General features: G+C 47.9%; 55 protein-coding genes and 1 riboswitch (1 of these 56 running past the window's edge). Of the genes, 3 read left to right on the forward strand and 52 right to left on the reverse strand.

The window, feature by feature from the left end:
- Positions 1–561: 561 nt before the first annotated feature.
- Positions 562–1,119, reverse strand: a complete 558-nt coding sequence (locus tag BMY78_RS30840) for a hypothetical protein (protein ID WP_339847933.1) — start codon at positions 1,117–1,119, stop codon at positions 562–564.
- A gap of 77 nt (positions 1,120–1,196) precedes the next feature.
- Here BMY78_RS30840 and BMY78_RS30845 point away from each other — a divergent pair, with 77 nt between their 5' ends.
- On the forward strand, positions 1,197–1,796 hold the full coding sequence (locus tag BMY78_RS30845; RefSeq protein WP_090905165.1) for a TetR/AcrR family transcriptional regulator: 600 nt from the start codon (positions 1,197–1,199) through the stop codon (positions 1,794–1,796).
- Positions 1,797–1,942: 146 nt separating this feature from the next.
- On the opposite strand, the gene BMY78_RS30850 is transcribed toward BMY78_RS30845, so the two are convergent.
- The 37 genes from BMY78_RS30850 to pth form a co-directional block, all read right to left on the reverse strand.
- Entirely contained in the window at positions 1,943–3,280 is a 1,338-nt protein-coding gene (locus BMY78_RS30850) for a TrkH family potassium uptake protein (protein WP_090905167.1), read from the reverse strand.
- Positions 3,281–3,469: 189 nt separating this feature from the next.
- Positions 3,470–4,987 carry a lysine--tRNA ligase gene (gene lysS / locus BMY78_RS30855; RefSeq protein ID WP_090905169.1) on the reverse strand — a complete coding sequence of 506 codons (1,518 nt, stop codon included), beginning with the start codon at positions 4,985–4,987 and terminating at the stop codon, positions 3,470–3,472.
- 121 nt (positions 4,988–5,108) lie between these two features.
- Positions 5,109–5,585 carry a transcription elongation factor GreA gene (greA, locus tag BMY78_RS30860; protein ID WP_076292137.1) on the reverse strand — a complete coding sequence of 159 codons (477 nt, stop codon included), beginning with the start codon at positions 5,583–5,585 and terminating at the stop codon, positions 5,109–5,111.
- Positions 5,586–5,829: 244 nt separating this feature from the next.
- Complete coding sequence (dusB, locus tag BMY78_RS30865) at positions 5,830–6,849, reverse strand: tRNA dihydrouridine synthase DusB (RefSeq protein ID WP_090905171.1); 1,020 nt, start codon at positions 6,847–6,849, stop codon at positions 5,830–5,832.
- A 136-nt stretch (positions 6,850–6,985) separates the two neighbouring features.
- Positions 6,986–7,189, reverse strand: coding sequence for a helix-turn-helix domain-containing protein (locus BMY78_RS30870; protein ID WP_090905175.1), 204 nt, complete (start codon positions 7,187–7,189; stop codon positions 6,986–6,988).
- Entirely contained in the window at positions 7,141–7,689 is a 549-nt protein-coding gene (gene folK / locus BMY78_RS30875; protein ID WP_090905177.1) for a 2-amino-4-hydroxy-6-hydroxymethyldihydropteridine diphosphokinase, read from the reverse strand. The genes BMY78_RS30870 and folK overlap by 49 nt, the downstream gene beginning before the upstream one ends.
- A gap of 9 nt (positions 7,690–7,698) precedes the next feature.
- Positions 7,699–8,061: a dihydroneopterin aldolase gene (gene folB, locus BMY78_RS30880; RefSeq protein WP_090905179.1), complete on the reverse strand. Its 363-nt coding sequence runs from the start codon at positions 8,059–8,061 to the stop codon at positions 7,699–7,701.
- Positions 8,062–8,163: 102 nt separating this feature from the next.
- Positions 8,164–9,027 carry a dihydropteroate synthase gene (gene folP / locus BMY78_RS30885; RefSeq protein ID WP_090905181.1) on the reverse strand — a complete coding sequence of 288 codons (864 nt, stop codon included), beginning with the start codon at positions 9,025–9,027 and terminating at the stop codon, positions 8,164–8,166.
- A complete protein-coding gene (locus BMY78_RS30890; protein WP_090905183.1) occupies positions 9,024–9,908 on the reverse strand; it encodes an aminotransferase class IV in 885 nt (294 codons plus the stop codon). Before BMY78_RS30890 ends, folP begins: the two co-directional genes overlap by 4 nt.
- A gap of 2 nt (positions 9,909–9,910) precedes the next feature.
- A complete protein-coding gene (gene pabA, locus BMY78_RS30895) occupies positions 9,911–10,486 on the reverse strand; it encodes an aminodeoxychorismate/anthranilate synthase component II (RefSeq protein WP_090905185.1) in 576 nt (191 codons plus the stop codon).
- 46 nt (positions 10,487–10,532) lie between these two features.
- Positions 10,533–12,104: an anthranilate synthase component I family protein gene (locus tag BMY78_RS30900; protein ID WP_090905249.1), complete on the reverse strand. Its 1,572-nt coding sequence runs from the start codon at positions 12,102–12,104 to the stop codon at positions 10,533–10,535.
- Positions 12,105–12,245: 141 nt separating this feature from the next.
- Entirely contained in the window at positions 12,246–13,184 is a 939-nt protein-coding gene (cysK, locus tag BMY78_RS30905; protein ID WP_090905187.1) for a cysteine synthase A, read from the reverse strand.
- Between the two features lie 339 nt (positions 13,185–13,523).
- Positions 13,524–14,474 (reverse strand): peptidyl-prolyl cis-trans isomerase, encoded by a 951-nt coding sequence (locus BMY78_RS30910; protein WP_177185936.1) that lies wholly within the window; start codon positions 14,472–14,474, stop codon positions 13,524–13,526.
- Positions 14,475–14,498: 24 nt separating this feature from the next.
- Positions 14,499–15,389, reverse strand: coding sequence for an Hsp33 family molecular chaperone HslO (gene hslO, locus BMY78_RS30915; protein WP_076292131.1), 891 nt, complete (start codon positions 15,387–15,389; stop codon positions 14,499–14,501).
- 95 nt (positions 15,390–15,484) lie between these two features.
- Positions 15,485–16,255, reverse strand: coding sequence for a type III pantothenate kinase (locus BMY78_RS30920; RefSeq protein WP_090905191.1), 771 nt, complete (start codon positions 16,253–16,255; stop codon positions 15,485–15,487).
- A 6-nt stretch (positions 16,256–16,261) separates the two neighbouring features.
- Positions 16,262–17,128, reverse strand: coding sequence for a carboxylating nicotinate-nucleotide diphosphorylase (gene nadC / locus BMY78_RS30925; RefSeq protein WP_090905193.1), 867 nt, complete (start codon positions 17,126–17,128; stop codon positions 16,262–16,264).
- Positions 17,125–18,744 carry an L-aspartate oxidase gene (gene nadB / locus BMY78_RS30930; RefSeq protein WP_090905195.1) on the reverse strand — a complete coding sequence of 540 codons (1,620 nt, stop codon included), beginning with the start codon at positions 18,742–18,744 and terminating at the stop codon, positions 17,125–17,127. The genes nadC and nadB overlap by 4 nt, the downstream gene beginning before the upstream one ends.
- 36 nt (positions 18,745–18,780) lie before the next feature.
- Entirely contained in the window at positions 18,781–19,719 is a 939-nt protein-coding gene (nadA, locus tag BMY78_RS30935; protein WP_024633731.1) for a quinolinate synthase NadA, read from the reverse strand.
- 296 nt (positions 19,720–20,015) lie between these two features.
- Positions 20,016–22,061, reverse strand: coding sequence for an ATP-dependent zinc metalloprotease FtsH (ftsH, locus tag BMY78_RS30940; RefSeq protein ID WP_090905197.1), 2,046 nt, complete (start codon positions 22,059–22,061; stop codon positions 20,016–20,018).
- Between the two features lie 101 nt (positions 22,062–22,162).
- Positions 22,163–22,702, reverse strand: a complete 540-nt coding sequence (gene hpt, locus BMY78_RS30945) for a hypoxanthine phosphoribosyltransferase (protein ID WP_024633729.1) — start codon at positions 22,700–22,702, stop codon at positions 22,163–22,165.
- A gap of 53 nt (positions 22,703–22,755) precedes the next feature.
- Positions 22,756–24,195, reverse strand: coding sequence for a tRNA lysidine(34) synthetase TilS (tilS, locus tag BMY78_RS30950; protein ID WP_090905199.1), 1,440 nt, complete (start codon positions 24,193–24,195; stop codon positions 22,756–22,758).
- Positions 24,196–24,239: 44 nt separating this feature from the next.
- Positions 24,240–25,187, reverse strand: a complete 948-nt coding sequence (locus tag BMY78_RS30955; RefSeq protein WP_024633727.1) for a serine/threonine protein kinase — start codon at positions 25,185–25,187, stop codon at positions 24,240–24,242.
- Positions 25,171–25,923 (reverse strand): vWA domain-containing protein, encoded by a 753-nt coding sequence (locus BMY78_RS30960; RefSeq protein ID WP_090905202.1) that lies wholly within the window; start codon positions 25,921–25,923, stop codon positions 25,171–25,173. Before BMY78_RS30960 ends, BMY78_RS30955 begins: the two co-directional genes overlap by 17 nt.
- Positions 25,924–26,008: 85 nt before the next feature.
- A complete protein-coding gene (gene spoIIE, locus BMY78_RS30965; protein WP_177185937.1) occupies positions 26,009–28,516 on the reverse strand; it encodes a stage II sporulation protein E in 2,508 nt (835 codons plus the stop codon).
- Positions 28,517–29,019: 503 nt separating this feature from the next.
- Positions 29,020–29,547 (reverse strand): S1 domain-containing RNA-binding protein, encoded by a 528-nt coding sequence (locus tag BMY78_RS30970; protein WP_024633724.1) that lies wholly within the window; start codon positions 29,545–29,547, stop codon positions 29,020–29,022.
- A gap of 197 nt (positions 29,548–29,744) precedes the next feature.
- On the reverse strand, positions 29,745–30,080 hold the full coding sequence (locus BMY78_RS30975) for an FtsB family cell division protein (protein ID WP_090905204.1): 336 nt from the start codon (positions 30,078–30,080) through the stop codon (positions 29,745–29,747).
- Positions 30,081–30,092: 12 nt separating this feature from the next.
- On the reverse strand, positions 30,093–30,662 hold the full coding sequence (gene yabQ, locus BMY78_RS30980; RefSeq protein WP_090905205.1) for a spore cortex biosynthesis protein YabQ: 570 nt from the start codon (positions 30,660–30,662) through the stop codon (positions 30,093–30,095).
- Positions 30,659–30,943, reverse strand: coding sequence for a sporulation protein YabP (gene yabP / locus BMY78_RS30985; protein ID WP_053778920.1), 285 nt, complete (start codon positions 30,941–30,943; stop codon positions 30,659–30,661). Before yabP ends, yabQ begins: the two co-directional genes overlap by 4 nt.
- A 178-nt stretch (positions 30,944–31,121) precedes the next feature.
- A complete protein-coding gene (locus BMY78_RS30990) occupies positions 31,122–31,400 on the reverse strand; it encodes an RNA-binding S4 domain-containing protein (RefSeq protein ID WP_024633720.1) in 279 nt (92 codons plus the stop codon).
- Positions 31,400–31,672 carry an HU family DNA-binding protein gene (locus BMY78_RS30995; RefSeq protein WP_017691362.1) on the reverse strand — a complete coding sequence of 91 codons (273 nt, stop codon included), beginning with the start codon at positions 31,670–31,672 and terminating at the stop codon, positions 31,400–31,402. The genes BMY78_RS30990 and BMY78_RS30995 overlap by 1 nt, the downstream gene beginning before the upstream one ends.
- 303 nt (positions 31,673–31,975) lie before the next feature.
- Positions 31,976–33,469 (reverse strand): bifunctional methyltransferase/pyrophosphohydrolase YabN, encoded by a 1,494-nt coding sequence (gene mazG, locus BMY78_RS31000; protein WP_090905207.1) that lies wholly within the window; start codon positions 33,467–33,469, stop codon positions 31,976–31,978.
- Positions 33,470–33,722: 253 nt separating this feature from the next.
- Positions 33,723–35,516, reverse strand: coding sequence for a putative polysaccharide biosynthesis protein (locus BMY78_RS31005; protein ID WP_090905209.1), 1,794 nt, complete (start codon positions 35,514–35,516; stop codon positions 33,723–33,725).
- Between the two features lie 192 nt (positions 35,517–35,708).
- Entirely contained in the window at positions 35,709–36,251 is a 543-nt protein-coding gene (gene spoVT / locus BMY78_RS31010; RefSeq protein ID WP_090905211.1) for a stage V sporulation protein T, read from the reverse strand.
- 319 nt (positions 36,252–36,570) lie between these two features.
- The gene (locus BMY78_RS31015; RefSeq protein WP_090905213.1) at positions 36,571–37,719 is read right to left on the reverse strand and encodes a peptidylprolyl isomerase; all 1,149 of its coding nucleotides are present in this window, start codon (positions 37,717–37,719) and stop codon (positions 36,571–36,573) included.
- A complete protein-coding gene (gene mfd, locus BMY78_RS31020; protein ID WP_090905215.1) occupies positions 37,703–41,230 on the reverse strand; it encodes a transcription-repair coupling factor in 3,528 nt (1,175 codons plus the stop codon). Before mfd ends, BMY78_RS31015 begins: the two co-directional genes overlap by 17 nt.
- A gap of 278 nt (positions 41,231–41,508) precedes the next feature.
- The gene (locus tag BMY78_RS31025; protein WP_024633714.1) at positions 41,509–41,739 is read right to left on the reverse strand and encodes an anti-sigma-F factor Fin; all 231 of its coding nucleotides are present in this window, start codon (positions 41,737–41,739) and stop codon (positions 41,509–41,511) included.
- Positions 41,740–41,836: 97 nt separating this feature from the next.
- On the reverse strand, positions 41,837–42,397 hold the full coding sequence (gene pth / locus BMY78_RS31030; RefSeq protein WP_090905217.1) for an aminoacyl-tRNA hydrolase: 561 nt from the start codon (positions 42,395–42,397) through the stop codon (positions 41,837–41,839).
- 364 nt (positions 42,398–42,761) lie between these two features.
- On the opposite strand from pth, the gene BMY78_RS31035 reads away from it, so the two are divergent.
- Positions 42,762–42,962 (forward strand): hypothetical protein, encoded by a 201-nt coding sequence (locus tag BMY78_RS31035; protein WP_024633712.1) that lies wholly within the window; start codon positions 42,762–42,764, stop codon positions 42,960–42,962.
- A 109-nt stretch (positions 42,963–43,071) separates the two neighbouring features.
- On the opposite strand, the gene BMY78_RS31040 is transcribed toward BMY78_RS31035, so the two are convergent.
- The 13 genes from BMY78_RS31040 to BMY78_RS31100 form a co-directional block, all read right to left on the reverse strand.
- Positions 43,072–44,025 carry a ribose-phosphate diphosphokinase gene (locus tag BMY78_RS31040; protein ID WP_017691370.1) on the reverse strand — a complete coding sequence of 318 codons (954 nt, stop codon included), beginning with the start codon at positions 44,023–44,025 and terminating at the stop codon, positions 43,072–43,074.
- A 101-nt stretch (positions 44,026–44,126) separates the two neighbouring features.
- Entirely contained in the window at positions 44,127–45,518 is a 1,392-nt protein-coding gene (glmU, locus tag BMY78_RS31045) for a bifunctional UDP-N-acetylglucosamine diphosphorylase/glucosamine-1-phosphate N-acetyltransferase GlmU (protein ID WP_371129210.1), read from the reverse strand.
- A gap of 393 nt (positions 45,519–45,911) precedes the next feature.
- The gene (spoVG, locus tag BMY78_RS31050; protein ID WP_017691372.1) at positions 45,912–46,196 is read right to left on the reverse strand and encodes a septation regulator SpoVG; all 285 of its coding nucleotides are present in this window, start codon (positions 46,194–46,196) and stop codon (positions 45,912–45,914) included.
- A gap of 188 nt (positions 46,197–46,384) precedes the next feature.
- Positions 46,385–47,212, reverse strand: a complete 828-nt coding sequence (purR, locus tag BMY78_RS31055) for a pur operon repressor (protein WP_090905221.1) — start codon at positions 47,210–47,212, stop codon at positions 46,385–46,387.
- Positions 47,213–47,310: 98 nt separating this feature from the next.
- On the reverse strand, positions 47,311–48,165 hold the full coding sequence (gene ispE / locus BMY78_RS31060) for a 4-(cytidine 5'-diphospho)-2-C-methyl-D-erythritol kinase (RefSeq protein WP_090905253.1): 855 nt from the start codon (positions 48,163–48,165) through the stop codon (positions 47,311–47,313).
- A 149-nt stretch (positions 48,166–48,314) separates the two neighbouring features.
- On the reverse strand, positions 48,315–48,491 hold the full coding sequence (locus BMY78_RS31065) for a small, acid-soluble spore protein, alpha/beta type (protein ID WP_053778930.1): 177 nt from the start codon (positions 48,489–48,491) through the stop codon (positions 48,315–48,317).
- 245 nt (positions 48,492–48,736) lie between these two features.
- Positions 48,737–49,012: a biofilm formation stimulator Veg gene (veg, locus tag BMY78_RS31070; protein WP_053778931.1), complete on the reverse strand. Its 276-nt coding sequence runs from the start codon at positions 49,010–49,012 to the stop codon at positions 48,737–48,739.
- 153 nt (positions 49,013–49,165) lie between these two features.
- Positions 49,166–50,062, reverse strand: coding sequence for a sporulation peptidase YabG (gene yabG, locus BMY78_RS31075; protein WP_079697633.1), 897 nt, complete (start codon positions 50,060–50,062; stop codon positions 49,166–49,168).
- A gap of 59 nt (positions 50,063–50,121) precedes the next feature.
- Positions 50,122–51,024: a 16S rRNA (adenine(1518)-N(6)/adenine(1519)-N(6))-dimethyltransferase RsmA gene (gene rsmA, locus BMY78_RS31080; RefSeq protein WP_090905222.1), complete on the reverse strand. Its 903-nt coding sequence runs from the start codon at positions 51,022–51,024 to the stop codon at positions 50,122–50,124.
- Positions 51,025–51,028: 4 nt separating this feature from the next.
- Positions 51,029–51,574 carry a ribonuclease M5 gene (gene rnmV / locus BMY78_RS31085; RefSeq protein ID WP_090905224.1) on the reverse strand — a complete coding sequence of 182 codons (546 nt, stop codon included), beginning with the start codon at positions 51,572–51,574 and terminating at the stop codon, positions 51,029–51,031.
- Between the two features lie 155 nt (positions 51,575–51,729).
- Entirely contained in the window at positions 51,730–52,914 is a 1,185-nt protein-coding gene (locus tag BMY78_RS31090; protein ID WP_090905226.1) for a 3D domain-containing protein, read from the reverse strand.
- A gap of 273 nt (positions 52,915–53,187) precedes the next feature.
- Positions 53,188–53,441, reverse strand: a riboswitch (cyclic di-AMP (ydaO/yuaA leader).
- Between the two features lie 241 nt (positions 53,442–53,682).
- Positions 53,683–54,453: a TatD family hydrolase gene (locus BMY78_RS31095; RefSeq protein WP_177185938.1), complete on the reverse strand. Its 771-nt coding sequence runs from the start codon at positions 54,451–54,453 to the stop codon at positions 53,683–53,685.
- A gap of 338 nt (positions 54,454–54,791) precedes the next feature.
- On the reverse strand, positions 54,792–56,072 hold the full coding sequence (locus BMY78_RS31100; RefSeq protein ID WP_090905228.1) for an HD domain-containing protein: 1,281 nt from the start codon (positions 56,070–56,072) through the stop codon (positions 54,792–54,794).
- A gap of 317 nt (positions 56,073–56,389) precedes the next feature.
- On the opposite strand from BMY78_RS31100, the gene BMY78_RS31105 reads away from it, so the two are divergent.
- Entirely contained in the window at positions 56,390–56,644 is a 255-nt protein-coding gene (locus tag BMY78_RS31105) for an AbrB/MazE/SpoVT family DNA-binding domain-containing protein (protein WP_024633700.1), read from the forward strand.
- A 291-nt stretch (positions 56,645–56,935) separates the two neighbouring features.
- On the opposite strand, the gene rsmI is transcribed toward BMY78_RS31105, so the two are convergent.
- On the reverse strand, positions 56,936–57,671 hold the 3' portion of the coding sequence (gene rsmI, locus BMY78_RS31110; protein WP_090905230.1) for a 16S rRNA (cytidine(1402)-2'-O)-methyltransferase. The gene runs 146 nt beyond the window's last position; only the last 736 of its 882 coding nucleotides appear in the window; the start codon falls outside the window, past its right edge; the stop codon is at positions 56,936–56,938.

The following is a 57,671-nucleotide window of genomic DNA, read 5'->3' on the forward strand; positions in this document are numbered from 1 at the left end:
TGTATTAGGCATGCCGCCAGCGTTCGTCCTGAGCCAGGATCAAACTCTCCAATAAAGTATTGAAAAGAGCGATAAGCTCATTTTGAAACTGACGAGATTAAAAATCTCATTTTATGCTCCAGTCGATCCAAGCCAAGGCTTGTCTCAAACTTTCGCGTTCACTCTGCAAGCAGAATGTTTACTCACTCGTTGTTCAGTTTTCAAAGATCAAACTTGTTTCATTGCCGTGTGTTGTTCACCTCAGCAACTTTTATATCTTATCACATCCGAACCAACTTTGCAAGCTCTTTTTTTAAAGTTTCTTTCGAAGCTTAGTTGTTTTGCTTGCCGCACCGTGTTTCTCGTGTTTTCTTGGCCGGAATTAGAATATACCATGTACAGATTTCGAATGCAAGCTTTATTTTCAATAAATTATATCTATTCTCTCAATGAACTACACTTCTGAAGCCAGGCTTGTTTTAGCTCCCATTAATCATCATTAGACACGCTCTTGCCAGAACATGCGGATCACCTTTCTCTCACAGATATTCCGCACGTTCTCCCCTCCTATCCAAGGATATGTTACTTCACTTTCTTCACAGGCATCTTTCGCGGCCATAAACTATAACTGAAGCTGATTATAAAATCGATTCCCAATATGATTCCCCATACTCTTATGAGATTAGAAAATGCCGCAGTACGCTCCGTATCACCAATCCACCAGATCATCGCGAGCAGAAACATGCTACCTATGCACCAAGCCAATAGATGTCTAAGCCATCCCACTCTTTCACGACTAGCATGCTCACTGCCGTACACCTTACTGCTCCGAGGATTATCTCCACCTTTGAACCAATATAGGAAATAACGATCAGCCCAAGCGATCATCTGATGACCATAGGCAATACTCACACCTATATATATAGCTGCAATGCCATGAACCATACTTGCTGTAGCACCCCGTTGAAGATCCATCACCGTCGCTACCATAAGAAGAACATCCACAACCGGCGTTGCCATTAACAGCGCAATCCCTGTCCGTTTCATCCCAAGCAGATAACGCACACTCAGACCTGTAGCGACAAATACCCAGAAGGCAATCTCACATCCAATAATAAAATAGGCAATCAAATGATCCACTCCTTTTATAATACAAATGTATTAAATACAATTTAACACGTTTGTATTATAATAATCAACAATGATATAATCCTTATATGCCTAAAATAGTTGATCATGATAAACAACGTCTGCTCGTAGCCGAAGCGGCTTGGCGTGTCATCCGAAGAGATGGCATGGAACAGGCCTCCGTACGAAATATTGCGGTAGAAGCAGGAATATCGGCCGGGTCTATGCGCCACTACTTTTCAACCCAATCGGAACTACTCCTATACGCAATGAATCTGGTATCCGAACGGGTATCGAATCGAATCACACAGATGTCCTTTAATTCATCTCCTTTGGAGAATATGAAGCTTCTGTTATTAGAACTCTTGCCAAGCACGGATGAAAAAATGGCCGAAATGGAGGTGTGGTACGCTTTTACAGCCAAGTCCAAAAGCGACCCTGTTCTCAAAGAGCATGCCGACAAAGTCTATAACGAGCTCCGACACGCGATGGCTACGGTTATCACCTACCTCATGGAGCTCAATCTCTCCCGTACAGACCTTGATAAGGAGCTGGAAATTGAACGGCTGTACGCACTGGTCGACGGTTTGGGAATTCATGCGATTCTTCGTCCTGACCAGATGAACACCAAGATCATGGAGGATATCCTTACTATGCATCTTGCAACGTTATGCCGGGATGCAGAATAACATACCGTCAAATCAATCAAAACAGCTCTACTCTTCGTACCAACAGGAACCGAGTATTTGCTTCTATGTAAAAAAAACCGTCAGGCATTCGTTGTAACTAACCTATTCCATAAAGGGTTAGTCCTAGATGCGTGACGGTTTTCTTTTTATCCAATAATAATCCGGCCCTCCGGATGGCGATACAGCTTCTTCTCTTTGCGCGGACGAAGTGCGTATGCGATAGTGAGTGGCCCGATACGTCCGATAAACATCGTGAAGGCGATAATTACTTTTCCCCATGCCGTTAATTCATGCGTTACCCCCACCGACAAACCTACTGTCCCAATTGCCGAGGCCGCCTCAAACATGAGTGAAAGGAACGGTGCGTCCTCTGTCGTAAGTAGTAACATTACCACAACCATGAATATGATCAAGGAAACCATAATAATCGTCAATGCTCTCATCAGCAAATCTTTCGGAACACGCTGACGGAAAAATACAATATCTTTATTGCCACGAATCATGGCATACACCGCTCCAATCATGATCAGAAACGTTGTCGTCTTGATCCCACCCCCGGTTGATCCCGGAGAAGCCCCAATAAACATTAACAGAATGAAGAAGAACTGGGTTGCCTGCCTCATCTGGGTAATATCAATGGTGCTCGTACCCGACGAACGTGTAGAGACCGATTGGAAGAACGAGGCGTAGATCTTTTCGCTCCAACTGAGAGGCGCCAGAGTGTGCCCATTGGTGAATTCAAATACAAAAAGTACAATGGCACCAATACCAATCAGCGTACCTGAGACGGACAATACCAGTTTGGACTGCAACGATAAGCGGCGACGCTTGCGGAACTCAAACAAATCATTCAGCACCACAAAGCCAAGTCCACCCGATATAACCAGTACGGAAGCTGTCAGGTTAAACAACCAGTCGCCTGTATAATACTGAAAACTGTTGCCAAACAGATCAAAACCACCATTATTAAATAATGATACCGAGTGAAAAGCACCATAGTATACCGCCTGCCAAAAAGGCATCTCCGTTGCCCAGCGCAATGCCAGTATAACGGCAGCCACACCTTCAATGGTAAACGAAAAAATCAGCACTTTGCGGATAATGCGAACAATGCCTTCCATACTGTCAGCGTTGATCGCCTCTTTCAGCAGCAGTCTGTCCTTCAGCGAAATTCGCTTACCTAATACTAATGCAAACAACGTTGCGATGGTCATGAAGCCAAGTCCACCTAGCTGCATAAGCACCATAATCACAATTTGACCAAACAGGTTGAAGGTTGTCCCTACATCCACTACAACCAACCCGGTTACACATGCGGCAGAGGTAGACGTAAACAGCGCATCAATAAACGCCAAATGCTCACCGCTTTGATTGGAGATAGGTAGCATGAGCAGAATCGTACCGATCATGATAATAAGCATAAAACCACCAACCAGAATCAATGGGGGTGATAGGAATTTAGCAATGTGAAGCCTAAACTTCATGGAGGGCACCTCTTTTAACATAATACAAGCAGGTAGGCGAACAAATTCTGACACCACACTTTGATAACACATGCTCTTCAGACGAATCTGTCACTTCGATGCCTATGTAAACCTAAAGAGGAACTTGCCACAGCATCATACTGAACGGCAGGTTCCTCTTCTATTATGAACGAGTCAAACGTTCCTTATTTAATCCTGTGTACGAGGACGCATGTGCGGGAAGAGCAGTACGTCACGAATGGACGGCGAGTTGGTCAACAACATGATCAGACGGTCAATACCGATCCCCAGTCCACCTGTTGGTGGCATACCATATTCGAGCGCACGGATGAAATCATCATCCATTTCGTGTGCTTCGTCGTTCCCGTGTTCTTTCTCCAGCAATTGTGCCTCAAAGCGCTGACGCTGATCAATTGGATCATTCAGCTCCGTAAAGGCATTTGCATGCTCACGTCCAACGATAAACAGCTCGAAGCGGTCCGTGAAGCGTGGGTCTACATCGCTCTTCTTCGCCAGCGGCGAAATCTCAACCGGATGCCCCATAATAAAGGTTGGTTGAATCAACGTCTCTTCTACAAAATGTTCGAAGAATGCATTCAGAATATGACCAAATGTCATATGCTTTTCAACTGGAACCTTATGTTCTTTCGCCAAACGATGAGCTTCCTCGTCCGTCATGTGCACGGAGAAGTCCACGCCTACAACTTCCTTAACCGCGTCTACCATCGTTACACGACGCCATTGTGGTGTAAGATCCACTTGATAGTCTGCATATTGAATAACTTGTGTACCAAGCACTTCCTGTGCAATGTGAGCAACAAGATTCTCAGTCAAACGCATGATATCCTGATAATCGGCATATGCCTCATAAAGTTCAATCATCGTGAACTCAGGGTTATGACGTGTCGACATTCCTTCGTTACGGTATACACGGCCGATCTCATATACCTTCTCCAGACCGCCTACAATCAGACGTTTCAGGTGAAGCTCAATCGCAATCCGCATGTACAATTCCATATCAAGTGCATTATGATGCGTGATGAATGGACGCGCAGCGGCTCCACCAGCGATGGTGTGCAGCGTCGGCGTTTCCACTTCCAGATAACCCAGAGAATCCAGGTAACGGCGCATCGACTGAATGATTTTGGAACGAGTAATGAAGGTCTGCTGCACTTCGCGATTCATAATCAGGTCAACATAGCGCTGACGGTAACGCAGCTCTACATCCGCGAGTCCATGATATTTATCCGGTAGTGGGTATAGTGATTTGGACAATACTTCAAGGTTTTGAACCTTAACCGAAGTCTCACCTGTCTTGGTTTTGAAGATTACCCCAGAGACACCTACAATATCCCCTAGATCGAGCAGGCTGAACGCGGCGTATTTGTCTTCCGGCACAGTATCCTGACGAACATAGATCTGGATTCTGCCGCTCAGGTCCTGAATATGTGCAAAGCTCGCTTTACCCATTCCCCGCTTCGCCATAATCCGTCCGGCAATACTGACTTCGATGTGCTTCTCTTCCAGCTCTTCTTTGGTCAGTCCTTCATACTTCTTCAGAATGGAGCCGGCTTCTTCCGTACGTACGTATTTTTGGCCAAAAGGGTCGATTCCCAATTTGCGGAGCTCGTCCAATTTGTCGCGGCGAATTTGTAAAAGCTCACTTAGTTCGGTTTCGGTTTCCTGATTCAAGACTTCATCCGTCATGATCTATATTCATCTCCTTATTTACATTGCAGGCATCTTCAGAGGTATTCTGCCTCAAATGTTGAAAAAAGCTTCCCTAAGGAAGCTTTTGTCTCCGTACCCGACTGCTTCATTGCTTATATTACTTTTTGATGTCTACAATTTTATATTGAATTACGCCAGCAGGCACACTTACATCAACAACCGTACCTTTTTTCTTGCCCAGAATGGCTTTGCCAACAGGGCTTTCGTTCGATATTTTGTTTTGCAGCGGATTGGACTCCGCAGTACCTACAATCGTATATTCCGTGATATCACCGAATTCCAGATCTTCTACAGTGACTGTTGCACCCACGCTTACAGCTTCGGTATCGATCTCGTCGCTGTTGATAATCCGTGCGTTCCGGAGCAATTTCTCCAACGTAATAACGCGGCCTTCAATGAAAGCCTGTTCGTTCTTCGCGTCTTCGTATTCGGAGTTTTCACTAATATCTCCATACCCGATGGCTACCTTAATCCGTTCAGCCACTTCGCGGCGCTTCACTGATTTCAGCATTTCCAGTTCTTCTTCAAGCTTCTTAAGTCCCTCTGGTGTAAGGATAACTTCCTTATCGCTCATCTCAACCGATTCTCCTGTCATGGGAATAATTTGATTGCACGGCAACGGAACCGGTGCTGTTTACAGAGCTCCGCCCGCATACATCTTCAAAACTATATGAAGTTCTCCGGAGAAACAGAACGTTCCTCCTGATGCACTAGCCTTATGACGCACATGGCGAATTTATACTGTGAAATTATAGGGGAACGGTCTCGAAAAGTCAATGTTACGCCCCCTATAGCTGTAAACGTTTTACAGCAGGAGATCAGGAAGCATTTTCGGCTAGTGCCGGTTCTGACTCCAGATTGCCTTCGATATGCAGCTGGGATACAAAATTCTCCAGAATATGCACCATCTCATCACGTTTGGTTTCTTCCATAATAACGTCCTTGATGCGGGCAGATCCTTTCAGCCCTTTCAGATACCAAGCCAGGTGTTTACGCATCTCGCGAACAGCAACAGCCTCACCCTTCAGTGCAATCAGACGGTCCATATGCAAAATGGCAACCCGAATTTTCTCTTCCCCATTCGGGTCAGGAAGCAGTTCGCCGGAACTCAGGTATTGAATGGTACGATACAGCATCCATGGGTTACCCAGGGCGGCACGACCGATCATCACTCCGTCACAACCCGTTTCATCCAACATGCGACGGGCATCTTCCGGTGAAGATACATCTCCGTTCCCGATCACCGGGATGGAGACAGCCTCTTTTACATTTTTGATGTGTGACCAGTCCGCTGTGCCTGTATAGAGCTGTTCACGTGTACGGCCGTGCACACTTACCGCTTGGCCGCCAGCACGTTCAACCGCAAGTGCATTCTCAACCACGTAGATATGCTCGTTATCCCAGCCGATCCGCATCTTGACGGTAACCGGCTTATCCACCGCGTCCACTACAGCGGATACCATTTCATAAATTTTGTTCGGATCAAGCAACCAGCGTGCACCTGCATCACAGCTCGTCACTTTAGGCACAGGGCATCCCATGTTGATGTCGATGATGTCAGCATTGGTTTCTTTGTCCACAATTTTGGCTGCTTCTACGAGGGCTTGGCGATCTCCCCCCCAAATTTGCAGGCTCAGCGGTTTCTCACGCTCATCGACAAACAACATCTCACGCGTACGCTTGTTACCATGTACAATGGCTTTGCCACTCACCATCTCCGCACATACGAGGCCTGTTCCGAATTCTTTTGCGATCAGACGAAAAGCCGGATTACATACGCCAGCCATCGGCGCAAGTACGACCTGGTTTTTCATTTCAATGTCACCAATTTTAAGCATGGTAGTCGTCCCACTCCTTTTTAAATCCGAGACTCTTGTATGAATCCTGGTTGTTTTTAATTCTTTAATACTTCTTGCTGTATAAAATAAACGAATAATGACGATGTTTTCTTGTGGTAATTAGTAAAAAGCGGCCTTAGTTCCCCTGTAATTCCTCAATACTGATCGACAGTACCCCGGCAATTAGATTCAACTCCCGTTCAACTACTTTGCGGTTGCCTCGTTCAATCATACCCAGAACGGCCAGAGATATGCCCGTCTCAGCAGCGAGTTCCTGTTGTGTTAAACCTTTCAGCTTCCGGAAAGCCCGGATTCGATTGGCCAATTGCACGTTTTCCAAAGCTGTATTCCATCCTTTCCATCCAGTACAGACAACGATGATTGTACAAAGGCATACAAACCTGAATGCTCGTCTTCGGTTACGATGTCAGCCAGTGGCACCAATACAAACGCCCGTTCACCCATCCGTGGATGCGGCAATTGCAGCCGTTCGGTATCACTTGTCTCTCCATCCATCCAAAGCAGATCCAAATCGACTGTACGAGGGCCCCAACGGATATCACGAACCCGCCCAAGCCTTGTTTCAATATCCAGCAGTTCCATGAGCAGCTGCTCCGGCAAAAGTGTAGTCTGTACCGCAGTTGCCATATTCAAAAACGCTGGCTGGTCCACATAACCTACAGGCTCCGTCTCATACAACGCAGAACAGCGCAAGACGGATATATGAGGATGTGCATCCAGCAACGTTAACGCCTCAAGCAGCGTCTGTTCCCGGTCACCCAAATTAGCCCCTAAAGCAATATAAGCCTCTGAAGATTCAGAGGTCGAATGTGCAATCATGATCGGTTCTCACTTTCTTGTGCGGCGAAGCTCTACAGTCACGCCCCCAAAATGAATATCAAAAGGCGGATGTGGCTTCGTCACCTTGACTGTCAGTGCATTGATAATAGTATAAGTGTCTAGTAAAGAAGATGCAATATGTTCGCCCAAAGCTTCAATTAACTGGAATGATTTATTTTCAACGATCTGTTTCACCAGCTCATGGATTTCCGCATAATTGATGGTTTTGGTCAAATCATCGGTACGCCCAGCCTCGCCCAGATCCATATCGATCTCCAGATCAATATAATAACGCGCCCCCAGCTTCCGTTCCTCGGCAAATACGCCGTGATATCCGTAATACTCCATTCGATGCATTACCATTCTATCCATAAGTTCCGCCTGCCCTCTATATATAATGAAATCATGGTTCGAAATTCGCTCCTGTTGCAAAACGCTGCGCTTTCACTGGACGGGTCACCGAACCCGCCAACATCATTTCCTCCGCAAGCCTGGAGAGGCATACAGCATGGCATCACACATGTCCACCGTGCGCCGAATCGGCTTCACATCATGAACCCGGACCATCTGGCATCCTTGGGCTATGCCAAAAGCAACCGTAGCGGCCGTACCTTCCAGCGCATCATCTGCCTGTACCTGTAAGGTGTTCTGGATAAACCTTTTACGCGAGGTGGCAAGCAGAACGGGATATCCCATCTCATTGAGTAACCCGAGCGATGACATGAGCACCAGATTTTCGTTCAGATCCTTCACAAAGCCAATGCCCGGGTCCAGAATAATCTGATCGGGGTGTACTCCGGCCTCTAGCGCAATCTGTATACTCTCTTGAAGATCACTGACTACGTCAACCAAATAGTTGGTATAGTCTCGTTCTTGCCGGTTATGCATTAGGATCAGAGGACATCCCAGCTCTGCCGCAGTACGTGCCATCTCCGGGTCAGCCTTGGCACCCCACACATCATTGATGATGTGTGCTCCAGCCTGAATGGCCTGACGAGCGACATCTGCCTTATAGGTGTCCACCGATATCGGAATATGTGGAGCCTGCTGCCGCAGTGCTTCAATGACCGGAATGATCCGGCTGAGCTCTTCATCAGCACCAACGATATCTGAACCCGGACGTGTAGATTCCCCGCCAATATCAATGAGGTCCGCGCCATCCTCCATCATCTGAATGGCGTGAGCCACCGCTCGCTCCACATTGGTATAACGTCCCCCATCCGAGAAGGAGTCCGGTGTGACATTCAGAATACCCATAATAAGTGTACGTGTGCCAAGTTTTAGCTCCGCTGGCCCCCACGCATAATTCCGTTCATAAATGACTGGTGTAAGTGTCATGAAGTATACCCCGCTTTCTGCCGGTACATACCCAGAAGTGCTTCTGTAACCGGGCCTATATGTCCGCTGCTGATTACCGTTTCCGTTCCAGCTTGATCCCGCAATATAGTAACTGGAACGAGTTCAGCAACAGACCCTGTCAAAAAGATCTCATCAGCCTGCAACAGCTCCTCCCAAGGGAACAGCCCTTCCTGACAAGGCATTCCTTGCTGAGCTGCAAGCTCCAGTACAACGGCTCTGGTGATTCCCGGCAAAATACCAGTAGCAAGTGCTGGCGTATAGAGTACGCCTTGTCTCACCCAGAACACATTGCTGACAATCCCCTCAGCTATGTAGCCCTCCCGGGTTAGTTGCAGCCCTTCCGCTCCTTGCACATGCTGCCCGTATCCGTTCAGTTCCCGTTTCGCCAGAATGCTGTTCATGTAATGCAGTGATTTGAACCGCACTTCTCCTTCAGGCGTGTTGCGGGGCGTCGACAGACGTTGAAGCATTTTCCCATTTTCATATAGAGATGGAGAGGGTTCAGGTAGTGCTTTTGCCAATACGATATGATTGGGTTTCCCATAATCTCCTGAAGGTAGTCCGAGCGGAGCCTCGCCCGCAGATACCGTATAGCGCACATAGGCATCCTGGAGTTCATTCGCAAGCAACAGATTGCTGATCCAGTTCGTTACCTCCGCTGCTGTTGCTGTGAATGGAATGCCCAGTTCACGACACCCTGAAGCCATCCGCTCCAAATGACGCTCCAGCAGAAAAGGGGCTCCCTGATACGTCCGAAACGTCTCGAACAATCCAAGTCCGTACAAAAAGCCGTGATCCGTCACCGGAACCACGGCTGCCGCCATATTAACCAATTCTCCGTTTATCGCGGCATATTTCATCTCTATACCTTTACCTGCTGAGACAGGAAGTTACGCAGCATTTGATGACCGTGATCCGTAATGATGGATTCGGGATGGAACTGAACACCTTCAATCGCATATTCCTTGTGACGTAAGCCCATAATCTCGCCTTCCGCCGTCTCGGCCGTAATCTCCAGACAATCTGGCAGACTGCTGCGCTCCACGATCAAAGAGTGATACCGCGTTGCCGTGAAGGGAGATGGCAATCCGGTAAATACGGATGTTCCATTATGATGCATCTCTGATGTTTTGCCATGCATCATGCGGTCCGCACGAATAACATTACCTCCGAAAGCCTGTCCAATCGCCTGATGTCCCAGACATACGCCGAAGATCGGAATACTGCCCTTGAAGTGGTCAATGACCGCCAGACTAATGCCGGCCTCATTCGGAGTACAAGGCCCCGGTGAGATCAAAATATGATCAGGTGCCAACCCCTCAATGCCTGCCAGATCAATCTCATCATTACGGCGAACTTCCACCGTCTCCCCCAGTTCACCCAGATATTGAACCAGGTTGTATGTGAAGGAATCATAATTGTCGATAACCAGTATCATATCTTTGTTCCTCCTATTCTTCCGTCCACACAGGACGGCTGCTTGATTATTTTAATTTAACGGCTTCCGCTTCCTCGCTGTAGTTCACTGCCCTCATCATGGCTCTTGCCTTGTTGCGGCACTCCTTGTATTCCCGATATGGATCGGAGTCGATAACGATGCCCGCTCCTGCCTGTACATAGCCCACTCCATCTTTAATGGAAAGTGTACGAATGACGATGTTCAACTCCATATTGCCACTGTAGTCCATCCACCCAATCGAACCTGTATACGGTCCACGACGCACAGGCTCCAGTTCTTCAATGATTTCCATGGTGCGAACTTTGGGTGCACCCGTAATCGTTCCACCTGGGAACGTCGCTGCAATCACATCAAATACCGATAGTCCGTCTGCCAGCGTCCCCTCGACTTGAGACACCAGATGCATGACATGCGAATACTTCTCGATCGTCATCAGTTCAGGCACATGCACTGATCCGTAGGCTGCAATTCGACCGATATCATTCCGCTCCAGATCGACCAGCATAATATGCTCTGCCCGTTCCTTCTCACTGTTCAGCATCTCAGCGGCCATCAAGTCATCCTCAGCTTCATCTCGGCCTCTTCTCCGAGTGCCTGCGATCGGACGAGCGCTTACCTTGCGATTATCCACCTTGACGAGCAATTCAGGTGAACCGCTCACCAGTTGAAAGTCCGGACTACGCAGCATCCCCATATAAGGAGATGGATTCACGAGACGCAGCCATTCATAGATATGTTCTGCACTGGACTTCAGACGTTTTTCCTGCCGCAGGGACAGGTTCACTTGAAACACATCCCCTTGCCGGATATATTCCTGCACTGTGCGTACCGCCTGCTCAAAGTCCTCTTGAGGAAAGGAAGTATGCCATCCTTCCGTTTCCCCCTCCGAATCCGCTGATTGCGCACTGAGATGAATGTGGCTATGACGATGCTCCAATGCCTGCTGCTGCTCTTCCGCCTGGGCAAATCCCAAAATATGCAGCCATCGCTGCTGCATGGCCGCTGCTCGCTCTTCTGCTTCTGCGTACAGCCCGCGAAGCTGAGCTTCATCCTGATTCGGCCGTACAGCCAGATGAACCATGCAGAACAGTGCCTGCTGCTCATGGTCATACGCCCATATTTCTTCAAACCGCATCCACCAATAATCCGGAAGAGCCGGGTTGTCTTCTGCCAAGTTTGGCAGCTTTTCCAGGGATCTGGCTACGTCATAGCTCAGATAGCCTGCACATCCACCGCCAAAGTCTGGAGCCCCGCTCACCTTTGGTGCACGGTATGGCGCAGCCCACCTTTTTAATACTTCAAGTGGTTTACCACTATCTGTTTGGGTACCGCCTTGAATGAGATCTTGAATAACAGCCTCGTTGCCCTTGCCGGAAATAACGGATACCGGGTTTAATCCCAGAAAGGTATATCTTCCGCCTTTACCATTCTCCAGTACCATTGCATAGGGTGACGCCTGCTGCCAGGCTGCTTCCCACGTTAACGGTAAACCGCCATGATACGGTCCCTTATCCGACTTAGTTATATACGGCATCATGGTCCAACCTTCTCCGGCCCACTCTGTCCAGTCGGCGTATGTTGTCATCAGGTGTGTCATTGCGGTTTGCCGCCCTCCATCTGTCGCTAGTTCTATTGTCTGATAGTATACTAAAGCGCCGCTGCTTTTAAAAGCATTCAGCAAAAAATCCTCCACACCCGGCATGCGGGCAAGGAGGATTTGTTTCATCACTTGTTACACTTAAACTTCGAAGTTGTAAAGTGGCGTACTGAGGTAGCGTTCACCGTTACTTGGCACGATCACGACAACGCGTTTGCCTGCACCCAACTGTTTAGCCACTTGCAGACCTGCACGGATGGCTGCTCCAGAAGAAATACCGGACAAAATGCCCTCTTCCTTCGCTACCTGACGAGCCGTCTCAAACGCATCGTCATTCTCGATGTGAATGATCTCGTCATAGATTTCCTGATCCAGAATCTCAGGAATAAAGTTAGCACCGATCCCTTGGATTTTGTGAGGGCCCGGTTTGCCACCTGCCAAGATTGGCGAAGCCGCTGGTTCAACGGCAACGATTTTGATCCCAGGGTAGGATTCCTTCAACACTTCACCTGTACCTGTAATCGTTCCGCCTGTACCGATTCCTGCAACGAAAGCATCCAACGTACCGCCTACAGATTGAATAGCTTCAACAATCTCAGGGCCAGTCGTTTCACGGTGGATCTTCACGTTGGCTTTATTTTTAAATTGCTCAGCCATGAAATAAGATGGATTTTCCTTAAGCAATTCCTCAGCTTTTTTAACTGCACCATTCATACCTTCGGCTCCCGGTGTGAGCACAAGCTCAGCTCCGTAAGCGCGAAGCAGGTTACGACGCTCCATGCTCATCGTTTCCGGCATAACAATAACAGACTTGTAGCCTTTGGCTGCAGCCACCATAGCTAGTCCAATTCCTGTGTTACCACTTGTTGCTTCGATGATGGTATCACCCGGTTTCAGCTTGCCTTCTTTTTCCGCTTCTTCCACGATGCTAATCGCGATACGGTCTTTGACGCTTGAACCTGGATTCTGGTATTCCAGTTTCACGAACACTTCAGCACTGCCTTCAGGTACGATACGGTTAAGACGAACAAGCGGAGTACCTCCGATGAGTTCTGTTACGTTATTAACTACTTTAGCCATATGAATGCCCTCCTTAGTGGGATGAATACTACTTAAGTCCTGTTGCCACATGCATGTGCGGCCGAGCAGCCTCTAGATGTTATAAAAGAACTACGGAAATCCGTCTGAGTCCATTCCGTCTGCAATAAACCGGACAGAGCCTGGGTTTTCCGAAGATTTCTTTGTTCATATAAATGGTTTTAATCCGAGTAAATGAGTAGGTTTTTGATTATTTTTATCTTATCAACGTTACACCCCATTGTCAATATGAGGACTCAAAAAAATACTCCGCCCTGGGCCCTAAGGCCGTAGACAGAGTATTTTTATCAAGATGCAGCAGAACATTTGTTGGCAGGATAATCAGGATGCCGGAATTTCAGCGATGATGACAGCCTCATACTTGTTGCGTAACCTTTCCTCAACCTGAGGCAAGGGGTCGGCCTGGCTGAGAGCCAACTGCATCCGAATCTCTTCGCGAACCTCTTCTGCAGGTTGCACCTGACGCTCTTGTTTGTCATTCATTTTAATGATGGCGTAGCCTTCTTCCACCTTCACCGGCCCTGCAATATCGCCAACGTCCAGTTGAGCTGCAAGTTTGAGGAGTGCTTCGGACTGAAACGGATCGTTCTGCTCGATCCATCCCAGACGACCGCCCGCATCACGGGAGTAACTGTCTGTCGATTCATTACGTGCGGTTTCTTCAAAGTCTGCTCCCTTGTCGAGCGCATCCAGCACTGACTCAGCCTGTTCCTCTTCCTTCAATACGATGGTAGACAGATCATATTTCTCTGGGGAAACATAGTCTTCATGGTGTTCGGTCCAGTAATGCTCGATATCTGCATCCTTAATCTGAATACCGCTCGTCGCAATTTTCTCAAGCAGAAGTCGGTATCCCGCCTCCAACTCAAGATCTTGCCTGGATAAACCCAGTTGAGACTGCATTTCGTCAAAATAAGCCTTCTCCGAATCATATCCATCCGTCGCCGCGGCAAGTTCCTTCGCAATTTCTTTGGGAGTCACCGTCAGATTACGATCGAGTGCTTCCGCATATACAGCTTTGCGATTGAGCATCTGGAGCAGCAATTCACTGCCATAGCGCCGTTTCAATGCATCGGTCCATTCCTTGTTGGTGATGACCTCCCCATTGATCGTTGCTACCGCATTTCCCTCTTCCTGATTGGTATCCTGAGGTGAATCTGCTCCTTCACGTCCATTCCGTAAGCCTTGCACAACCATAACCGAACCCATTACCAGCATTCCAAGCGTCAAGACAATTACAGCCGTCCATAACCCTTTTTCCTGTCTTGTCATTCCGCGTCCCATCCCCGCATAAAATCAGTTCTTGGCTTGCTCTAGGATGGTCTCAAGTTGTTCCTTGTTGAAATCGTAAGCCTCATTGCAAAATTGGCAGACTACTTCAGCCTGGCCTTCTTCCTCAATCAATTGTTCCATTTCAGATTGACCCAGACTGATCAACGTTTTCTCTACCCGCTCACGTGAACACTCACAGTGGAAATGGATATCCATTTCGTCCATGACCTGTACATCAGGCAGTACGCGACGAAGCAGTGCTTCCAGTTCAAGCCCCTCAGCCAGCAGAGACGTCACTGGTGGCATTGTGCCAATGGCATTTTCAATCACGGTGATCTCGTCATCTGTTAAACCTGGAAGCAACTGCACAATGAATCCACCGGCTACAATAACCGAATTGTCGGTATCCACCAGTACACCAACGCCTACAGCAGAAGGCGTCTGCTCCGATTTGGCAAAATAGTACGTAAAGTCTTCGCCAAGTTCTCCCGAAATAATCGGTACACTACCGCGATAAGGCTCTTTCAGCCCCAGATCCTTGGTTACGTTCACGAATCCTTCTGTTCCGACTGCGCCAGCAACGTCCAGCTTACCCATACTGTTGCTTGGCAGATGTACATGTGGATTGCTTACATAACCACGAACTTCACCCTTCGCATTAGCATCGGCAACAATCTGTCCAATGGGGCCGTCGCCTTTGACTTGAATCGTCAGCTTTTCTTCTCCCTTAAGCATAGCACCCATAATGGATGCTGCTGTAACCGTACGCCCCATAGCTGCTGTAGCCGTGGGAAACGTATCATGTCTTCTGCGCAGTTCCTCAACCAGTTCCGTCGTTTGAACAGCAAAGGCCCTAACCCGTCCGTTCATTGCTGTACCGCGAATCAACCGGTCTTGTTTGTTGTTGTTTTCCAAGTCATTCAGCCTCCTTTGGCGTAATCGCCAGTTATAGAAAAAACGGCATAACATATAAGACTGTAATCTCAGCCCGCTGTTTGCCGTCTCTGTTCTTACCTTTCCCGGTTTCGCTCATAAACGATACGCAGCCCTTCAAGCGTAAGCAGCGGATCCACTTCCTCGATGCTGCGTGTTTCTTCTGCAATCAGCTTGGCAAGGCCACCAGTTGCAATAACTCTGGGTTTGGTTCCCATTTCCTCGCGAATACGCTCCACAATGCCGTCCACCTGTCCTGCATAACCATAAATAATGCCGGCCTGCATCGCATGAATGGTGTTGCGACCAATGACTTTCTTGGGCTTCTCCAATTCAATGCGAGGTAGCTTGGACGCCCGTTCATAGAGCGCTTCGGTTGCAATATGGATGCCAGGTACGATAGCCCCGCCCAGATAATTTCCTTTCTCGTCAATACAGTCAAATGTGGTCGCTGTACCGAAATCGACCACAACGAGAGGGCCGCCGTACTTCTCAACGGCTGCTACTGCATTAACAATGCGATCCGCGCCAACTTCACGAGGATTCTCATACCGCAGGTTCAGGCCGGTTCGAATACCAGGCCCAACGAGTAGCGGTTTTTTGCCTACGTATTTCTCACACATGGCTTCAATCACATTCACCAACGGCGGAACCACGGATGAGATGATCACACCTTCAATGTCGCGTGTTGAAATACCCGACATATGAAATAAATTATAAATCATTACGCCATATTCATCCACTGTCGACTGACGGGATGTGCTCAGGCGAAAATGGTGGAGCAACTCCCGGCCTTGATACACACCGAGTACGATGTTGCTGTTGCCCACGTCTACCACAAGAATCAAAGAGGTTCACCCCTCTTTCTTTTCGTTTAAATCCAGGCTGATATCCAGGCTCTCAAAAGAGTAGGTTAACCTGCCAACTGAAATTACATCCACTCCGCTCTCTGCAATACCACGAATGGTATTTAGCGAGACGTTGCCCGATGCCTCAACTTTCACATGCGGAGCCTGCTCACGAATAAGAGCGACGGCCTCACGCATCCGATCTGGGTGCATGTTATCCAGCATAATGATATCTGCCCCAGCCTGCAAGGCTTCTCTGACCTGTTCCAGGTTTTCGGTCTCGACTTCAATGGTCATTGTATGCGGAATGACGGCCCGGGCACGCTGTACCGCTTCAGTGATCCCGCCTGCGCCCTTGATGTGGTTATCCTTAATCATGACGGCATCATAGAGGCCGAACCGGTGATTTGCTCCGCCACCAACCCGCACTGCATATTTTTCAAGCAGGCGGTGTCCCGGTGTTGTTTTACGAGTATCGACCAGTCGTGTAGAAAGGCCTTCCAACGCATCAACATAGGTACGTGTGCGGGTAGCGATACCAGACATACGCTGAAGCAGGTTAAGAGCCAGACGCTCTCCTGTCAGCAAGCTATGTGTGCTCCCTTCTACCTCTGCAAGAATCGTACCACGGGTAACTGCGTCACCGTCTTTTACCATCGCTGTGAACACAAGGCCAGAATCCACTACCTGAAACACGAGTTCTGCTACCGTAATTCCTGCAATGATTCCATTGTCTTTGGCATGTATAACGGCCTTGGACTGACTGCCAGCGGGAATCGTCACACTTGTTGTGACATCCCCTGCACCGACATCCTCACGAAGCCAGTTTTTGATTGATTCGATGAGTCCTTCATTATATCCGTTCAGTATCATGACATCAATTCCTCCACAATCGCTTGTTCTCGCTGCTGCAGACTATGCTTCTGCCATACGGCATCGTCACGCTGCGGGAAATCCTCACGGTAGTGGGCTCCCCGACTTTCCTCGCGGTGTAATGCTCCAGTGGTAACCAACCAGGCACAGGTCAACAAGTTGGCATATTCCATCTCTTCTTTGTGAGTAAACTTCTGATCAAAAAATTGCAGTTCTTGTTGCAGTTTCTCTATTGCTGCTTGCAGGTTATCGCCATTCCGGCGCAGCCCCACTTGACGCACCATCATTTTTTGCAGACGCAAGCGTCTTTCGGACACCGGCTTCTGCTCTTCCTTTATACTCCTGCGAATGCTTGTTGATGCGGGAACACTTGTCTGCAGTGGAGCAAGCGGAGGAAGGGATTGAATACGCTCCACAATTCTCCGGCCAAAGACGATGGCTTCAGACAGAGAGTTGCTTGCCAGGCGATTAGCGCCATGCACTCCAGTAGAGGATACCTCACCGCAGGCAAATAACCTGCCAATGCTGCTCTCCCCGCTAAGATCGGTCTTCACTCCACCCATCATGTAATGTGCAGCAGGAGCGACAGGAATCCAGTCTGTGGTCATATCCAGTCCGTATCGCATACAGGTCTCATAGATGGTAGGAAACCGATGCTTAATCATCTCCGCCGGTTCATGAGTGATATCCAAATATACAAACGTACTGTTTGTCGATTCCATCTCACTGACAATGGCCCGGGCGACGATATCCCGTGGTGCCAGTTCAAGCTGTGCATGATATCGCTCCATGAAGCGCTCGCCTTTCACATTGCGCAAATAGGCTCCTTCGCCACGAACAGCCTCGGACACCAGGAAACGTGGGGCTCCCGGATAACAAAGGGAGGTCGGGTGGAACTGGATAAACTCCATGTCCCGGACAACCGCTCCGGCACGATAGGCCATCGCCACACCATCTGCTGTAGCCACTTCCGGGTTAGTGGTATATCGGTACAACTGTCCAGCCCCACCAGAGCATAATACGGTTGCCTCTGCCTTCACAAATACTTGCGAACCGTCAGCCTTCTGAACCAACGCACCTACACATTCTCCCTGCTCTGTAATCAGGTCAATGACAAAATGCTCATCCCACACTTCAATCCCGGGATGTTCATTCGCCTGCGCAGCCAATGCACGCACAATCTCATATCCCGTTGCATCTCCATTGGCATGCAAAATACGGCGGTGGCTGTGCGCACCTTCCTGCGTCAACGCCAACTCGCCGTTCTCCAGATCAAACAAAGTACCCAGTCGAATCAGTTCTTTCACGCCGTCCGGGCCCTCGTTCACCAATGCTTCGACTGCTTCGGAGCGGCATAATCCCGCTCCGGCAACAAGTGTATCCTGCAAATGATAGGCAGGTGAATCATCCTCAGCAATAACCGCAGCAATGCCACCCTGCGCATACCGGGTGTTACTTTCCAGTAACGACTTCTTCGTGATCATCAACACACTGCGTTGTTCACTCGCCTTGATCGCAGTAAACAAACCAGCAATGCCTGAACCAATAACCAGCACATCCGTCTCCACCATCGGCAGCGCGGACAGATCAAAATCCACTAAATATTGCGGTATCATGTTATTTCACCTGTCTTGGAGCAAGAGTAGCGCATGCTACTTCACCAGTAACATGCGCTCTAGTGATTCTCTGGCTTTGTCAGCAACAGCCGGTGGCACGTAAATCTGCGGCTTCATCGTTTCGAGACATTTAACCAGCTTTTTCAAGTTGTTGACCTTCATATTCGGACATACAAGGAACTTGGTAGCAAAGTGGAATTGTTTGTCCGGGCTATCGAGACGCAGTTGGTATCCTGTACCATCCTCAGTGCCTACGATAAATTCCTTAGCGGATGAATTTTTACAATATTCCAGAATGGCGGTTGTGCTACCTACGAAATCACCCATCTCTACAACCTCAGGACGACATTCTGGGTGAACAACAAACTCGGCATTTGGATGCTTCGCTCTCATTTCAACCACGTCTTTGACCGTCAGCATATCATGGGTATTGCAGTAACCTTCCCAGATAATCATTTTCTTGTCTGTATGTTGTTGCACATAATGTCCCAGATTTTTATCCGGTACCCAGATGATTTCATCGGAATCAACAGATTGAATGACTCTGACAGCATTGGCCGATGTACAACAGATGTCGGTCTCTGCCTTGATCTCAGCTGAAGAATTGATGTACGTTACAACTTTGGCATTCGGGTGCTGTGCTTTCAATTTACGTAAGCCTTCAACGTTCACCATGTCTGCCATTGGGCAGCCTGCACGCTCGTCGGGAATAATAACCGTTTTGTTAGGAGCAAGAATTTTAGCGCTTTCACCCATAAAATGAACCCCGCAAAAAACGATAACATCCGCATCGGTCTGCGCTGCCTTCTGAGCAAGCAGAAACGAATCTCCTCGGAAATCAGCGACCTCCTGTACCTCGTCACGTTGATAATAATGGGCAAGAATAATGGCATTCCGTTCCTTCTTCAACTCCATCAGCCGCTCACGCAGCTCCCGGTTCATCTCAGCCTTGCGCTCTAAAGCCAGAGCTTCCACCTGTGATCCTCTCCTTATCGGAACAGCCTCTACGCTGTTTTATATGGCAAATCCAAGTCGTTATTTTCGCTTGAGAAACGAATCACAAGCGGTTTAACACCTAATGTACACAACGTTCACGACTCTGTCAATAAATGAAAACGCCCCAGAACAAGGACATAACCGCCCATTTCCTACGTGGTTCGCCCTAAAGCTCCCGGTTATCATTATCTATACAATTTGAAGGAATACATAAAAAAAGAGAGCCCGAAGGCTCTCTTTAGTCATCTGCCACGATAGGCAGATGGTGTTATAAATTAAGACGTTGGCTTCGTTCCACCATCATCTGGGTCATTACTGTTTCCTTTATCCAGGTTCGGAGCTTCGTTAGGAATATCTCCGGCTGGTGGCTCAGGCGTTTCATCTTTGCCTTGGATACGGACACGTACATCACCGATGTTGTCGATGATCGCTTCTCCGCCTTCGCTAGGCGTACCTTCGCCATCGTTGCTGTTTTCATCTTTTGGAGTCAGGGAACCGGTCTCGATCAATTGTTTGATCTGATCCATTTCCAATGTTTCCACTTCCAGCAACGTTTGAGCGATCAGATGCACTTCTTTGGAATGTTTAACGAGCAAGTCTTTACACTTCTCATAACATTCGTTAATAAAGCGTTGCATTTCCTGATCGATCTCGTAAGCGATGGAATCTGAGTAATTCTGTTCGTGACCGATATCACGACCCAGGAATACCTGTCCCTGCGAACTACCGAACTGCATAGGTCCCAGCTTCTCACTCATACCATACTCCATAACCATGCTACGGACAATACCCGTAGCTTGTTGGAAGTCACTGTATGCACCGGTACCGATTTCCCCGATAAAGAGTTCTTCGGAAACACGGCCGCCAAGGAGTCCAGTAATTTTGTCCAGCAATTCTTGCTTAGTTACAAGCATACGATCTTCTTTTGGCAACATGATTACATATCCACCCGCACGTCCGCGCGGAATAATGGTAACTTTATGTACCATATCGGCATGTTCCAGGAAGTAACCTACAATGGTATGACCTGCTTCGTGATAAGCAACAATACGTTTTTCACGGTCACTGATAACACGGCTTTTCTTCTCCGTACCCACAATGACACGGTCAATCGCTTCGTCTACCTCACGCATGGAAATATCTCTACGATTACGACGTGCCGCAAGCAATGCCGCTTCATTCAAGAGATTTTCCAAATCTGCACCGGAGAATCCGGTAGTACGCTTCGCAATAATGTCCAGCTTCACATCTTTGGTGAGTGGTTTGTTGCGTGAGTGTACTTTCAGAACCGCTTCACGACCTCTCACGTCAGGGCGATCAACCGTGATTTGACGGTCAAAACGTCCTGGACGCAGCAAGGCAGGGTCCAGAATATCAGCACGGTTCGTTGCAGCAACGATGATAATACCTTCATTGGCTCCGAATCCGTCCATTTCAACGAGCAACTGGTTGAGTGTTTGTTCACGTTCGTCGTGACCACCACCAAGACCAGCACCACGCTGACGTCCTACAGCATCAATCTCATCGATAAAGATAATACATGGGGCGTTTTTCTTCGCATTTTCAAACAAGTCACGTACACGAGATGCACCGACACCGACGAACATTTCAACGAAGTCAGAACCGGAAATGCTGAAGAATGGTACACCCGCTTCACCGGCAACAGCACGAGCGAGCAAGGTTTTACCTGTACCCGGAGGACCCACAAGCAATACGCCTTTAGGAATCCGTGCACCTACTGCTGCGAATTTACGAGGGTCCTTGAGGAAGTCCACGACTTCAACAAGCTCCTGCTTCTCTTCGTCAGCACCCGCAACATCTTCAAATGTAACCCGTTTCTTCTCTTCGTTATAGAGACGAGCACGGCTTTTACCAAAGTTCATTACTTTACCGCCGCCGCCTTGAGCCTGATTAAACAGGAAGAAGAACAGCAGGAACATAATGATCAAAGGAATAAAGGAAGTCAGCAACGTCAACCAGATGCTGTCACCTTTCATAGGTTCCTGATGATATTGGAATTTGTTCGTTTCGCTTGCAGTTACAAGCTCACTAATTGCCTCATCCGTAGGAGGAATATACGTTGAGAAATTTTCTGATTTGGCTCCGTCAGGCGTCTCCCTGTATTGACCGGTCACGAGGTACGTCTGACCGTTGAATTGAACCGTCAATTCAGAGACGTTATTGGCCTTGATCGCCGCGCGCAACTGATCATATCTAGGATTATCGGTGGCTTCGCCGCCATTGCTGACGAACTGGACTATCCCCACCACAACTAAAAAAAGAATCAAATAAAAAGCAGAATTCCGGATGAACCGATTCATCCCCTACCTCCTCTCGAGACACTTTAATTATTTTAACATAGCCCAACATGGCTTCTCAACAGAAGCCACCAACAGATATGGGCTTGGAACTAGCTTAAGCATTAGTTGCTGTAAACTTCCGGTTTCAGAATCCCGATGTAAGGGAGGTTCCGGTACTTCTCCGCATAATCCAGGCCATAGCCAACGATGAATGCGTCCGGAATGTCAAAGCCGGTGTAATGGGCTTCAAGTTCGACTTTGCGACCTGAAGGCTTGTCAAATAGCGTAACCACGCGGACGGATTCAGCACCGCGGTTCTGCAAGAGTTCGATCAGATAACTGAGCGTGAGTCCACTATCAATAATGTCCTCTACAATCAGAACCTCGCGTCCCTCAACGGATTCATCCAGATCCTTAATGATTTTGACCACGCCGGATGATTTGGTGGAAGCGCCATAACTCGATACTGCCATGAAATCCATCTCAACAGGTACCGTAATGTTCTTAACCAAATCAGCCATAAATATAAACGCACCCTTCAGCACACAAATGACCAAAGGATTGCGATTTGCATATTCGGCACTTATTGTTGCGCCTAATTCCTTGATTTTACTCTGAATCTCTTCTTCACTGATCAATACTTCCTGAATGTCGTTCTGCAACTGTGCGAACCTCCTAAGTTATACATATGAAAGCCTTACCTGAACCATAACCACTACCCCTGAATCGCTGAATCGCCTACAGTCATGTACAGGATTGCGGAAGTATCCTCCCTTACAGGAGCTACACTAGACCGGCGAACACCCGGTAACCAGATGATATTGCCTGCTCCATCACATACCACGGGAACCCGTGAACGGACAGAAGGGGGAATTTTCTCATCGATGAAAATATTTTTCACCTTTTTGCTTCCGTTTAATCCCATCACTTTCATGGTATCTCCAGGTAACCGTGAACGCACAACCAGCGGCATAAGCAGTTGATCTGCATCAAATGCGGCATGATCCGCCGATTCTGGTACATGATAGTCCTCGGGACTCATCGGAACGAGCCGAACATGCCGGTCGATTTCCGTGAGAGAAAGCTCATAGGTTCCGCTCGATTGAGCAAGACGATATTCGTAAGATTGACCCTGTACGTCAGTCCGTACGCCGAAAGAGATCAGATCATACTCCCGGGTGCAGGCGAGTGTCTGTCCTATATCCAGGCTCCAGGTCGTCGCTTCAGGCTGAATAACCTTGCGGCGAATGGTCTCAATACGGGTAAAGTCGACAAAATCACTGTCCAAAGGCAGATAATTCAATATTAGTTTAATCAACCTTCGTTGTAAAGCGACATGTAACTTCAAAAAGGAAGGCACCTCAAAGGTTTGCCTTCCGCCGTTCGCCTGCACTAGACACCTGTATGCGTCATATGCACCTTGTTCCATGAAATCGTCTTCATCGCCCACGATTTCGGCAAGTCGATTCAAAGACGGCGTCAACTGCCCATTATATTGCCCCAAAAAAGGAAGCACATCCAAGCGAATGGCATTACGCCGATATTTACGCAGGGAATTGCTTTCATCATTAAAATACAGAAAACCTTGGGTATTACAAGCTTCTACAAGGTCTGTCTTGTTTATACGAAGGCATGGACGAATAAGTTCCACATTTTTTTCTCGCCGTTTAAACTTCATTCCCGCGAGTCCGGATAGCCCACTACCGCGCAGCAAATGAAGCATAACCGTCTCTGCCTGATCGTCGGCATGATGGGCCAGTGCAATGCTTGCCGCATCGTATTTGGCAGCCACTTCATGCAAAAACTCATATCGTTTGTTGCGCGCGGCCTCCTGAGGACCTTGACCGGTAAGCTTCATATAAGAAGGTACATCGGCCTTCACCCATTCAAATGCTATGCCAAGACGGTGCGCAAGTTCCTTCATCATCTCGGCTTCATGATCGGATTCAATCCGAAAACCATGATGTACATGGGCGCAGATTAACTCCAGCGGGACATGCCTGGTACTGATCTCATGCATGATATGCAAAAAAGCTACCGAGTCCGGTCCGCCCGATACTGCGACGACAATCCGATCCCCGGGAACCCATAACTGATGCTCTTCCGCTGCATCCAGCACGTTATTCACCAGCTTGTTCCAGCGTAAAGCCTCCATACCTGTTCCTCATTCCTTACGTTATGTATATGCACTCTCACAGGTCAGAATCGTAGTGCATAGATGAGTACCCCAATAAGTAATATAACGGATACAGCAAATGCATTTTTGAGCCAACGCGGTGTTGTACTTTTGGAACGGCGACGAAGAGGAGAAGGACGTGCCATCATCTCTTTCCAGACCTTAGCAGCGTGTCCGGCATCCTGAAACTGACCTCGTAACGCCTGAATAGTCCAGTTTCGAAAGGGGCGAAGACGTTCGCTGCGCTCCACAAGAGCTGTAAGTTGGTTCACACTTCGCAGTTGGGGTAATCCTTCTGCAGCCAGCGCTTTGAGTGCATCAGCTTCAAGTACATGAATCAATAATAGCGCAAAAGCAAACACATCATAGGTACCATCTGCTGTTCGGCTGCCCGCATTCCAGAATCCGCGATCATACCATTCAGTGAACTGCTTGACGCTCCGGCCAATAGAAGTTACTCCACCATAGTCGATAAGTTCTACCTGCCCATAATCCGATACCAGTACATTTTGAGGTTTGAGATCGCCAAACACCCATCCAGCCTGATGCAATTGAGCCAGTTTCTGCAATAGTCTGAGTCCAACCAGAAGTGTCCAATCCGTTCCCTGACGCCGAATGAAGTGGTGCAGAGATTCCCCCCGAACGTAACGCATCACATAAAAGGGAATATCACGACCACGAATGGCGTAATCATCCACATCTTTCAGATAAGAAGGAATGCCACTCTGCCGAAGGGCCTCATGATTACGCTGTAATTGAAAAGATTTGAGCACATTAATTTCTGATTGCAGATCTACAGGGTCAAATCCCATTTTAAGCGCATAATGTTTGCCATTCTCACCCCGCTGGACAAGAAAAACGATGCCGTTGGCTCCTTTGCCCAGCAGCTTCCGAATCGTATAACGGCTGCGATTCCATTTCCCTGTGATGACTGTTCCTGGCGGGAAAGAGGCGTCAGACAACGTTGTCACCGAGCATCCCTTCTCTTTCAATGCGATAGTTCCCTTCTATTTCCTGCTGTCCCTCCAGTGTACCATAACGGTAAAAATCAATCACCCTTTGAATCGCAGGGCCTGTCGGCGTCGCTCCCTTCATTTGCAAACGTCCAAATAGTGAACGAACACGGCTCAGATCAGCTGTCCAGTCGATGTCCATGACAGCTTCTTCTCCGCTATGTCGTCCAGGAAAATGAAAGACGGAAAGATGGCTCTGACCCATACGTGCCTGCAAGCTAAGCATTAAATCCCGAATCCCTTCCTCCACAGCAGCAAGCTTCGGCTTCATACTGGCACTTACGTCAATGAGAAGAACGACCTGAAGTGGCGTTGTCTCGGCCATATCATCCATCACTTCAACGACCTGCGCACGTTTAGCAGGTTCAAGGTCTGATACCGTTTTGGGCTCGTGCTCTCCCAGAATTTGTGTTAACTCTCTATTAACCGCCTGTTGAATGGTCTGAACCACCGTTTTTCTTGTCATCATCTGCATCGTATGCGCAAGCTGCCTGGTGCCTACGATCTGACTGATTCCACCTCCGGCTTTGGCAATATCCTCGATCTCCCGACTCCCCAGCTCACCAATGGTTCCATAATCAATAACACCGACCACGTTGACCGTAATTCCCTCTTCACGTGCTTCCGCCGCTGCCAGCACCGGGCTTGCACCTACATTGGAACAACCGTCGGTGATCAACAAGATTTGTTTCATCCGATATCCCTCCGTTTTGGGTTACTCTCCAACTCTATGACTAGCATTGCCAGAATGAAGAGACTTCAAACAGAGGAATATGCAATTAACTAACGGTACGCGGACGCTCCATCCGGCTTATTCCGGGTACTCTCAATGTGGCCCACTCCGGGCGATAATGTTCTATTTTGCCTACAATTACAGTCATATCATCATAGATCTCATGTTGCTGATAACGAATAACACTTTCAAGCAGACAATCCGCTACCTCCTGAGGATCATCACTATCAATTTCCTGAATGAGTCGCTTCATCCATAGTTCTTTATTGACGGCATACCCCGGTGCATCATAGATACCATCTGTCATCATAATTAAAACATCCCCTGGCTGGAGCTGTACGGTTACCAGATCCACCTCAATATCTTTGATAATACCAATCGGCAGATTGCTTGCCGAAACCTGAATAACCTCCTGCCCTCGTTTAATAAAGCTTGGCGTCGAGCCGATTTTCATAAACGTGGTCTCTGCCGTATATTCATCGATCAGAGCCATATCCACCGTTGCATACATTTCTTCAGGAGAACGCAGCATCAGAACGGAATTGACCGATTTGATCGCCAGCTTCTCATCCATGCCCGACTGTAACAGCTGCTCCAGTATATTTAGCGCAGCACTGCTCTCCATTCGTGCCCGTTCGCCATTGCCCATGCCGTCGCTAAGCGCAACTGCAAATGTGCCATTTCCCAGTTCAACCGTACTGAAACTGTCCCCGGACATCACATCTCCCCCTTTGGCGGCAGCGGCAACACCCGTTGTTATCTCAAACGTTTTGGCAGAGCCGAAGGTGACTGTCGCCAGCCCTTGGCGAGGGTCGAGCATGGACTCATTCAAGACGGCAATATGCTCGTCTAGTACATCCGAGATCAGCGGAGCGATCATTTTCCGGCACTCGTCAAATCCGCGTGTATAGGCATGGACAATCTCAATTTCCACATTCCCCGCTTCCAGATTAATGATTTCAATAGAATGTATGGACAGACCTAACGACTCAAGCGCATCCCGAATCTGTTCCTCCTGCTGTACCATCTCCTCACTTTCCCGTTGAATTTCTTTGGCCAAGTCCTCCATTACCTGGGATACCCCTGATAATTGCTCAGCAACCAGCTGTCGACTATCTATAATCTGACGTTTCCATTGCATGTTATGTTGATGCAGACCATACTGGGCGCGCATCACTTCAAGTACCTCCTCCGGTTTCGCACATACCCTGTTCCATTCCACCGGAATCTGCTTGCCTGACATCTCCGGATTGGCTTCAATGGAACTCATCACATCGGTCATATATTTATAGGTTTGAATAAACTTCGAATCCCAGCACTGCGCCTTCTTAAAGCATCCTGAACATGTGCCTTCGGCTACAGCATTCATGAAATGCTCCATCCCGCCTTCGTTCTGTACCGGCTCCCCCGCGCCGGACATCTGATCGAAGCTGCGTGACAGCTGACGGAATACCTGCGAGAAGCGGGTGACCCGTTCTGCGGTGACATCCCTGATCCGCTTCGCATATTCATGCTGCGACTTCGTATGATCCTGCGTGCCAGGAACATATTTGGATATGGCCGTCAGCATGCTTTTTGGCGTCAGCATAAACAGAACGATCGCTGCACACGTTTCCCATAAAGAATTCATGACATCTCCCGGACCACCCAGATATATGGATAGAATAGAGGAACCCAGCAGCATGCCCAGAGCAACCGCCGCACGTTTTCCTTCCCGAAGCATACCCGCCAGCATGCCAGCAAAAGCAAGCAGACTCATCTGATATACCGCCGACATATCGGCCAAACTCAGAATGAGGCCAGTAATGACCCCAACCGAGGCTCCGAGGGGGGCTCCGCCCACCAGCGCGAAGATCAGAATGAGATACCGGGAGAGCATATGCTCCACAGATAGGGACTGAATTGTCCAGCCCACCGCCCCCGTCATCACGGAAGCCAGCAAGATGATCAGACAGAGGATCTCCTCGTTCTTTAGGTTGAATTTTTTTTTGCGATACGTGAAGATCGGTATGGCCTGTATGAAAACCAGGGTAAGCACAAAGCTGAGTACGGAATCCATCGTAAGCATCAGCATGGCGTACCAGCTGAAAGACGGTCCAATGACGACGGCGAATAACTTGACCATAAAAGTAGTCGTAAACACCATCGTTGGTGCATAAGATAATTCAGCGCGGTCATAAGACTCCAGTCCTCTGAACAACAGATAGAAGATGGCGAGCTCCGAAGCAACAATTAGAGGTACCGGAAATGGGGCGAAGAGGCTCCCTGCCAGCAGCGCGGCTCCTACCGGAATGATGTAATCCCTGCGCATGAAAGCAATAACCGCAAAGTAGGCAATCGCAAAGGGCGATAATTCATTCAGAATCATGGCCTTGCCCAGTAAAAATCCCATAAAGGTAAGAAGCAGCACCCATTTACGTGCAGCAACGATCTGGACGGCCTTGCGGGAGCTAATCCACTGTTTGAGACGTACCGACAGCTCCTCCCGAGCTTCTGTACCTCCTTTACCAGCTTTCATTCCCGGAAATTGAATGACATTCCACTTTTCCATCATCCTCAAGGCACCCCATTCGATTAATTTAATTTTCGTGTTTCGTTCTCGATGGTTCTGATTATAGATAGAATAGAAGACGTAGTTTGTCACAATTGGTGGGTAGGGTCCAAAAACTTTACGACAAAAGAAACAGACGTGGCGCGGTGGTGCGGAACCCCCGGCCTTATTGTGGTTTCATCCATTTGCCACGACCCTTGCCGACAAGGTGCTTGTCTGATTTTGAACGGGACGCGCTTCGTCATCGCCACAATTTGAGCAGGATACCTGTGGAATGCCACGGAAACCTGTCGCTAAAAAATGGTAGACGACAAATGTTCTTATGTACTTTTTTTCCGGCGCAGAAAAACTGGGGATATGGAGCTTCACTTTACAAAAACGGCTATGAATCCGGTTAAATGTCTATATCTGAACAGGTTAGCCTCCAAAATTAAAAACAAACGCAAAAAAACCGCCAGCCCCAAGGCTAACGGTTTTTCTTATATTTTAAATCAGGTTGAACCAGATTACACGCGTTTGGCTCCACGGCCACCACGTTTGCCTTCTGTGTTCTTCTTCAGCGAAGAGATCCGTTCTTCGCTATCTTTCAGGAAGCGTGACATTTTATCCTCAAATGAAGGTTTGCCTGCTGCGGGCTTGAAAGAACGGCCTCCGCGGTCACGGTTAAAACCACCACCACCGCCGCCACGGCCTTGGCCACCACTTGGGCCTCCACCGCTGAATCGTTCGCGATCTCCTCCACTGCGTTCCGGTCTAGGAGCTCTTGGGGGTCTGGACTGTGTTTGTTGCTCAACCGGTTTGTCAACAGCTTGCTTAATGGAAAGCCCAATCTTGCCATCCTTGTCAACGTTGATGACCTTAACGGTAACGAGGTCATTAAGCTTCAGGTGGTCGTTGACATCTTTGACATAATTGTCGGCGATTTCCGAGATGTGAACGAGACCCGTGACACCTCCTGACAGATCCACAAATGCTCCAAAATGCGTGATGCCTGTCACCTTGCCCTCTAACTTGGTGCCCACTTCAATTGCCATAGAATAAAATGATCCTCCCTTAAAAATATACAACCCGATTTTTGAATGCCAAAATCAATGCTGTGCTGATTTAATTATACCTTATGCCGCAAACCAAGGTCAACTGAGCACTACCCCTTAAGATAGCCTATTTTTTCCGGTATAACGGCTTCAGACATATAGATAACAATCCTTGCTCGATAATGAGCCAAATTACATCAGTTCCCTGACTCTTCAACCTGAATTGGTGTTTCTTCAGGCAGATAGTATCCTTTTTTTCGAGCCAGCTGTCCTATGTATTCGGGGTCCTTCAACCGACTGACTTCGTACTTCAATTGATCCAGCTTCTTCTGGGTCTCTTCCTTTGAAGCTTGCTGGGCAGCCAGACGAGAACTCTTGTCCGAAATTTGCGCAGTCTGCACAAGGAACGTATATCCTGCCCATATGATAAATACAACCATAAAGGTCATCCAGAGCATGAGACGCCTTTTGGCACCTGCAGATTTTCCTTGGCCTGCTGGACCTTTTAATTTGCTCATAGGTGTTTTACCCATTATCGGACCTCCTTAAAACCAGCGTTTCCACATCGCTGCGATACTTGAACCCGCACGGATCAGGAAGCGTGGCGTAACCCAATGTTTCAGGATTGGCCTAAACATCCAGCGGAACAACTTGCCGAAAGGTACCAAACATTGCAGCACCAGCTTACCCAGGAATAACAGGATGGCGAGTACAAAACCAATTAATACGCGCACTAGCTTGTATAGTCCTTTAGCGGGCATAACGATCAGGATGTTAAGGATATGTCCACACCAATGAATCAGCGTTCTTGCGAGTTTAATTAACATTACCACAAAACGCTGGGTTGTAACACTTAAAAGCCAAAAATAGAAGCAAACCCCTATAATCAGCCCCAAAAAGACATAAAACCGCAGCTGTCCGTGGTTCCCGGCATACAGCATCCGGAAGACGAACAGCGCGGAAGCGACCCAATATAACAGATCTAGTGTGTGGACGCTCCATCTCGGGAACCGCAGCTGACCGGACAGTACCCGGTAACTGTCGTAGGCCACCCCCATCACGGCTCCCGACATCAGCATCCACAACAATGTGATCCATTGAGTATCCGGACTCATCGGAACATCTTGCCGAACAGGCCTTTACCGTTTTTGGACTGAGAACCGGGGTCCAGATATTGAAGAGAACTGACAGTGCCCTCGATGGATAACAAACCGTCCTCCAGGCTCAGGTTTTTGATATGTAAATTGTGCCCCCGGATGGTCAGATGCCCAAGTTCAGTTTGCAGCAAAAATTCCTCACTGTCGAAGCTCTCCACATTGGAGACACCCGTCAGATCCAGCAGTTTCCGATTCTGCATGCTCAGATGATGCTGTTTCGTCTTACTTTGCTCAACCATGGCATGTACCCCTCCTTCTTAACCCTAGCTTATGGATCAGAAGTGCAGAATAGAACCAAGGTTGGTTGAAAGCAAATGTCCGATTTTTGAGAAACACAAAAACGCCCTTCCCTGTACGGGAAAGGCGTTTCTCTTCATTTTGCAATGAATGTGTACAAAAGTATATCAGGCATCCCTGTTACCAGTTCAGACCGTTATCCTTGGCGATCGGCTCTTCCTTAACCAAGGTGTAGAGGCTGCTCGCCTCATCCTTCTTGGTACTCTCGGCAAGACGCTCCACCTTCACGGTGACCAGCTTTTGACCGAACTGAACCGTAAGCTCATCGCCCACTTTGACAGCGGCGCTTGGTTTCGCTTCACGTCCGTTCACCAGCACACGTCCCTGTTCGGAAACGTCCTTGGCTACGGTGCGGCGTTTAATCAGCCGAGAGACCTTCAGGAATTTATCAAGACGCATTATTTTACGGCTTCTTTAAGTTTGTTGCCTGCTTTGAACGCAGGAACGGTGGACTCAGGAATCACGATTTCATTCCCTGTTTGCGGGTTACGTCCGGTACGACCGGAACGTTTGCGGGTCTCAAAAGTGCCAAAGCCGATCAGTTGTACTTTGTCTCCGCTGGCAAGTGCATCTGTAATTTCTCCCAAAAAGCCGTTCAATACGGACTCAACGTCTTTTTTAGTCAAACCGCTTTTGGTGGAAATGTTGTTAATCAGATCTGTTTTGTTCATTTTTAAAAGCCTCCCAAATTGAAAAAAAAGTATCTGCGAATCCGTGACAACAGATCTGCTGCTGCTGGCTCCGCGCAAGGTTACTACACATGTATTCTGGCTTGGCATCTGAAATCCTGCCTCGGTCTTCGACTTTTTTTCACTTTTTGTCGGTCCTGCCCAAGAACAGTCTAAGTCCAGTACCCGAAACACCTCTCCGTTAATCACACGCTTTCTCGTGCAACCCGTCCGAGATGCTTCGACGACACGATACGCATGATGCAACTAATGATATCGGATCAGCGCCCAAAATGCCAGAACCCTTTACAATCCAGCCTTCTTCGCTGCCTGCCAATATTGCTCCATTTCATCAACATTGCTGTCTGATGGAGTTCTTCCCTGTTCACGCAGACACTCCTCGATATACTGGAAACGCTGAATGAATTTCCGATTGGTGGCGGCAAGCGCCTCCTCCGGATCGGTATCAATAAATCTCGCTACATTGGCAGCTGCAAACAATAAATCACCCAGTTCCAGCTTCCGTTCTTCCGCTGACTGGTTATGCTGCACTGCTTCTTTTAGCTCTGCCAGTTCTTCCTCAATCTTGGCAAAGACACCTTCTACGTCATCCCAATCAAAGCCGACTTTAGCCGCTTTTTTCTGTAATTTGTACCCTTTCATCAAGGCAGGCAAGTCGCGGGGAATTCCGTCCAGCACAGAAGTCTGCTGCAAATCCTGTCCCTTGCGCTTTTTCTCCTCTGCCTTCATCTGTTCCCAGTTTTGCAGCGCTTCATTCGCGTTCTCAGCCTGTTGTTCACCGAATACATGCGGATGACGGAAAATCAGCTTGTCGTTCAAACCTTCGATTACGTCGTACACGTTAAATGTACCAACCTCTTCTTCCATCTGGGCGTGCAACAAAATCTGCAGCAGGAGATCACCCAGCTCTTCCTTCATGTGATCAGGGTCATCTTCATCAATCGTTTCAATGACTTCATAGGTTTCCTCAATCAGGTTTTTACGAATGGACTGGTGGGTCTGCTCCTGATCCCATGGACAGCCGCCTGGACTGCGAAGAATATTCACGATTTCATGCAGTCGTGCGAAGGAGCGCCGACGAAGCGCGTCATCCGTATTTTTGGGCACATATATCAATGAGAGATTACCATACCCTTCAATCCGGTCCAGATCATGCAGCGGCACTTTGTGAATGATTTCCTGTCCCTGCACACCCAAGGCATGTCCGACAAATACCGGATAATCGTCAGGGTACACATCCATCAGACACAGTTTTACGTCGGAAGCGGTAAACACATCATATACTTGTCCAATCAAGGTATGAAGCTGTGGCTGCACCAGTTCCGTATTGAGACTGCTGGCATCGAGTAGCTGAAAACCTTCAATAGGATCGAATCCAAGTCGAATAAACGCTTCATCCAGAAAGCTCTCCCCACCCATAACTCGCAGCGAAATTCCCATTTGCGGGCAGCGCTCCTTCAACAGGCGTACGCTCGCTTCAGCGACCATGGGATGTCCTGGCACGGCATAAACGATCTCGGTACCTGGCTCGCCCTTGCGTGCGGCCTCAATCAGCCGGTCTGCAATTTCGTCGTACACTTCCGGAAAAGAATCCTTCGCCTCATAAATGGCATCGAAGGATGTCATCTCCAACCCTTCCTGCTTGAGATCATTCAATACGGGATGATCCAGCGTGCGTACATACAGCGTCGCTGCATGTTTCATTTTTTTGATGATCCCTACCGTCAGCTGATCTGCATCTCCAGATCCAAGACCGACTACTGTCAAAGCTGCACTCATCTTTGTAAGCCTCCATCCGAACTATCCTGTTCCGACTCTCCATCCTTGATCATAACCAATCATGGACGGGCCATACATCGTACAGAACAGGGCTCTATAATTACACGTATTATACCAGAATTAGACGTTATCCTATAATTGCATTTGCATATGACACGTTGTGACTTGTCCACCCTCTGCTGCTCCGCTTTAGAATGCGAGAGCGGGGATGAATGGAAGGCGTAGCGCTAAGCGTAGCAGCGCAACGCGAGGGTTAGCGCAGCACACGCAGTCTGCGCAGCAGCTTGGCCAGCATCGGCCCCAGCTTGGGCACGGCCGCCAGCTCTGCGGCGGTCAGCAGCCTCGTCCGGGCAGCGGCCAGCACGAACACGGCCGAGCCTGCGGCAATGCCAAGCAGGCTCACGCCCATCGCGGCCAGCCTGCGGTCGGCCGCGATCCCAATGCCGCCGAGCACTGCTTCGGCGGCCCAGGCCGTGCCTGCCGCCGCCAGGCTCATGGCGGCGATCACCAGCGCCGGCTTCGCCAGGACGGCGCCAGGGGCCGGGCGCAGGGCGACAAGCCGCGCCAGCAGCGCCACATTCAGGCCAGCCGCCAGCATGTAGGCGACTGCGCCTGCGAGGGCCGCGCCGCTGATGCCCAGCGCCGGCACAAGCATGACGTTCAGCAGCGCCTTGACGCCTGCGGCGGCCAGCATGCTGAACGCGGGTGCGCGCACGGCGCCGAGGCCTTGCAGCAGCGCCGCCGCGATAATACTGACGGTGCTGCCCGCAGCCGTCAGCGCCATGTACCGCAGAGCTTCGGTGCCTGCGGCATCCCCGTACAGCATGCGGTTAATCGGCTCTGCCAGAACCGCCAGACCTGCGGATGCCGCCAGGCCGATCAACCAGAACCAGCGCAGCGCAAGGCCTGCTTGCTGCCTTACGGCTTCTGGCCCGCCTTTCAGCCGGGCTTCGGCCATCGCCGGAATAAAGAGCACAGACAGCGACGTGGCAAGCATCGTCACCAACTGAACCAGCGGCAAACCACGGTTGTAAATGCCGAAGGACACCATGGATTGAAGCTCATCCAACCCTTCTCGTCTTAACAACCGGGGTACCGTAAAGGTATCCACCAGATTCATCAATGGCACGGCCAATGATCCGAGGCAGACCGGAATGGCATAGATCAGCAGTGTCCGCATCCATTCGCCGTTGGATCGCCGCTGTTCATACAGAAGGCTGGTGCTGTCGCTTCGACGCTCTTCCGTTTTCTCCACCTGCACAGCCGAAGATTCTTTTGTGTAAAATTTATTATTACCTCGGTTGTTCCCGTTATCGCCGTGAGATGATTTCCGCATTCCCTCTCTGGCTGGCCCATCTAATTGAGCATCGTTCATAACAGCGAGCCTTTCCCTAATTTTCCGTCGATGATGGTACACATATCCAAGCATCGTAACTAACCCGGCAAACCCTCCTGCCACTGAACCAATCATAGCTCCAGCTGCAATGGCTTCCAATGAAGCGTCCCGCCCCATGAGCCACAACAACAGAACAATCATCACCGTGACCCGAACAGTCTGCTCTACCACCTGGGATACGGCTGTAGGCACCATTTGCTGCAACCCCTGGAAATATCCGCGCAGTCCTGTCATCACCGGTACAAACAGCAATGCCATTGAAGCTGCCCGAATGGACGGTACGACACTTCCGTTTCCAATCAGATCTCCAATAAGCGGTGCACCTATATACATCAACAAAGCCAGCGTCAGGCCAATTCCACCAAGCAGCATCGAGGACAAGCGTATAACCCGTTTCCCCTCCTCCGGTCGACCAAGAGCATTCTGCTCGGCTACGAATTTGGATATAGCGACAGGCAGCCCGGCAGCAGCAATGGTAATGATGAGCATATAGAACGGGTACACCGTATTGTAGATGCCAAAAACACCGTCTCCCCCCAGATTCTGCAGCGGAACCTTCTGAAAAGCACCAATGATTTTGGATATAATGGCGGCAAGCCCAAGCACAAATGCGCCCTGAAGCAATCTTGAGCCTGTAGACGACTGTTTCATATGTCCCTCCTGCGTACGTCCGTGCATTCTTCTCTTCAAACGTATACCTAGCTATTATACCTGTCCAAAGGCGCACAGACTAACCCTTCAAGGCATCCTGCCCTTCAGGACATTATCCACATTGTCTACAGCTTCCCTAAAATGCAAAAACTCCTGGTTGCCCTCTGGGCACCAGGAGTTGATTGCTTGTTTTTATTGCTCCATCTGTTTGCCAAGGAACCCGGCAGCCGTCTCAGACATTTTGACTTCCATCTGAGACATCTTCACCGATTCATCCTTGTTGAAAAGGATAACCGTTCCGATGGGGTCACCACCCGAAATGATTGGGGCGATAACAAAAGATGATAACGTCTCGTCATGATCTTTGCTAAGCTCATAAGAACCATTGTTGGTCTCCATAATCGTCTTCCGGTTTTCCATACAACTCTCCACCAGTTGACCTACCTGCTTGTCCAGATATTCTTTCTTGGAGCCACCTGCTACCGTAATAATCGTATCACGGTCAGAGATCATCGTGACATGGCCTGTACTTTCATACAGCGATTCTGCATATTCTTTAGCAAAATCACCAAGTTCGCCAATCGGCGAGTATTTTTTAAGAATAACCTCTCCATCGCGGTCCACAAAAATCTCAAGTGGATCGCCTTCACGGATACGTAACGTACGGCGGATTTCTTTCGGAATGACCACTCGACCGAGGTCATCAATACGGCGGACAATACCAGTAGCTTTCATTTCACATGTTGCCCCACTTTCTCGAGAAGATTTTTCAACTACTGTTCCTTAATGGGTAGAGGAAAGTCCCAGAACGTTTAGTGTGATATCTTGACCATAGTATTCATCTGTTCCCATTTCCTTATACATACTTTGGAGAATATAGTTGTGTAAACTTCCACAGAAGGCGACCATGTACCCACTTTGCTCCATAGATACAAGGAAAAGCAAGAGGCAGGCCTTAAGTCCCCCTCTTGCTTTTCTGTATGGTTGTCCATATTTGAAGCGTTCAGTGTATCATCCAGACAAACGTATTTGCTGAATGTATGCACTCGCTATCTTATTTACCGCTTGTATCTGTACTTTCATCTGTTTTTGTTTCCTTGTCGGTTCCAGTTGTTCCTTTATCCGTTTTGGTATCCGTACCCGCATCGGTTTTTTCAACCTCAGTACCTGTTCCAGTACCGGTCTTGCCTTCAGTAGTACCTTCAGTCGTGCCTTCTTTAGCCTTGTCTGTTTTTGGCAGTTTTACTTCTTTTACGATTTTGTCCAGTTCGCTGGTCATAAATGTGTCAATCTCAGCAGCGGCCAATTGGCTTTTGAGTGTTTCTTTTTGCTCAGCAGTCAATTTCGCATAGTCCGCTTCTGTACGTTTTTCTACTTTCATGATGTGATAACCGTATTCAGTCTCTACAGGATCGCTGATTTTGTTCAATGGCAGCGTTTTAGCCGCTTCTTTGAACGCATCTACCCAGCTGGCTACAGGTGTATCTTCGTACAATCCACCTTTTTCTGCAGAACCTGTGTCTTCAGAGTATTTCTTCGCAATTTCAGCAAAGTCCGCTCCCCCGTCCAATTTCGCTTTTACTTCTTTCGCAAGTTTCAGAGCATCTTCTTTTTTACGCTCTTTTTGCGTTTTTGGATCCGTAAAGTTGATCAGTACGTGACGAACAGACGCCGTTGTGAACTGATCTTTATTTTTCTCAAATTCAGCTTTAATCGCATCTTCAGTAACGCCCGTTTCTTTATCCTTGATTACCGTCATAATGCGAGTCATGTAATCCTTAATGTTCTGGTCTGTCAGATTCTGAGCTTTCAGCATCTCAGTCCATTGATCAGCTTGAACAGAAGCTTTCATTTTGTCGAATTGTTCTGTCGCTGTTTTGGCACCCTCGGTTTTGGCTGCATCACTTGCTTTTCCACTCAAATATTCATATGCAACTTCCTGTTTCACCAGGTATTCCTTGAAATCATCCATATCCATCATTTGTGCATATTCCGGATAGAGGAATTTCATGACCCGTTGCTCCATGTCGAATTCATTGGCTGTAATTGTACCGCCATCATACGTAGCGACTACAGCACTTGTATCCTTTGGTTCCGTTGTCGCTTCTTCCTTCTTGCCGCAAGCAGCAAGCAGTGATAAGGACAGTACTGCTACCATGCTCACAGACAGTACTTTCCCTACTTTTTTATACTTTGCTAACATCCTTTAGTTCCCCCTTTGATTTAAAAGCACTTTTCATGGACTCCAGAAATTTCTCTACCAGCTCCATCAGTTGCTTGTCCCCAAGCCCTTTACCCTTGACATGAATAAGCATATGGGATCCTTGTTCAAATTGTACACGTCTTTCGAACTGATTTCCAATGTGTGCGATTTTTGAGAGCTCAAATGCATGTTCTCTGCCTTCATAGAACTTCACTGTAAGATCATCTCCGCGTTGGGAGATGGATTCAATACCGTAGATCTTGCCATAGACTTTCATTCTGGCCACCGCCAGCAAGTTGATTACGGCTTCTGGCAGATCTCCGAATCGGTCAACCAATTCGTCTTCCAGTTCCATTGCATCGTCGAAGGAGGCAATAACCGCCACTTTTTTATAAATTTCAATCTTCTGAATACTGTCATAAATATAATCCGACGGCAAGTACGCATCGATACTGAGATCCAGCGTTGTGTTCCACTGATCGGATGGCACCGGCTCTTCGCCGAGCATTGTAACTTTGCGTTTGTTGATTTCCTCTGCCAGCATCTGAGAATACAGATCGAATCCGACAGACGCGATAAAGCCGTGCTGTTCAGCTCCGAGCAAATTACCCGCGCCGCGAATCGATAAATCGCGCATTGCGATCTTGAATCCCGAACCCAGTTCGGTGAATTCCTTGATCGATTGCAAACGTTTCTCAGCCACTTCGGTCAGCACTTTGTCCCGTTGGTATGTGAAATAGGCATACGCAATCCGGTTGGAACGCCCTACCCGTCCACGCAGCTGATACAGCTGGGAGAGGCCCATTTTGTCCGCGTCATGCACGATCAGGGTATTTACATTGGGAATATCCACCCCGGTCTCAATAATGCTTGTGCTGACGAGCACGTCATATTCCCCGTCGAGGAAGTCCAGAATGGTTTTTTCCAGCTCCGTTTCCGACATCTGCCCATGCCCCACGCCCACCTTGGCTTCCGGCACCAATTCGGAAATTTCCGCAGCCATCTCCTGAATTCCCTGCACACGGTTATACAGGTAGTACACCTGACCGCCACGAGCCAATTCACGTTCAATCGCTTCACGAACGAGCGCCTGACTGTGTTCAACGACATACGTCTGTACCGGAAAACGGTTTTCCGGCGGTGTCTCGATAACCGACAGATCCCGAACGCCCAGCATGGACATGTGAAGGGTACGCGGAATCGGCGTCGCTGTCAGTGTCAGCACGTCCACGTTTGTTTTCAGCTTTTTCAGTTTTTCCTTGTGCGTTACACCGAAGCGCTGCTCTTCATCTACAATTAACAGGCCAAGATCTTTGAAGACTAGATCCTGTGACAATAACCGATGAGTACCGATCACGATATCGACCGTGCCTGCCTTAATGCCTTTGGCTGTCTCGTTCTGTTCTTTGCGTGAACGGAATCGGCTAAGTACATGAATGTTGAATGGATAACCGGAGAAACGCTCACGGAACGTTTCATAATGCTGCTGAGCCAGAATGGTTGTAGGGACTAATACAGCAACCTGTTTCCCCTCAATGGCAGCCTTAAATGCAGCACGGATCGCAACCTCGGTCTTGCCGTAACCGACATCCCCACACAATAAACGGTCCATCGGACGATTTTGTTCCATATCCTTCTTGATTTCTTCGATTGCACGTACCTGATCACGTGTCTCATCGTAAGGGAACATGTCCTCAAACTCCTGCTGTTCCGCAGAGTCTTTGTCGAAGCCAAAACCTTTTGACGTCTGGCGTTCCGCATAAAGCTTGATTAGATCATCAGCAATATCCTGTACAGATGTGCGGACTTTATTTTTAACCCGTGTCCACTCATTGCCGCCCAGTTTATATATTTTCGGCTCTTTCTCTTCCGAACCGACATATTTCTGAATCAGATCAATCTGCTCAATCGGTACAGACAGTTTGTCTCCACCTGCATAGAGAATATGCATGTAGTCCTTGTGAATACCGCCAACCTCAAGTGTACCGATGCCGAGATACTTACCGATCCCGTGATTTTGGTGAACGACATAATCGCCCACTTTCAGCTCACTATAGGATTTAATGCGTTCTGCATTGTCCACATTACGAATCGGCTTGCGCACTTTGCGCTGCTTCTGTGAGAACATCTCGCCTTCGGTAACGACAGCCAGATGAATGGAAGGCATCTCAAATCCGGTTTGCAGGTTGCCAATAAGCATCTCCGGCTCAGGGATATCATAGTCCATGAGTACCCGACGCATCCGATCGAGTCTTTCCTCACCGTTAGCCAGCATAAGCACCTGAACCCCGGCTTTCTGCCAGCGCTCCATCTCTGCTTTGAGCACGTTCATCTGACCATGGAAGTCCTGCATTCCACGGCTGATAAAGTTGAGAATATTCTGCGGCTGGGTATGAGGAACCTGACGCAAAAAGATGGACATAAACAGCGTCTGGAATGGACGTTCATAGATCAGATCATCCCCATCCGCTGACAGATGCAGGTCCGGAAGGGTCTTCCCGTTTTGCATCAAATGCAGATTCCACTCCGACTCATCCCGGTCAAGCTGTTTCGACGTCTCTGCAAGCCTTGCCGGCTCGTCGAGTACAAGCAATGTATCTTCTGGCATGTAGTCGTAGATCGTCTTGTTTTCGGGATAGAGCGGTGAAATATATTTATACATTTCGGAGAAATACACATGCTCCCGCAGAAGTTCGATCTCACGATGAATTTCTTCCCGCAGACGCAGCTTCGCCTGCCGGTCCGTCATTTTCTCCAACTGTTGGTCAAGCAAAATAACGGCTGTATCCGCAGCCTTCTCCATGCGTTCGCGATCTGCAATTAACTCTTTGCACGGCAGAACCGTCACTTCGTCAATTCGTTCAATGGAACGCTGGTCTGCAGGATCAAATGTCCGAATGGAATCGATCTCATCGTCGAATAATTCCACACGATACGCAATGGACGATGTAACTGGATAGAAATCAATAATTCCTCCACGCACACTCATCTCACCACGTGATTCTACGCGCTCTACACGTTCATATCCAAGCTTCACCATCTCCAGCAGGAATGCATCGAGCTCCAGCGTATTGCCTTGTTTAATTGTAATCTGAGCATTAGCCATTACTTCCGGAAGTGGAACATAGCGCCGTACCCCGGAAAATGGGATAACAACAACGCCCCTGAATCCCTGGGCGCAACGGACCAACACATCAATACGCTGACCCAATGTTTCCGGACTGGAAACAGCAGCTTCAGCGGCAACAAGTTCGTTGGCAGGATAGAGCAGCACCTGATCCGGTGAAAGCGCTTCCTGTAAATCTTCTGCGATTTTTTGAGCGGAAAACATATTGTGTGTCACAACGAGCAGGGGTCGGTTCGTTTCCTGATGCAGGGCAGCCAGCATAATCTGACGTGCCGAACCGGATAAGCCCGAAACCAATTGCTCCTTCATACCGGATGTAATCCCGGCCGTAATGGACCCGAAGTCCGGATCTTTGGAAAAAGCCTGTATAAGTGCTTGTAACAAAAGGGGCACCTCTCTTATAACTTACTTGAGTATCTCACGCCTGCGCGCAGGTTCACCACATTAAAAATTGGATACAAATTCCTTTTTGTCCTGTTTCATCATAAAGGATTAATCGCTACTTTGCCACATCCGTTTAATGTGGCTGAGCACGATTTTGGAAGCAGTCTGGTTTCATCCCAACTGAAAAGAAGCCTCAGCAGGCTGCCAAGGCTATAAAGGTGGAGCGGTATTCCGCAGCCGCCATCATCTGTCATAAGTTCTTGCTGCGTGCGAGTTAATTATTGAAGCGGACTCGCAAGCAGGCTCAGCTCAGGATTAAATTCCAAAGCTTCTTTGCAATAATCACATGTAATCCGAACGGTTATATCGCCACCGGAATTATACGCTATTATATCCCTCCGCTCGTCGGGGGTCAAGAAATGAAAGCCCAATTGCGCTTCCGTTATCCGGGCAGAATCGATTCGTCCAATAAAAGTACGGCAGTGCCTACACACATAATTCACTGACATGTTTATGCCTCCTGAACATGGTTTATACGTCCAGTATGCCCATTAAGACTGAATTGAACCCGAATCTTGATCATTTTTCCAGTGTCAGTTGCAGCGGTTATCCATTGAACTTGGCCATCGTCTGCTCAAACGTATGATCCAGACTATACTCCAATGCATCACAGGTCTGTTCGATCGTTTGTTCGAGGGCTTCCTTTTCGTTCTTCATAAACTTCGACAGTACGTAATCTACAATGGCATGTCCCGGTTCTGGTCGGGATATTCCCATGCGTACCCGGTTAAACTGCTGAGTACCGGTATGCTGGATAATGGATTTGATTCCATTGTGACCACCTGCACTGCCCTGGTAACGCAATCTGACTTTGCCTGTTTCCGTGTCCATATCATCGTAGACAACAATCAGGTCTTCCAGACTAACTTTATAAAAATCCATATAAGCCCTTACCGACTCACCGGATAGGTTCATAAACGTCATTGGTTTAATCAGCACCGTTTTGACGCCGCCAATCACACCTTCTCCAATCAGCGCCTTGCATTTGCTCTGCGTAATGGAGATATTATGGCGCTCTGCAAGTCGATCGAGTGCCATAAAGCCGATATTATGACGGGTTTTAGCGTAGTTCGGGCCTGGATTTCCGAGGCCGACAATCCACTTCATCTTGTTCCCTCCTTCGGATCAGCCTAAGGTGAAGCATAGACTTCGAATGTTATATTTCATATAATATCAACAAAGTATGATTCGAAATGGTTATATAATTTGAACGATTATTACACCTTATCACTCCGATTGCAGTACCATCTTTCGATCGGCTCTTATCCCCAGATTTTCTTTATTCCCTTGATCCAAGGGAATAATCCGGTGATAGCCTATGCTTTCGAAGTAGCTTTCTTGCAGAAAGCTTTCAGGCGCACGCTCCGCTTCTTCAGATTGGTTCTGCACTCTCCGTTTTGGTGTAAACGTCAGTTTCAACTTATATTATGTTTACAGCTTTTATTCATCAACCCAGGAAGGTGAGCGGGTTTTGCGCGAAGACAACGGACAACTGACTCAACATAGCGATTTTATCTATCATCTGGAATATCACGTACCTGTACAGGTATATGACCGCGACACCCATATTGAGATCGGACTAATCACACGTTTCGATAATCAATTTGTCGAAATTGCCGACACTCTTTTTCATCGGCGCCGGTTCCGTTTTATCTCCCGCCCCGGATACTAGAAATCCGGCAGGCAACTGCTTCACTTCCAACATAACGGCACGCCGACAGGGGTTACATTTTCCATTGATCCGGAAAACGTAACCCCTCTACTACTTTATGCAGACATCCTTATTCAATTTCAAACAGCTTGCTGATTGACAATTCCTCATGAACCCGGATAATGGCTTCTCCGAGCAAAGGTGCTACAGACAACACTTTAAGTTTGCTTGTCGGGTTAGCATGCGTAATCGGAATAGTATCCGTTACGATAACTTCCTTCAGCGGTGCATTCTCCAAGCGTTCCATCGCAGGGCCGGACAATACCGGGTGAGTACAGCAAGCGTATACTTCCTTCACGCCGCCTTCCATCAGAGCATTTGCTCCCAGTACAATCGTTCCCGCTGTATCAATGATGTCATCGATCAGAATTGCTGTTTTACCTTCGATGTTACCGATAATGTTCATCACTTCGCTGACGTTCGGCTCTGGACGACGTTTGTCGATAATTGCGAGAGGTGCATTCAGGAAGTCCGCCAGTTTCCGAGCGCGTACTACGCCGCCGTGGTCAGGCGATACAACAACCGGATTTTCGATCTGTTTCGAGCGGAAATATTGAGCCAAAATCGGCACGCCGAGCAGATGATCGACTGGAATGTCGAAGAATCCCTGGATCTGCATGGCATGCAAGTCCATCGCGATTACACGGGTTGCACCCGCTTTTTCGATCAAATTGGCAACCAGTTTGGCTGTAATCGGGTCACGCGAACGGGCCTTACGGTCCTGTCTAGCATAACCATAGTACGGAATAACGACGTTAATCGTCTTGGCAGATGCCCGTTTAAGTGCATCAATCATAACGAGCATTTCCATCAGGTTGTCATTAACCGGCAAGCAAGTAGACTGCACGATATAAACGTGACAGCCCCGAACACTCTCAGAGAGTTTCACTTGGATCTCACCATCACTGAAGCTGGTTGTGTGAGATTCACCCATAGGAATTCCGATATAATCAGCAATTTGATGGGCAAGCTTGGGGTTAGAATTGCAAGTAAATATTTTTAGTTTCGAATCAAAATAAGTCATAAAATAAAAACCCTCCGTGCTGGTTCATTGGAATCTATAAGCGTCTGCGACATGTCGGCACCCCCCGATGTTCGGCAGGCAATTCTTAATATCAATACCCCTTATTCGGGTTTGGCATTTTGTTTCTTTGCTTTGGCACGACCACGGATTTTCTCCGCATACCCAGGTTTGTTCTCCTGGCGTGGGCGGGCAATCGCGAGATCGTTGTCGGGAACGGAATGGGTAACGGTAGAGCCCGCAACAACATATGCGCCTTTTCCTACCGTGACAGGTGCAATCAGATTGACATTGCTGCCTACGAACGCATCATCTTCAATCGTCGTTACAGCTTTATTATATCCATCATAATTCACCGTTATTGCCCCGCATCCAACATTTACGTTTTTCCCGACTTTAGCATCCCCAATATAACTGAGATGAGATACTTTGGAGCCTTCATCAATTGTAGCATTTTTCACTTCAACAAAGTCACCAATTTTTACTTTGCGGCCCAGTTTGGTGCCTGGACGCAAATAAGCAAATGGACCTACGGTTGCTTCTGATCCAACCTCGGCTTGTGACAGCACAGAATGTTTGATTGTAACCCCATCCTGAATGATACTGTCTTCGATATCAGCCTGAGGACCAATATGGCAGGCTTCACCAATGGTAGTTGACCCTTTGAGTATGGTACCCGGATACAATACCGTATCTGATCCAATGGTAACATCCGCCCCGATATATGTCGATGCCGGATCGATGATCGTAACACCGTTCAACATATGTCTTACCGCCAAACGTTCACGCATGAACGCTTCTGCTTGTGAAAGGGCAAGCCGATCATTAACTCCGATGGATTCCGCGATGTCATCTGACATGTAGGCTTCCACCACTTCTCCATCATTACGGAAAATGCCAACCACGTCAGTGAGATAATACTCTCCCTGAGCATTCTGGTTCGTCACTTTCTCCAGCGCAGCGAACAACTTGGCATTATCGAAGCAGTACGTACCTGTGTTGATTTCGTTCACGGCATCTTCCTGCTCCGTGCAATCCTTCTGTTCCACAATGCGTTGTACTGAACCATCTTCTCCGCGAATAACGCGACCGTACCCTTTGGGATTGTCCAGTTTAGCTGTAAGTACCGTTGCTGCTGCTCCGCGACTCTCATGCAGCTTCATCAGTCCTTCCAGCGTTTCACTGGTCACAAGTGGTGTATCTCCACAGACAACAATGGTTGACCCTGCTTCACTGCCGAGCAGAGATTTAACCTGCTTCACCGCATGTCCTGTTCCCAATTGTTCAGCCTGAAGCACGTACTCTGCTCTGGAACCCAAAAATGACTGCACCGCTTCGGCACCGTGACCGACCACAACGACGCTGCGTTCAACACCTGCGCGAAGAGCTGCATCCAGCACGTGACCCACCATTGGTTTACCGCATACGGGATGCAGTACCTTGTACAATTTTGATTTCATCCGTTTGCCTTGCCCTGCCGCAAGAACGATTGCCATTCTTTTCAAAATTTACGACCTCCTGTTCTGAAAAACCCATCGTTTGACCTTACCTGTATATATCCGATGAGTAACGTTCAGCCGGCCCTGCGCCGGTCTTGTTCATCGCCTGCTGTCTCTGTAATCACGCGTAACAACGCGGACACCAACAAATCGTGACCTATATGTATACGCCGTGTACCTGCGAGCTTAACCGATTCCCATGATTCCTAAGATGCCGCCCTGTTACCAAGCGCACGCTGCGCTTTTTGTTCTTTCAACATTTTGCAGAATTCAAGCTGCGAAAATGCTCTTCTGTGAATAAACTCAATACTGAATATATCTTATTCCCGTCAAAAAGAAAAGAGAGCCATAAGACATGGCTCTCTTTTCCTTCGAACCCCAATAATGTTCTCAGGCACCTTCTTCAATGACTTCTTCCTCAGTTGCTGCGCGATCATACTCAGTCAAAACAGCTGCTTGAATCTTCTCGCGAGTACCGGAAGAGATCGGGTGGGCGATATCACGGAATTCTCCGTCAGGAGTCCGCTTGCTCGGCATAGCAACAAACATTCCGTTATTGCCATCGATGACGCGAATGTCATGAACGACGAATTCGTTATCGATGGTAATGGATGCGATAGCCTTCATTCTCCCCTCAGAGTTAACACGGCGGAGTCTGACATCCGTAATTTGCATGTGTGTGTTCACCACCTTTTTCCATCAGAACTTGGTGTATAATTCCACACAGCCTATACGAACTCCTTCTTTTTATAACCATAAAAATGTCCTAATTTCAGGAATTTTTTTATTTAATACACAATTCGACAACGTTAGTGCCAGGTCGATGGAAAAGAACCTTTCCCGACATGTAATTCGTCATGATTCTACACGTCAAAATAGTTGCCAGGCTTGACGGAAATGTGTCTGCTCTTCGCATCAACCGCCGTCAGCTTCGCCAGAGAAATGTAATCCGTCAGCAGTCGTTCTTCCGAATCAACCGATCCAGATTCTACTAATACGCCTACTCCCGCTACCGTAGCATTAAACTCGGCTAATAGGTCGATCATCCCTTGGACGGTTCCCCCGGCTTTCATAAAATCATCTACAATGAGCACTCTGGAGTGCTCACGCATAGCCCTGCGAGATAGGGACATGGTATGTAGGCTTTTATGGGACCCGGATACATAATTGATACTTACGGCCGATCCTTCCGTAGCCTGATGGTCCCTACGCACGAGCACTACAGGCAGGTTGAGCTGGGCTCCGGTCGCATAAGCAAGCGGAATTCCTTTAGTCTCGACCGTCATCACCACATCAATATCCATATTGCCAAAGGCCGTTGCAAAAATCTTGCCGGCTTCATTCATCAATGCGGGCTGTCCAAGCAGGTCGGACATGTACAGGTACTCACCAGGGAGTATCCGATCGGGCTGCGCGAGCTGGGTAGAAAGTCGTTCTGCAAAAGCCAGTGCCAGTTCTCTGGACACCTTTGGAATCCACTTTACTCCCCCGGCTGCTCCAGCCAGTGTATGCAGTTCTCCCGAACCACCTTCTTCGAACACTTCTTTGATAATCGCCAAATCTTCACTGATCGACGACTTCGCAGCTCCGTAGCGTTCGGCAAATGTGGTCAACGGAATAACCGTATGCGGTCTAGACAATAAGTACTGCGTCATTTCAACCAGCCTTGCGCTTCGTTTTAATTTCTTCACAGAGATCCATCCTCACGATCACGGAAAACATCCAAATCCGAATAATTATTTAAAAATATACCACCTTTATACGTGTTTGTACATTATAAAAGCGAATTTTAAGTTAGCATACGTACGGCGTATACTTCTTTACAGAAGCCTCGCAGCCCATTGTAGATCCGTGCAACTTTGGACTCCTTGGAGACCAGCCCAAACACAGTAGGGCCGCTGCCTGACATTAATACTCCGTCTGCTCCAAGCCGAATCATGGCATCCTTCAGATGCTGAACTTCCGGATACAGCTTCAACGTTACGTCCTCAAGCACATTCCCCATCTGCCCGCACACTTCGGCAAAGGATTGATTGCGAATGGCCTGCTCCATTTTGGCAGCACTCGGATGACGAACGATCTTGTCGCTGCGGAACCGTCCATAGACGTCGGCTGTGGACACATTAATCGGCGGCTTGGCCAAGATCACCCAACATTGCGGGGGATTCGGCATCGGTGTCAGCTTCTCCCCACGGCCTGTGGCGAGTGCTGTTCCGCCTGTAATGCAGAAAGGCACATCCGAGCCCAGTTCGGCTCCAAGTTCCTGCAGCTCTTGATCGGGGATGTTGAGACGCCAGAGGCGATTCAATCCACGCAGCGTTGCTGCTGCATCACTGCTGCCACCAGCAAGTCCGGCGGCCACCGGTATTTTTTTGTCCAGATGAATATGCACTCCGGTTCTCACGTCATAACGCTCTTTGATGAGCCTGGCTGCCTGAAAAGCCAAGTTCTTCTCATCCAGGGGGATATATCCCGCCTGACTAGAGATAAAGATCGTGTCACGAGGCAGCTCAGACATTTCCAGTCGATCGGCAAGATCCACCATCGTCATGATCATCTCAACTTCGTGGAATCCATCTCTTCTTTTATGTAAAACGTCTAGCATCAAATTGATTTTAGCAGGCGCTTTTTCGTAAATTTTCAAGGCGTTCACCCGTCCTCACCTTTTCCCTAAGACAACTTAACATATTATATCAAAATGGGGCTGTCAAGTCATTTCTATTCCGCATCCATGGGGAAAAAGCGAGGTCATTCCTGCCGGATTGCCCCGCTCTCCAAACCGATTGAACCGGATTACGATTTGCGTGCAGCTTCTTCCGCAAGTTGAATGGCCCGTTTCACCATATTGCCCGCATCCTTCGCTTTGATCCCGCCCCAACCTTCCTGCTGGACAGTATCATAGAACCCCAGGTCTTTTGCCAGTTCATTCTTGAGTTCATCCGACATTACACTTCTTCTTCTCCGGCTCATGGATCATCCTCCTCCAAATAGTTCATTCATGATAAGTCCATTGGTATCCGGGACTAATTGCCCCCAGGCCAAGCCAATTCATTTGATCTACTTAAGAATAATGCCTTGAACCTGTCCAAATAGTATGCCGCTTCTTCCCCAGACTCATTCCTGATCAACTATGGCTCTCCCATGAACCGAGCGGGATTTTTTCAAAATAAAAAAAGCGACCTGCCCAAGGGGGCAGAATCGCCGTAAATCGATACTTACGTCTCCATGTAGGAGCTATGCGTCTGGCTGCCTGGATCAAATACCATGACTTCCACCGATTCCGTAAGTATATCAGCATAACTGTAGGATACTCGCTTGAATGTTTCTTGCTCCTCATCAAGCTTGACAATAAAAACAGAAGGGTACGTTTCTTCCAATACACCCGTACGCTCAATGGTCTTACGGCGGCCACCATTAGCCCGCAGCATAATTTTCTGACCGATATGTGCATCGAGATTGCGTTTGATATCCAATAGCGTATTTTTAGCCATTGTCGACGACCACCTCTTTTCTTGTCCATTATACCGGATTTTACAGTCATTGTCAAATCAAAACTAATTATTATATCAGTATCAAAAAGTTGTTGTCAATGAATTTTTTTGCAAACAAAAAAAGCCCCTAAATGAGGCTTTCTTCTGCCATCTTCAGACGGCTGATGGATTCACTTTTAACGTGGATAAATCATTCAATCCGGGCAGACCTACCCGATAACTCCCTCGTGTCTCAACGCCGCCCACACCCTGGCTGCCACTAATCGTGTTATGCAAAATGTCATTCATATTCACGGTTTCGCGCACTGACGTGAAGGCTGCCTTGGCTGCCACATAGACCGGGTCTAAAGCATGAATGAGAATTCGGCCTGGTGAACTGGCAAAGTTCGCTCCAGCACGCAGCAAGGCCTCAAAGTGGGACTGACACGCACCAGCTACAATCGTGAGCGCATCGAGATGGCGTTCATATTGCCTAGCCACCTGAATAGCGGATACGAAGTTTTGCGAATTTTTGTAGCTGCCCAGACTATATAAGTCATAGGGCTGACGAGTCTTAAGTACACCATCATGGCCAGTAATGACAACAATGTCCGGGCGAACTTTGGGCAGCAGACGATATAAAGTGTCCGCCATGGCAGACTCATGTACGTATTGCCCCTCTGCGGGAACACGAAGCTGCTCATAAAGGTTCATGCTTTTTTTTAGATAATTAGGATCGCCATCCAAGTGCAGTACTTTGCCAGGCATCTCAAAATAGGCGGGTTCTTGTTGAACAGACCATTCCTGAACCAAACCTTCACGATTGCGCTCGGCCTGTTCCATTCGATTCTGCTGCAAGCGTGAGAGCGTCTGATGCGCCTTCACGTGAGCCTGCCTCGTCTTGGCACTCTGCGGTTCATAAGGAACCTGTATCAAATCGTCCACAGGGGAATCGGCTAACAGCCGGAACTCGGTCCCTTTAATGATGGCACCGTCCGACTGGAGGCCTTCCAACCGGAAAGTCACATCTCCACCGTATGACTTTCGAACGACCAAGTCTCCGATATTCATCAACATTATCACCTCTACCCCATCGTATGGGCAGAAACCCGGATTGGTTCATCCGAATTTTACAGAGCTGCGCGTACCCCAGCTTCCCACATTACGGTACTGAGTGTCGCATACTCCTGCAGGCTCAATGTTTCTCCCCGTCTCGAAGGCTGAATACCAGCCTGCTCCAGCAGCTGATCAGCCTGTTCTCTGTTCTCCTTTGTGAAGAAACGAGCTTTCAAATTATTGGAGATTGTTTTTCTACGCTGCGCGAATGAAGCCTGTACCACTTCGAAGAAATGTGCCTCGTCGGGAACTTCAACCGGCGGTTGCTCACGCACCTTTAACTTGATTACAGCCGATTCCACATTAGGCTGCGGAATAAATACCGTGGGCGGAACAATACAGACCAATTCAGGCATACTGTAGTACTGGACTGCAATGCTCAGACTGCCATAGTCCTTAGATCCAGGAGCAGCAGCCATGCGTTCAGCCACTTCCTTCTGGATCATGACCACAATGCTGTCTACAGGCAGCTTCTCTTCGAGCAGTTTCATCATGATTGGCGTCGTTACATAATAAGGCAGATTGGCCACAACACTCACTTTATCTACCGTTCCAAAATCGGTGCGGAACAGCTCAGCCAGATCCAGCTTCAGCACATCCCCATGATGCACACGAACATTCGGATAAGGCTGCATCACTTCACCCAGAATCGGCAGCAGCCGCTGATCAATCTCTACAGCCGTTACAGGCCCGGCTACCCGAGCCAGACGTTCTGTGAGGGCGCCGATACCTGGTCCGATCTCAAGTGCACCCTTGGACTCGTCCAAATCAGCTGCATTTACAATTTTGTTCAATATATTTTGATCGATCAGAAAGTTCTGACCCAGGCTCTTCTTGAATGAAAATCCGTGTCTTTGAATAATTTCTTTGGTTCGTTTGGGGGTTGCAATCTCTACCGTTTCTTCCATGCCCTTCATACGCTCACAATCCTTCACGTTCAATTTGCGATAATGCTGCGGAGAACTCTTCCCGGGTAATCTGGAATACACTCAACCGCTTGTGGAACTGCTTGCCGTTGCAATATCCTATGCCCAGCAGATTGCCCATCTCCATACGACGTGCAGCAGCCTGTGGGTGCACAATCAGTCCCGCCGCAATCAGATCCTCCCAATCGATCAGACTGGGTGCGCCTTCATAAGACGTGTGTACACGTGCCAGTGCATGACGAATGGCCTCAGGTGAGGCGTTCTCCACTCCGATGTCGCCTTTACGCGTAGCATCTGCCTCCGGGATGAAGGCATGCTTGCAGCCAGGTACTTTATTGGCGATGATTTTACGAATACGTTCACCAGCATGATCCGGGTCTGTCAGTACGATGACACCACGTCTCTCTTGGGCAAGTGCAATGCGCTTTAGAATACGCTGGTTGATGGCCGACCCACCAGTCTCGATCGTATCTGCCTGAACCGCACGTCGAATAGCTACGGTGTCGTCACGACCTTCCACCACGATCACTTCTCTTATCATGTTCCATTTCTTCCTTTCTAACGCAAAAAGAAGAGGAATATCCTCTTCTCTGCCAAACGGCGGGGGAGACTGAATTCAGACCCCTCCGCCGCATATTCCGCATGAATCATTCATGCTTATATTTTATAGCATTCCCATTTCAAAGTAAAACGATTTTAGTTCGCTTCCGGCTTCACCGGACCAATCACATATACCGTCTTGCCTTTCTTCCGTCCGAAGTTCAGGGCATGCTTCACACTATCATAATACACATCAATTTTGTTGCCTTTAATGGCACCACCTGTGTCTTCCGCACGACGGAAGCCAAGGCCCTCGATATATACCCACCAGCCAATTGGAATGACTTTGGGATCAACCGCAATGGTACGTCCCTCGGTTACCCGAGTACCTGATGCCGTTTTTGTGCCGATACCGGGCTCTTCAGAAGAGTATGCCGTCATGGATACATTTTTCAACACTTTAGAATATTTAAAAGAACTGCCTGAGACGGTAATTACTTTGCTGCCCGAGGCAGCGGTTTTCTTCGAGTTCGTGGTTGTTGCTGTTTTTGTCGTGGAAGTCTGCGCTGATACCGTCTGAATCACTGGCTCTTTCACAACAGGTTTGGCTTTGGTACCAACGGCAATCACTTTATCAACGCGATTCGTTGCGACCGATTTACCCACCATTTTTTTGGAGACCAATTCTCCATCCTGGAACACCTTTTCAATATGCTGTACAAGCGTGCCTTCTTTACCGCTCACAATGACACGATTGTCGCCTTTGTACAAGCTAGGGTCAGCCGTTTTGATCACTTTATAAGCAATCGGCTGTTCCACGTCCACCGTACGCTTTGTTACCCGCACTACACGAATTTTCATATCCGCTTCGATAGTGGTTCCAAGCGCCGGATACACTTTGTCTTCACTTGCAATCTGAATACCTGATTTTTTAATCGCATCTTTTACCGATGAATCGGTTGTATACAGAGTCTTGGTGTCTCCGTCTGCCGTAATCTTAACTGGAACGGCCCGCTCAATAACGATGCGGTCTCCATCTGTAATCGCCCCATTCAAGGGCATGGATACCTGATCGTGAGGGCTGACTGTGATTGACTGCTCCTCCAGCATTTCCTGAAGCATTCCTGTACGAGTCTCTACCGCTTGAGCTTTGCCATCAATAACCAGTGAAATTTGTTTCCCGGCCTGACCGTAAACGACTAACAAGATCATGATTGTAAGCGCAATTGAGAAAATCGCGATCAATGCCATTTGACGCATGTTCTCATGCTTCCACCGCAACGCGAAAGACTTACTGGATGATCGTGACTCATGGGTCTCTTCTGGTTGGAATGTGCCCACTTCTCCGTCCTCCTTCATAGCCTCGCCGTCTAAAGTAATGCATGATGTCTTTGACGCGACTATACCAAATTTTCTACAGAACACAGATCGGACCAACATAATCCGGTTCTGCACCATGAATCAATCTTCGCAACATGATGTCATCCTCCTGAATACTTACCGTATGATGACCGTATTTCTTTTATTCAAAAACAAAAAAGCCAAAGAAAGAGTTTAAGAGGAACTCTTTCGTGGCTTCCGAATGATTCTGAATATCGGAAATTCATGCACGAGGTTGCCTCTCTTTTTCCGCTTGCGAGGTTAGCTGTCGGGTTCGGGCGAAAGAGAGCCGCCCTATCTCCGGTCATCCGCTCATGGCGGACGCCCTTGAATTCACCCCGAGACCCAAAGAAGAAATCAAATACGGCTTCGCAGATTCATACGCTGCTTTTGGGTCAGCGCATGTTGCGCATCGGCTGCAAACACCGATGTTTAAGCCCTATTGGTTCCCCCGCTCTCCGTTAACGGAGACTCAGCGAGACTGATTCATGAAAGTAATGTTGTTTCATCGGAAAGTGTCCCTTTGTTCATCCCCCGAACATCTGTCCAATTTTCCGCACAACAATTCACTGAAAAGATGATATCCTGTTTCTATGCATGTTGTAAAGCGTTGTTCAAGTACGTTTTTCTAAATATTTGGTTAAAATATTGTAATATTCTTGATTTATTTGGATCAAAAAGCAAATTAACTCCGCCTAACTCACTTTTTCACCCGTTTTGCTCGATATTTTAACGAATCCCAAATCGTTCCATGGCATTTTTGGTCGTTATTGCTGCAATTTCCTCTACCGAAATGCCTTTAATTTCCGCAGCTGCTTCTGCAACCAGACGTACATGCGCTGTCTCATTTCGTTTTCCACGATAAGGGTGAGGTGTTAGATAAGGAGCATCGGTTTCAATGAAAAATCGGTCCATCGGAACCTTCTTAAGCACCTCTTTAGGCTGCTTCGCATTTTTGAACGTGATTGGCCCTCCGAAGGAAAGATGGAAGCCCAAATCCAGGCACATTTTCGCCGTTTCCCAGCTGCCAGAGAAGGAATGCATAACACCGCCTACTTCTCCTGCCTTCTCTTCACGCAAAATCTTTACAATATCCTCATGCGCATCCCGGTTGTGAATGACAATCGGCATATTTAACTCACGGGCAAGACCAATTTGTTGTCGTAATACGCGATGTTGAACCTCTTTCGGTGAAGTGTCCCAATAATAGTCTAGACCAATTTCACCGATAGCTACCACTTTTTCATGCTTGCATAAAGACGCAATCCATTCCAGATCACCCTCCTGCATCGTGATTGCATCCACTGGGTGCCAGCCTACCGCAGCATATATAAAATCATAGGTTTCAGCCAGCTTCATCGTGGATGGAATAGTCTCCCGGTTAAAGCCAACGTTAATCATGCGACTAACGCCCGCATCCACAGCACGCTGAATCATTTCCTCGCGGTCCTCGTCGAATTGTGGTGCATCCAGGTGTGTATGTGTGTCGAACAACATCATGCTGTATTTCTCCCTTCATGTCGAATTAACGACTAGCTCTTTTTAATCCATCCGGTAAACTAACCAGAACATAAATATTCCTAAATTCGGTCATATTTTTTTCTTTATTTCATTCTATTAGCTCATTCAGCACATTGAGCACAACATGTAGAGCGAACAAGTTCTTCCTTATCTATATGTTGCTTATCTTTAGCCATCCGGGTTGTATTCTAATTGCTCTGATTACAAAATTATGTCGATCTACATGTACTCTCCATTAAAGCAGATTACTGTATCATGGAAAATAGCTCTTTTAGAAAGCTTTATTCACCAGACTCCTGAACAGTATTGCTGATCATTTAATGTGAGAAATAGGGGCGTATATTTGACGGTAATTCATGAACAATCGCATCCACCTTATTTTGCGGATAATACAAGTGATGCTTTCCGCGATGAAGACCACTGATTGAACGGACAATGTCGGATACCTCTGACAACTCATGTAACTTGTCTTGCCGATCAAGCAGCAGAATCTGCTTGTCCGTCGATTCATCCGGACGAAACACATCATACGGATTATCCGTTGGAAAATCAATTTCCAGATCATACTCGGGATTAAGACCCGCTGCAGTGAAGGCTTCCCGAATCTCTTCAATCAGGTTTACGTCGATCTGTTCAATCTCTACATACTTATATAATTTGCGATCTATAAAACGTTCGCATAACTCACTTAGAACAGCATCGTCCTCTTTGCGCCACTGCATAAATGCCGTCTGAATCAAAGCTTCGTCCAGCTGCAAGTATTCATCCACCGTTAAATCGCCGGCGAATAGCTGGGACAGTGGATCGATCATGAAGCGGAATTGGAAACCTTGCTGTATGAGACTTTTCGCCCGCTTAAATATTTGCCGCAATATAATTTCCGAACTTCGGGTAACCGGATGAAAGTAAATTTGCCAGTACATCTGGTACCTGGACATCAAGTAATCCTCCACGGCATGCATGCCCGACTCCTTGACCACAATTCTTCCGTGAAATGGACGCAGCATACGCAGGATACGGTCAAGGTCGATCGTCCCATAGTTTACACCTGTAAAGTAGGCATCCCGAAGCAAGTAATCCATGCGGTCCGCATCAAGCGGACTGGTGACCAAATTAACGACAATAGGTTGCTCATATGTCTTTTGAATAACAGAAGCCACTTTCTCGGGAAAATCAGGAGCATACCGTCTTAAGATCGCCCCTACTTCGGTATCACCTGTAATGATCCGACAAGTCCAATCCTCATGATTCATATCGAAAGCTTCTTCTATTGAGTGAGAGAACGGCCCATGTCCAAGATCATGGAGCAATGCTGCGCAAAGGGCTACCGTTTTTTCCTCCTTTGGCCAATCTGAATAGTGACTTCTTTCGAATTGGGAAATAATCTTACGCGTAATTTCGTAGACACCCAAGGAATGTGAGAAGCGACTATGCTCTGCACCATGGAAAGTAAGAAATGATGTTCCCAATTGACGGATTCGGCGTAAACGTTGAAATTCGGGCGTGTTGATCAACTGCCATATAATCGGATCTTGCACATGGATATAATTATGTACCGGATCTTTAAACACCTTTTCTTCCGTTAAACGCTGTTCCATGTCTGTTCACTCCTTTAATATCGTTTGTATTTGTCGCTTTTCAGTATAATACCACCAAGGATTCGACACAGTTTGACGAATCTTGTCGAATACTGTATTTTTGTCGTTTTCCAAATCGACAAAGCTGACATTGATGTTTAAATACGAAAAATAGCTCCCAATCCCTTACCACTCGTAATCTTATCAAAAACAGCCTTTATTTTAAGCTAATTTTAAGGTTGACTGTTTTGGGAATCGTTGGTATGATGAGTATCATAAAACATAAAATAATGTCGAATAATGACAATGATCGTTAGCTGAGAGGAGCACTGATTATAATGATGAAATCAACAGGTATTGTAAGAAAAGTGGATGAACTGGGACGGGTAGTTATTCCAATTGAATTGCGCCGTACGCTCGGTATTGGTGAAAAAGATGCTCTTGAGATCTATGTTGACGGCGAGCGCATCATGTTGAAAAAATACGAACCAGCTTGTATCTTCTGTGGCAATGCAGAGAACGTTACTTATTTCAAAGGTAAAATTGTTTGTAACGAATGTATTTCCGAAATCCCTGCACCTGTGACAAAATAAGAAATATCAGGTATAATGGTCTTATTAAATTGTTATTTCTAACCTTTTTATATTCCTTGATCGCCTTCCCGGTGTGAACCCCACCGCTGGAAGGTATTTTTTTGCTTTCTTATTGGTTCTCATTACCCATAAAATCGAGCTGCGAGTCTGTACAACCAAAAAGAAGAGCGGTGATGTGCGTAATATGTTTTATTTTTCCGCTCTGATATTTTTTTATATTTCATTAAGGTTGGGTCTAAGGTTCCTTTAAGTTTATGTTCCCTATTCCAGTATATATTTCTTGATTCGTTATTAGATTAACGCATTATACACATCTCGTTTCGTCAAACCCCGATCTGTTGCCGTTTTCTTCATCGCATCTTTCCGACTAAGTCCTTCATTCTCATAATGGCCCACATGCTCCTCCAAAGACAGCAGCTGCCACCAGGCTTCCCGCTCCGCCTTACGTTCCTCTTCCCTGATACCTTCTACAAGCAAACAATATTCCCCAAGCGGCGGATGTTCCTCAAGCCATTCTATACACTCTTGGATACTACCTCTTGCGAACTCCTCATGACGTTTTGTAAGCTCACGCGCCAGTACAATCGATCGGTCACCTAGAATCTCTTCGAGGTAGGCCAACGTTTTGCGAATACGGTGAGGGGACTCATAAAATAGCAACGTACCGTTGGACTCATTAAAAGCTTCCATCACTTTTCGCATGTCTTTTTTCTCCCGCGGCAAAAAACCGCCGAATGTGAAGCGCTCCGTCGGCAAGCCGGATACGATCAGAGCTGATAACGCTGCATTGGCTCCAGGGATGGGAATGACCGTAATTCCAGCTTCAAGCGCAAGTTTTACAAGATCGGAACCAGGGTCCGAAATGGCCGGCAGACCGGCATCACTGACGAGTGCCAAATTTTTTCCTTCTATTATATAGCGTATTAGTTCAGGCCCACTGGCTGCCTTATTATGCTCATGGTAACTGAACAACATCGATGGTGTAATTTCAAAATGGGTAAGCAGCTTTCGAGTCTGACGTGTGTCT

The organism is Paenibacillus sp. OK076 (assembly GCF_900110055.1).
Taxonomy (GTDB): Bacteria; Bacillota; Bacilli; order Paenibacillales; family Paenibacillaceae; genus Paenibacillus.

What these genes read in the sequence shown, in the direction of transcription:
- yabG (WP_079697633.1), bottom strand. Translation starts at nt 50,062, where the DNA reads ATGAATATCGGAGACTTGGTCGTTCGAAAGTCATACGGTGGAGATGTG.
- BMY78_RS31025 (WP_024633714.1), bottom strand. Translation starts at nt 41,739, where the DNA reads ATGTCAGTGAATTATGTGTGTAGGCACTGCCGTACTTTTATTGGACGA.
- BMY78_RS31040 (WP_017691370.1), bottom strand. Translation starts at nt 44,025, where the DNA reads ATGACTTATTTTGATTCGAAACTAAAAATATTTACTTGCAATTCTAAC.
- BMY78_RS30910 (WP_177185936.1), bottom strand. Translation starts at nt 14,474, where the DNA reads ATGACAAGACAGGAAAAAGGGTTATGGACGGCTGTAATTGTCTTGACG.
- BMY78_RS31005 (WP_090905209.1), bottom strand. Translation starts at nt 35,516, where the DNA reads ATGAAACAGTCGTCTACAGGCTCAAGATTGCTTCAGGGCGCATTTGTG.
- BMY78_RS30850 (WP_090905167.1), bottom strand. Translation starts at nt 3,280, where the DNA reads ATGAAGTTTAGGCTTCACATTGCTAAATTCCTATCACCCCCATTGATT.
- cysK (WP_090905187.1), bottom strand. Translation starts at nt 13,184, where the DNA reads ATGGCTAAAGTAGTTAATAACGTAACAGAACTCATCGGAGGTACTCCG.
- glmU (WP_371129210.1), bottom strand. Translation starts at nt 45,518, where the DNA reads ATGGCAATCGTTCTTGCGGCAGGGCAAGGCAAACGGATGAAATCAAAA.
- BMY78_RS30845 (WP_090905165.1), top strand. Translation starts at nt 1,197, where the DNA reads ATGCCTAAAATAGTTGATCATGATAAACAACGTCTGCTCGTAGCCGAA.
- greA (WP_076292137.1), bottom strand. Translation starts at nt 5,585, where the DNA reads ATGAGCGATAAGGAAGTTATCCTTACACCAGAGGGACTTAAGAAGCTT.
- yabQ (WP_090905205.1), bottom strand. Translation starts at nt 30,662, where the DNA reads ATGAGTCCGGATACTCAATGGATCACATTGTTGTGGATGCTGATGTCG.
- BMY78_RS30890 (WP_090905183.1), bottom strand. Translation starts at nt 9,908, where the DNA reads ATGAAATATGCCGCGATAAACGGAGAATTGGTTAATATGGCGGCAGCC.
- pth (WP_090905217.1), bottom strand. Translation starts at nt 42,397, where the DNA reads ATGAAGTGGATTGTCGGCCTCGGAAATCCAGGCCCGAACTACGCTAAA.
- pabA (WP_090905185.1), bottom strand. Translation starts at nt 10,486, where the DNA reads ATGATACTGGTTATCGACAATTATGATTCCTTCACATACAACCTGGTT.
- folB (WP_090905179.1), bottom strand. Translation starts at nt 8,061, where the DNA reads ATGGATAGAATGGTAATGCATCGAATGGAGTATTACGGATATCACGGC.
- spoIIE (WP_177185937.1), bottom strand. Translation starts at nt 28,516, where the DNA reads ATGATGGAAAAGTGGAATGTCATTCAATTTCCGGGAATGAAAGCTGGT.
- spoVG (WP_017691372.1), bottom strand. Translation starts at nt 46,196, where the DNA reads ATGCAAATTACGGATGTCAGACTCCGCCGTGTTAACTCTGAGGGGAGA.
- dusB (WP_090905171.1), bottom strand. Translation starts at nt 6,849, where the DNA reads ATGCTTAAAATTGGTGACATTGAAATGAAAAACCAGGTCGTACTTGCG.
- rsmA (WP_090905222.1), bottom strand. Translation starts at nt 51,024, where the DNA reads ATGAAGGGCATGGAAGAAACGGTAGAGATTGCAACCCCCAAACGAACC.
- BMY78_RS31100 (WP_090905228.1), bottom strand. Translation starts at nt 56,072, where the DNA reads ATGGAACAGCGTTTAACGGAAGAAAAGGTGTTTAAAGATCCGGTACAT.
- tilS (WP_090905199.1), bottom strand. Translation starts at nt 24,195, where the DNA reads ATGGAGGCTTTACGCTGGAACAAGCTGGTGAATAACGTGCTGGATGCA.
- BMY78_RS30975 (WP_090905204.1), bottom strand. Translation starts at nt 30,080, where the DNA reads ATGGGTAAAACACCTATGAGCAAATTAAAAGGTCCAGCAGGCCAAGGA.
- ftsH (WP_090905197.1), bottom strand. Translation starts at nt 22,061, where the DNA reads ATGAATCGGTTCATCCGGAATTCTGCTTTTTATTTGATTCTTTTTTTA.
- BMY78_RS30960 (WP_090905202.1), bottom strand. Translation starts at nt 25,923, where the DNA reads ATGAAACAAATCTTGTTGATCACCGACGGTTGTTCCAATGTAGGTGCA.
- BMY78_RS31095 (WP_177185938.1), bottom strand. Translation starts at nt 54,453, where the DNA reads ATGATGTTGTTCGACACACATACACACCTGGATGCACCACAATTCGAC.
- BMY78_RS30990 (WP_024633720.1), bottom strand. Translation starts at nt 31,400, where the DNA reads ATGCGTCTTGATAAATTCCTGAAGGTCTCTCGGCTGATTAAACGCCGC.
- BMY78_RS31015 (WP_090905213.1), bottom strand. Translation starts at nt 37,719, where the DNA reads ATGTTAGCAAAGTATAAAAAAGTAGGGAAAGTACTGTCTGTGAGCATG.
- BMY78_RS30900 (WP_090905249.1), bottom strand. Translation starts at nt 12,104, where the DNA reads ATGACACACCTGATGACAACATACGCCGACTGGACAGAGTGGGCCGGA.
- spoVT (WP_090905211.1), bottom strand. Translation starts at nt 36,251, where the DNA reads ATGAAAGCTACTGGTATTGTCCGCCGTATTGATGACCTCGGTCGAGTG.
- BMY78_RS31105 (WP_024633700.1), top strand. Translation starts at nt 56,390, where the DNA reads ATGATGAAATCAACAGGTATTGTAAGAAAAGTGGATGAACTGGGACGG.
- mazG (WP_090905207.1), bottom strand. Translation starts at nt 33,469, where the DNA reads ATGAGTGCAGCTTTGACAGTAGTCGGTCTTGGATCTGGAGATGCAGAT.
- rnmV (WP_090905224.1), bottom strand. Translation starts at nt 51,574, where the DNA reads ATGATAAGAGAAGTGATCGTGGTGGAAGGTCGTGACGACACCGTAGCT.
- BMY78_RS31065 (WP_053778930.1), bottom strand. Translation starts at nt 48,491, where the DNA reads ATGAGCCGGAGAAGAAGAAGTGTAATGTCGGATGAACTCAAGAATGAA.
- yabP (WP_053778920.1), bottom strand. Translation starts at nt 30,943, where the DNA reads ATGGTTGAGCAAAGTAAGACGAAACAGCATCATCTGAGCATGCAGAAT.
- BMY78_RS30995 (WP_017691362.1), bottom strand. Translation starts at nt 31,672, where the DNA reads ATGAACAAAACAGATCTGATTAACAACATTTCCACCAAAAGCGGTTTG.
- nadC (WP_090905193.1), bottom strand. Translation starts at nt 17,128, where the DNA reads ATGATACTGAACGGATATAATGAAGGACTCATCGAATCAATCAAAAAC.
- nadB (WP_090905195.1), bottom strand. Translation starts at nt 18,744, where the DNA reads ATGATACCGCAATATTTAGTGGATTTTGATCTGTCCGCGCTGCCGATG.
- BMY78_RS30970 (WP_024633724.1), bottom strand. Translation starts at nt 29,547, where the DNA reads ATGGCAATTGAAGTGGGCACCAAGTTAGAGGGCAAGGTGACAGGCATC.
- lysS (WP_090905169.1), bottom strand. Translation starts at nt 4,987, where the DNA reads ATGACGGATGAAGTCTTGAATCAGGAAACCGAAACCGAACTAAGTGAG.
- veg (WP_053778931.1), bottom strand. Translation starts at nt 49,012, where the DNA reads ATGGCTAAAAATACGCTATTGGATATCAAACGCAATCTCGATGCACAT.
- folP (WP_090905181.1), bottom strand. Translation starts at nt 9,027, where the DNA reads ATGACACTTACACCAGTCATTTATGAACGGAATTATGCGTGGGGGCCA.
- folK (WP_090905177.1), bottom strand. Translation starts at nt 7,689, where the DNA reads ATGATTGCACATTCGACCTCTGAATCTTCAGAGGCTTATATTGCTTTA.